This window comes from Micromonospora sp. DT178 (assembly GCF_049841695.1).
Classification (GTDB): Bacteria; Actinomycetota; Actinomycetes; order Mycobacteriales; family Micromonosporaceae; genus Micromonospora.
Genome location: NZ_JBNCKV010000020.1, coordinates 54,848 through 110,708, shown reverse-complemented (window position 1 = coordinate 110,708; position 55,861 = coordinate 54,848). Strand labels below are relative to the sequence as shown.

Genomic DNA, 55,861 nt, shown 5'->3' with positions numbered 1-55,861 from the left:
AGCCAGTCCCGCAGCGCCTCCACCGTCTCGGTCAGCTCCGGCTCGATCGCGTCCGGGTCGGCGACGTCGGTGCCGAACGGCAGCGTGGCGCGCAGCCGCTGGTCCTCGGCGGCGAGGGCGAGCAGCTCCTCGACCATGGCGTAGCGGGTCAGCGCCCGGACGCCGACGGTCAGGTGCAGCGAGCTGGACTCCTGGGCCTGCGCGCTGTGCAGCCAGCCGCGGGGCAGGTAGAGCGCGTCACCGGGGGCGAGCACCACGTCCAGCGCGGCGGGCCCGTCGGCGGTGGCGGCGACCTCGTCGGCCCGGCCGCCCCACGGCTGCTTCTCGAGCGGGTCCGGCAGCACCGGCGGGTGGATCCGCCAGTGCTTGCGGCCGTCGACCTGGAGGACGAAGACGTCGTGGGTGTCGTAGTGGGTGGCGAAACCCTGGCTGCCGGCCGGGGTCAGGTAGGCGTTGACCTGCAACGGCTGCCCGACGGCGGCGCCGAGCTCGCGGGTGAAGTCGGTCAGGGCCGGCCAGGTGCGGTGCAGGCCCTGCAGGACGAGGGTGGCGCCGCCGGCGTACAGCTCCAGCACCCGCTCGTCGAGGACCTGGTCGGCGATCTCGGCGCCGGCGCCGCCGCCGCCGGTGAAGCGGGCCGCCGGCACGAGCTGGCCGTCCTTGGCGATCCGCAGGAACGGGGTACGCAGGCCGCGGCGGCTGAGCAGCTCGTCGGCGTCGGCGGGGCTGAGCAGGTCGGTGAAGCCGTCCCGGTTGGGCAGCTCGTCGGCGCGGGAGAGCAGCGGCGTGTGTCCCCAGTGGGCGGCGGCGAACTTCGCCGGCTCGACCGACACGCAGCGGGCGAGCGCGGCGGAGGCCCCGGACGGAACCGCCGGGCGGCCGTCGCCGCCCGGCGGGTCGATGTCAGTCATGGCGGTCCGTCAGGCGCTGCCGTCGGCGCCACCGTCGTGCTGGCCCGGAGTGGCACCGCCGTCGGCGGGACCCTCCGCGCTGCCGTCGGCGCCGCCGTCGTGCTGACCCGGGGTCGCGCCGCCGTCGGCGGGACCCTCCGCGCCCTGGTCGGCGCCCTGGTCGGCACCGCGCTCGGCGCCGCGGTCGGCACCACCGTCGGCGCCACCGTCCTGCTGACCCGGGGTCGCGCCGCCGTCGGCCGGGCCCTCGGGGCCGCCACCGCTGGTGGTCTGCATGTCGTCGTCGTTGAGTGCCATCGGTGCTCCCTAGGGATGTGCCGCCCCGCCGTTACGCCGGGGTCCGTCGTGCAGCGGGTGGTACCCCACACGCGATCTTCTCTAACCACACCGTAGACGCCCGTTCCGGTTCACACCGGCGGTTCGCCGGGCCCGGTCCCGGCCGACCGGAGGCACGGCGCGGCGCGCGGTGTGGGGCGACGCCCAGGTGTCCGCGATGGCGCCGCCCGGCGCGGTGGCGCCGCGGTCGCGCCGCCCGGCGCGGTGGCGCCGACGGTGACAGGATGGTCCTGCCCGACCAGGAGGTGACGATGACCGAGCCGACCGGGCCGCGCCCGCTGGAACCGGTGACCGAGCAGTGGCAGCGCGCGCTGGCGATCGTGGCGCACCCCGACGACCTGGAGTTCGGCGCCGCCGCCGCGGTCGCCCGCTGGACGGCGCAGGGCAAACACGTCGGCTACTGCCTCGTCACCAGCGGCGAGGCCGGCATCGACGCGATGCCCCCGTCGCGGGCGAGGGAGGTCCGGGAGCGGGAACAGCGCGAGTCCGCGGCCCTGGTCGGGGTGGAGACAGTGGAGTTCCTCGGCCTTCCCGACGGCGTCCTGGAGTACGGCGTGCCGCTGCGTCGCGCCCTGGCCGGGGTGGTCCGCCGGCACCGGCCCGAGATCGTGATCACCAACAACTTCCGGGACACCTGGGACGGTGCGTACGCCCTCAACCAGGCAGACCACATCGCCACCGGCCGGGCGGTGCTGGACGCCGTCCGCGACGCCGGCAACCGGTGGGTGTTCCCGGAGCAGCTCGTCGACGGGGTCGAGCCGTGGAACGGGGTGCGCCAGGTCTGGGCCGCCGCCTCGCCCCTCGCCACGCACGGGGTGGACGTCACCGACACCTTCGCGCGGGGCGTGGCCTCGCTGAGGGCGCACGAGGCGTACCTGACCGGGCTGGGCGACGGCGGCTTCGACCCCGAGGAGTTCCTCGAAGGGCTCAGCCGCCCCGTCGGCGGCCGGCTGGGCGTCCGCCACGGCGCCGCCTTCGAGGTCTTCCCCTTCGACCTTCAGTAGGGACGACGGATGATCCTGCTCGGCACCTCGGGTTGGCAGTACCGCGACTGGCGGGGCCCCTTCTATCCGACCGGGCTGCCGCAGCGGCTCTGGCTGGAGCACTGCGCCGCCCGGTTCGCCACGGTGGAGGTGAACAACGCCTTTTACCGGCTGCCCGAGCGCGACACCTTCGCCGCCTGGCGGGCCCGCACCCCCGACGACTTCTGCGTGGCGGTGAAGATGAGCCGCTACCTCACCCACGTCAAGCGCCTGCGCGACCCCGCCGAGCCGGTGGCCCGCTTCCTGGGCCGGGCCACCGCGCTCGGCGACCGGCTCGGGCCCGTGCTGGTGCAGCTGCCGCCGAACCTGCCCGCCGACCCGGCGGCGCTGGACGCCACGCTGCGGCTCTTCCCCGCCGACGTGCGGGTCGCCGTCGAGCCGCGGCACCCGTCGTGGTAGACCGACGCCACCCGCGCGGTGCTGGAGCGGCGGCGGGCGGCACTGGTCTGGGCGGACCGGCTCGGTCGGCCCGTCGCGCCCGCTGGCGCACCGCCGACTTCGGCTACCTGCGCCTGCACGAGGGGCGGGCCAACCCCTGGCCCCGGTACGGCCGCACCTCGCTCGCCTCCTGGGTACGCCGGCTCGCCGACGCGTTCGGCGACGACGAGCCCGCGTACGTCTACTTCAACAACGACCCCGGCGGCGCCGCCATCGTCGACGCGACCGCCTTCGCCGCGCTCGCCCGCCGGGCCGGCCGGTCGGTCAGCCGCGTGCCCGGGACGCCGCCGCCCGACGACCGGGGCGAGGCGGTGGCGCCGAGCGCGCCGGCGTGAACGGCACGCGGTCCGCTCCACCGGGGGCGGAGCGGACCGTCGCGGACGAGCGGCGCGTCAGGGAATGATGTTGGCCATGTCCTTGGGCATCGTGGCCTTCACGTCCTCCCACTCGCCCTGGGTCACGTGCCGGCGCAGGGTGTCGAGCACCACCTGCACCACGCGCTCCGGGCCGCCCTCGACGTCGTACGGGAAGCCCTGCCGGACCTCCAGCAGGAAGTCGTCCCGGTTGAGCTTGATCGGCACGTCCGACGGCTTCCAGCCGTCGAAGTAGATCCCGCGCACGAGCACCGGCAGCTGCGCGGCGAACTCCACGCTCTCCTGCACCGGCATCCGGTCGCGCAGCAGGTGCAGCACCGTGCGCAGCGCGCAGTAGGACTGGTTGCGTTGCTCCTTGGGCCAGCCGTAGGCCTGCTCGATGTCCTTGAGGATCAGGTTAGTCTTGTCCATCGAGGACTCGAACGCGGAATGCAGCTGCTCAGCCATCTCTCCACCCCCGTACGTCGGTCTCCCACCGTCGGTCGTCGTCACGTCGCGGCGGCCCCACCGGGCCGCGCGGCTGCCGGGTCGGGCCGACCCGGGCGGGGCGCGGCGCCCACCGGGCTTCGGCGGACGACCCGACGACGTGCAGCACGGCGCCGCGTCGTCGACCCGGTGCCACCCGAACCGTCATCTCCACCCACCTCCGTGGTGTCGCCTTCCGCGGCCACGGTCGACCGCACACACCGCCCATGCTGCGCGGCGTCGGGGTGAGCGGCCCTCACCCCGACGGGGTGAAACGCCCGGCTCAGTCGGCGTCGAGCAGCCCGGCGAGGGTGGCGGCGTTGGTCTGCGCGTAGTCCCGGTAGCAATTGTTGAGAAGCACGTGCGTCTCCCGGGCGGAGTCGGCCAGCTCGCGCAGCTTCGGCGCCCAGTCGCGCAGCTCCCGGTCGGCGTAGCGGTAGCCGAACTTCTCGTGGATGTCCTTGCTGGTCCACTTGTCGCTGTGCCCGTGGAAGCGGACCACCGCGAGGTCCGCGGTGGCGGCCAGCACCGGGGGCACCGACGAGCGGTGCCCCTGCGGCATGTCCACGCAGACGTACGCCAGCCGGTGCTCGCGCAGGAAGGCGAGGGTCTCCCCGGCGTTGTCGCCGTCGAACCAGGAGGCGTGCCGGAACTCGTAGACCGGGCGCAGCGGGGCGCACCGCTTCGCCACCTCCAGCAGGTACTGCTTGTTGTCCCGCTTGATGGTGAACCAGGGCGGGAACTGGAACAGCAGCGCGCCGAGCTTGCCCGCCTCCACCAGCGGGTCCAGCGCGGCGAGGAAGCGCGTCCACACCTCCTCGTACGCCTGCGGCGGCAGGTCGTCCGGGTACAGGTTCTTCTTCCCCGTGTCCGGCCGGAGGTCCTTGTAGAGCGCGCCGACCCGGGTCGGGTGCCCGGTGAGCAGACTGAACGCCTTGACGTTGAAGGTGAAGCCGGCCGGGGTGCGCTCGGCCCACAGTCTCGCCGTCCGCTCGGCGGGCGGCGAGTAGTAGGTGGCGTCGACCTCGACCAGCGGGAACTGGCGGGCGTAGTACGCCAGCCGCTTCTCCGGGGTGTCGGCGGTCTGCGGATACCAGCCGGAGTCCAGCAACGTCCGGTCGGTCCAGGAGGCGGTGCCGACCTTGATCTCACCCATCAGTCGACCTCGCCGCGTTCCGGACCGACCGGCAACCGTTGGCGGGGATCAGGCCGCCCGACGCTCCCGGTTCTGCTTGCACTGCACGCAGGTGGTGGCGGAGGGGAAGATCTCCAGCCGCTCGACCGGGATCGCCGAGGTGCAGCCCTCGCAGAAGCCGTAGGTGCCCTCCTCCAGCCGGGTGAGGGCGTGCTCGTACTGGGCGCGGCGGTCGAGGATGGTCCGCAGCAGGGACTGTGCGGTGTCCCGCTCGGCCGTCTTGGTGCCGCTGTCGGCCTGGTCGTCGCCGGCGGTGTCACCCACCTCCACCAGCCGCAGCACCTGGCTCTGGAGCACCGCCTGCTCGTACTCCGCGGACAGCTCGTCGTAGCGGGCCTGCAGGGAGCGCCGGATCTGGTCGATCTCCGCCTGGGATCGGCCCGTACCGATCGTGTCGTGGACGAGCATCGCTGCCTGCCTTTCTGGCCTGAAAATCCGCCGGGGCACCGGTACGTGCGCCCAGCCCCGTGGTGTCTGTGCGCGGGCGGATCACCCGCGCTCTGTGAGCCGGGCGAATACCCCGGCGGGCCGACGCTCAAACCGACGATTTTTCGCCGCGTCACGGCGTCAGGGCGACACCGTGGACTCCACCAGCGCCGGGTGCCGGGGATCGTCGGCGCGGACCACGACGTCGGCGAACGAGGCCGGGGCGACCTCGTCGGCGTACCGGGCGAAGGCCGGCAGCGTCCACCGCTGCGCGGGGTCGGTGCGCCGGGCCAGGGCGGCCGGGGAGAGCACCAGGTGGACGGTGACGTCGAAGGGCAGGCCCCCGCCGAGCAGCAGCGCCCCGCTGACCAGCAGGACGCCCCCGGGCGGCAGGTCGACGTACGCGGCGCGGCTGGCCCGGTCGGCGGTGGCGTCCCACAGCGAGGGCAGCACCCGCCCCGAGCCGCCGGGCCCGGCCGGGTCGAGCACCTCCCGGCGCAGCCCCGGCTCGTCGACCCAGCCCTCGTAGAACGCGTCGGGGTTGGTCCGGCCGAACTCCAGGCGCACCGACGCGGGGCGGAGGAAGTCGGCGGCGCGGACGTGCAGGGCGGGCCGACCGAGCGCGCGCAGCGGGTCGACCAGCGCGGCGGCGAGTTCGTCCGGGCCGGCCGCCGGCGCGCCGTCGACGGCCACCCGCAGCCGGCCGGGGGCGTCGGTGCCGGCGAGGCGCTCGGTCAGCTCGGCGACGAGCAGCTCCGGGGAGATGGGTCGAATCCGCATCCGACCATGGTGCCCCGCCGGCCGTCCCGCACGGGCCCGCCCGCACGAGGACGCGGCGGGCGGCGTCGGCCGCGTCGGCGGTGGACGCGGCGGGCGGTGGTGACGCGGTGGGCCGCCGTGCGTCCGTGGTGGGCGCGCGGTGGGCGGTGGGCGGCGTCAGCCGTTGCGGTCGATGGTGACGCGGGCGTCGTCGGCGAGCCGGTAGCCGACGCCGTAGACGGTGGTGACCAGCGGGACGTCGACGCCGACCTTGCCGCGCAGCCGGCGGACGTGCACGTCGACCGTGCGCACGCCGGCGTGCTCGTAGCCCCAGACCGCGTTGAGCAGCTGCAACCGGGTGAAGACCCGGCGGGGGTGGGCGACGAGGTGCAGCAGCAGGTCGAACTCCAGCCGGGTCAGGGGCAGCGGCTCGCCGTCGCGCAGCACCGACCGGGACGACGCGAGGATGTGCAGGGTCGGGATGGTGGCGGCGACCGGGCGCGACGGCGCGCGGCCGGCGGGCACCGGGTCGGGGCGGCGTTCGACGGTGGCGGTGATGACGGTGCCCTCGCCGCGTTCCAGCATCTCCCGGGCGGCCTCCAGCAGCCGTCGGGCGGGCGGGGTCAGCGACTCCTCGGATGCCAACGGGATGTTCAGGGTCACCGTGAGCATCGGTGCGGCGGTGTTGGCGGGGCGACGCTGGCCCCCCGGGGGTCGACCGGGAACAGCGGGCTGGGACGTATGCCATCCGGCGCGCGACGAGGCGGGGCTGACCGACATGGTCCTCCTTGGCTGGTCCGGGTATCTCCCCACGGCCCGGGACGCCGCTCCATCGATGCTTCCCGGCGCCCGGGCGAGGGTCAAGGGGCGGCTGCGTTGCATGAATGTGACAATTGACGAACGCATCGGAGCCGGATGCTCGCTCTGCGTACGAAGCCTGATGATTACAGCAGAGCCGCCGGGTTGACCCGATAGGGGGGTGCCCGCCCGGTTCACGGTGGTCGGCGCGGGTGCGCGCCGCGAATGGATGAACGTGGATCGGGTCGGCCCGCCGGAGGGCCGCGGCCACGCGACCGGGGGTGGCGCGCGGCGTACCGGGGACGGGACGCCGGGGCCCGGACGCGGCGGCGCGGCGCGCCCGGAGCCGGGCACGCCGCGCGGGTGGCGCCGTCAGCGACTGCGCTCGATCTCGATGCGGGCCTCGTCGGCGAGGCGGTAGCCCACCCCGTAGACGGTGGTCACCACCGGCATGTCCGCGTCCAGCTTGGCCCGCAGCCGGCGGACGTGCACGTCGACGGTACGCGCCACCGCGTGCTCGTAGCCCCACACCCGGCTCAGCAGCTGGAGCCGGGTGAACACCCGGCGGGGCCGCTCCGCCAGGAACAGCAGCAGGTCGTACTCGATGCGGGTCAGCGGGATCACGCGGGAGCCTTGGTGGACCACCCGCGAGTCGGTGGCGATCCGGATCGCGTGCGGGTCCACGATGGCCGGCACCGGCCGGGGCGCCGCCGGCCGGTGCTCGGCGACGCCAGGCCCCAGCCGCCCCTCCCCCGATTCGGCGAGTTCGCCGATCAGCTCCAGCAGCCGGGCCAGGCGGGGGCTCACCGGCCCCGGGACGAGGTCGAGGGTGATGGTGACGGACGGGGCGGAACGCGGTCGGACCGCTCCGATCCGCTCGGGGCGCGCGGTCGAGTGGTGTCGGGTGGGGATGGCGACGACGGACATGGAGCCTCCTGCGGCGGCGGTGCCGCCACGCCCGGTGGAGCGTGACGGTCAGGACGGCGCCCGGCCGGCGGTCACCGGGGGCGCGGGGGTGGACGTGGGCTGCGGCGGGGTGGGGCCGAGCACGGGCAGGCCGGCGAGCCGCCAGGCGACGAAGCCGCCGACGACGTCCGTGGCGTGGCGCAGCCCGAGATCCTGGAGTGCGGCGGCGGCCAGCGACGAGGTGTAGCCCTCCTGGCAGATCACCACCACCCGCAGGTCGTAGCCGACCGCCTGGGGCAGCCGGGCCGGGCAGCGGGGGTCGAACCGCCACTCCAGCACGTTGCGTTCGATCACCAGCGAGCCGGGCACGGTGCCGTGGGCGGCCCGCTGGGCGGCCGGGCGGATGTCGACCAGCAGGGCCCCGCCCCGGTGCGCCAGGTGCGCGCGCTCCGGGTCCAGCCGGCCCAGCCGCGCCCGGGCGGCGGCCAGGATCTCGTCGATGCCCCGGGAGCCCGGCGGCGCCACCGGGGCCGGACACGCCTGCGGGTCGTCGGTCTGCGGCATGGTCGTTCCCTCCACTGGTTGCTGACGGTTCACGTACGACGGCGGTCCGCCGGCGCGGGGCGGGCGGCGCGCCGGGGATGGCGGGCGGCCCGGGCGGCCCCGCGTCGCGCTCACCAGGCGACTCCGGCCTCGGCCACCTCGGCGACGCGCAGCCGGCCGTCGGCGAGCCGGTAGCTGGTCATCCGGCGCAGCGCGGGCCGGTAGACGTGGACGCTCACCGCCGGCTCGTCGGCCCGGTTGGACACCAGGTGCACGTGCCGCGGGCCGAAGCGACGGCCGGAGCCGGCCGCCAGCCGGTGCGGGCGGAGCACGCCCCCGTCGACCGTCTCCTCGGTCAGGACTCCGGAGACGACCAGGAACGCGCCGCCGCAGCCGCCGTGGTCGTGCAGGTCGGTGCCCTGGCCGGGCAGCCAGCTCAACGCCCACACCTCGTGGTCGGGTTCGTGGGCGAGGCGGGCGTACCACCGGGAGACCGGATCGAAGCGCAGCGGCACCGGCCAGCGGGCGGGGTCGGCGGCCCACCGTCGGGCGGTGGCGAGCAGGTCGGGTGGGCGTCGGTCGGGCATGGCGGTCCTCGTGCGGCTCGGCGGTACGTCGACCCAGCATAGGCTGCAAACCCTATTGGTTTAGTAGGCAATCCCAGGAGCTGGGACGCGGTCAGCGGCGGACCGGCGGATCCACCCGGTAGCCGGGGACCGACGGCCAGCGCACCGTCAACACGACCGACTCGCGCTCGGCATACCAGGAGTGGTCCACGCCCCGCCCCCACACCACGTAGTCGCCGGGCTCGCCGAGCACCACCGTCCGGTCCGGCAACTCGACCCGGAACCGGCCGCTGACCAGCACCAGCAGGGCCGTCCGCCGTTCCTGGGTGGCCCATCGGGAGCGCGCCTCCCCCGCCGGATGGACCCCCCACTTCACCTCGACCTCGGCGCTGTGCCGGGCGTCGCCCGGGGGCATGAAGTGGCCGAGCAGCCAGCCGGCGTTCGTCGCTCCGTCCACACCCGCGTTGCCCACGTACACCCTGTCGTCCATCGACCCCTCCCCCAGCACGCCGGCCGAGCAACGTACCAAGCGGGCGTCCGACTAACCTGGACCGGTGAGTGAGGAACTCGACGCGGAGACGCTGGCGTTCGCGCACCGGATGTTCGACCTGGCCCGCGACGGGGCCACCGCCGAACTGGCCGACTACGTCGACGCGGGACTGCCGGTCAACCTGACCAACGACAAGGGCGACACCCTGCTGATCCTGGCGGCGTACCACGCCCATGCCGAGACCGTCGCCGCGCTGCTCGCCCGCGGGGCCGACCACGCCCGGACCAACGACCGGGGCCAGACGGCGCTGGCCGCGGCCACCTTCCGCAGCAGCACCGAGGCCGTCCGGGCGCTGCTCGCCGCCGGGGCCGACCCGCACCACGGCAACCCGTCGGCGGTGGAGACCGCCACCTTCTTCGACCTGCCCGAGATGCTCGCGCTGCTGGCCGCACCGACCGCCTGACGCCGACGCCCGGCGGGGCCGGCCCGCGCCGGGTATACAGGGTCGGTGGAGGATCCGCTGCCCGAACAGATGCGCACCGCCGCCACGGCGCTGCTGGCCGCGCTGGGCGAACCCGCCCGCGCCCAGGCCACCCACCGGTTCGACGACGACGCGGCCCGCCGCTGGCTCGAGTACCGGCCGCGACCCCGGCCCGGGGTCTGCCTGGCCGACCTCGACCGCGCCGGGCGCAAGGCCGCGCACCGGCTGCTGGCCACCGCGCTGAGCCCTCCGGCGTACGCCCAGGCGATGGCCATCGTCGCGCTGGAGGAGGTGCTGGACCGGGCGGAGGGTTGGCGTCGGGGCCGGCACAGCGGCGACTACTGGGTGGCCGTGTTCGGCGACCCGGCCCGTGACGACGCCTGGGCGTGGCGCCTGGAGGGGCACCACCTCTCGGTGAGCATGACCGTGGTGGACGACCAGGTCTCCCCCGCGCCGATCTTCCTCGGCGCCAACCCGGCCACCGTCCGGTACGCCGGCCGCCCGGTCTCCCGGCCGCTGGGCGTGGAGGAGGACCTGGCCCGCGCCCTGCTGGACGCGATGGGCCCGGCGGGCCGGGCGGCGGCGATCGTCGCCGACGAGGCGCCGGGGGACATCATCAGCGCCACCCGTCCCCGGGTGGACGGGCCGCTGGAGCCGCTCGGGGTGCCCGCCGACCGGCTCGGGCCCACCGGGCGGGCCCTGCTGGACCAGCTCGTGGCGCTCTACCTGGACCGGCTCCCACCCGAGCTGGCGGTCCGGGAGGCGCGCCGGCTCGACTCCGGGCAGCTGCACTTCGCCTGGGCCGGCCCGACGGTGCCCGGCCGGCGCCACTACTACCGCGTGCAGGGCGACGACCTGCTCATCGAGTACGACAACACCACCGACGACGGCAACCACGCGCACACCGTCCTGCGCCGCCCGGCCAGCGACTTCGGCGCGGACGTCCTGGCCGCCCACCACGCCGAATCCCACCACCCCACCCCCTGACGCGCCCCCGCCGCACCCTCCCCGCCCCTGAACCACGTCGATCATGCAGTTGTGGTGCCCCGCGAACGGTGCGAACAGGCCTCTGTCGCCCACCACAGCTGCATGATCGACGCCGCTAGGGGCGGGCGGGGCGGGGGCGGGCCAGGTCGACGGTGGCGTCGGAGGCGTCGGCGAAGGCGTCGAAGGTGGTGGGCTCGGACCGGCGGCCGGCGTCGAAGCGGCGGACCAGCCGGGCGCCCAGCGAGACGCCGACCGCGCCGACGCCCAGGGCCACCAGCTCGGTGAGCAGCAGCACGACGGAGGCGCCCCGCTGCGGCGCGTCCGCGCGGACGAGGCAGGCGACCAGGAACAGCGCTGCCATCGCGACGTTCACCAGGTTGAAGGTGATCGCCGTGCGCCGGGTCCGGTCGACCGGCACGTCCCACAGGTCGATCATGCCGGCCACGGCGGCCAGCGCGGCTGCGACCAGGGCGGCCACGGACGTCCAGTAGCCCACCTCACCGAGGAAGGCCGGTCCGCCGAGCACGTCGGTCAGGTCGAACACGGTCGCGCTCACGAAGAGCCCGAACGGGAACGTCACCAGCATCGGTTGGATCGGGTGCCCCTGCACCCGCAGCCGGCTCTGCATGGTTCCTCCCCAGGTAGGCACGCGTCACCAGTCCAGGGTGCTACCCGGGCGCCCGCACACCGAAACGACACGCGGCCCGCCGGCCCCGCAGGTCACGCGGGACACGCATGTCACGCCAGCCACGATCGTCCGTGCCGGCCACAGCAGGTTCCCACCGCCACCGGAGCCCGGACGGGCGGCGGACGGCCGGGAGGAGGCTCAGTTGTCCCGGGGGCGCGACACGGTGGCGACCAGTCGGTCGGCCACCTCCCGCAGCGGGATGTCCAGCGACGAGGCCGCGCTGCGCAGCACGTCGAGCGCCTCCCCGGCCGCGCAGCCGCGCTGGGTCATGATCACGCCGATCGCCTGCCCGATCACCCCGTCGCCGAGCACCGAGGGGTCCAGTTCCCCGGCCTCGGCCGCCTTGCGTGCCCGGTCGCGGACCGCCGCGAGGAGCAGCCCGGCGTGCTCGGCGAGCAGCATCGCGGTGAGCTGGTGTCCCGGGGTGAGCAGGTCGGCGGCGCCGGCGTAGAGGTTGATCGCCCCGATCACCTGGTCGTCGACGTCGACCGGCGCGGAGATCACCCCGTGCACGCCCAGCTCCCGTGCGCGCGGCGTCCAGGCCGGCCAGCGCTCCTCGCGGTCCAGCCGGTCGGAGAGGGTCATCTCCCGCCGCCGGATCGCGTCCATCGCCGGCGAGTCGGGGCCGTGCCGCAGGTCGTCCAGGCCCGCCAGGCGCACGTCGGAGGCCGCCACCCCGGCCGGTTCGCCGGCGCGCAGCGCGGTGAAGCCGCACCAGCTCACGCCGACCACGGCCTCGCGGGCGGTACGCACCAGCGCGTCCAACGCCTCGTCGAAGTCGTCGACCGCGATCAGCGCGGCCGTCAGCTCGCGCAGCAGGGCGGCGGTCTCCAGGACGCCGAGCCGCTCCACCGCCGGGTCCCACATCTCCAGGTTCACCGCTCCACTGCCCCCACCGTCCCGGCGCGCGCTCCCGCGCGGCCGACCGGCGCCGTCACCTGTTCCATCGTCTGGTCTCTCCCGACTCCTCGGACCCGGCCTACTACCCTCGCAAACCGGGGTCGAAACGGCGCAAAAGGGGGCCCCTTCCGGCACCCGAAGGCGCTGGGAAGGGGCCCGCAGCGTCAGCGCGACGCGGAGCTGAGCCGCCGCCCCACCGAGGCGATCAACCGGTCCAGCTCCGAGCCGAACGGGTTGTCGTGCACCAGGTAGGTCCAGGTCGCGCTCGGCCGCACCAGCTTCGCCTCGTCCGGCTCCCAGTCGTCCTCGAACTCGGTCTCCTCGAAGGTCTCGATCGTCCGCCGCTCGATCTCCGGGATCAGGTTGTTGAACGCCGGCACCGCCGCCCGGTGGAACTCGTCCAGCGGGTCGAGCCGGCCCAGGGCGCGCAGGTGCACGCCCTCGCGTACCTCGGAGAGCTCCGCGAGGTGTTCCGTCCAGAGCCGGTCGAGGTGGTAGAGGGCGATCGAGCGGGCGACCCGGGCGAGCAGGTCCTCGTCCATCTCGCCGGCCTTCTCGGGCACCCGGTCGAGCAGCATCAGCGCCGCCACGTCGCTGGTGAGCAGCCGTTCCCGACGCTCCGCGAGGGCCTTGCGCTGCTGCTCGATGACGACGCTGTAGCGCCAGGTGTTGCGGTGGATCTCGTGGTTGACGCCCTCGGCGACCCGCTGGGCGTGCTCGACGGCGTACTCGACCTGGTCGTCGGTGACCAGGCCGTCGGCGTTCATCCGGGGCGAGGCGGGGACGGCGTCGCCGGCGTGCCGAACGACCAGGTCGTCCTCCAGGCTGACGAAGAAGACCGAGCCGCCCGGGTCGCCCTGCCGCCCGGCCCGGCCGCGCAACTGGTCGTCGACGCGCCGGCTGTCGTGCCGGCCGCTGCCGATCACGTAGAGGCCGCCCAACTCGGCGACCCGGTCGCGGTCGGCCTGGTCGCTGCCGCCGAGCCGGATGTCCACGCCCCGGCCGGCCATCTGGGTGGAGACGGTCACCGCGCCGTACGCGCCGGCCTCGGCGATGATCGTCGCCTCCTCGTCGTCGTTCTTCGCGTTGAGCACCACGCAGGGCACCCCGGCGGCGTTCAGGCCGGCCGCCAGCCCCTCGGACTCCTTCACGTCCAGGGTGCCGACCAGCACCGGCCGCCCGCGCTCGTGGTGGCGCTTGATCTCGTCGACCAGCGCCTCCTCCTTCTCCGCGCGGGTGGCGTAGATGCGGTCCGGCTCGTCCTCGCGCACGCACGGGGTGTTCGGCGGAATCACCGCCACCTCGAGGTTGAAGAACTCCCGCAGCTGGTCGCCGACCAGCACCGCGGTCGCCGTCATGCCGCACACCTTGGGGTAGAGCGCGATGTACGCCTGCACGGCGATGGTGCCGAGCACCTCGCCCTCGGCGGTGGCGTCCAGCCCCTCCTTGGCCTCCACGGCCGCCTGGAGCCCGTCCGGCCAGCGGCGGCGCTGGGCGACCCGGCCCCGCATCTCGTCGATCAGCTCGACGGAGCCGTCGCGGACGATGTAGTCGACGTCGCGGTGCAGCAGGGCGTGCGCGTGCAGCGCCACGTTCACCGCGGACAGCTGCGCGACGTGCTCCTCGTCGTACAGGTCGATGCCGAGCTTGGCCTCGACGGCGGCCAGGCCGGCGGCGGTGAAGGCGACGCTGCGGCCGTCCTCGGCCACCGTGTAGTGCTTGCCCTTGCGCAGGCCCCGCACCTGCGCGGCGGCGGCGTGCACCGGGTCCTGCTCGCCGGCGACCGAGCCGGCGAGGACCATCGGCACCCGGGCCTCGTCGATGAGGATCGAGTCGGCCTCGTCGACGATCGCGGTGCGCAGCGGCGGCTGCACCCGATCCTCCACGTCGGTGACGAGCTGGTCGCGCAGGTAGTCGAAGCCGGCCTCGCTGACCGAGACGTACGTGACGTCGCAGGCGTACGCGTCGCGCCGCTCCTGCGGGGTGGACGCCTCGTTGACCCAGCCGACGGTCAGGCCGAGCAGGGTGTAGACCGGCTCCATCCAGAGGGCGTCGCGCCGGGCCAGGTAGTCGTTGACGGTGAGCACGTGCACCGGGCCGTTGCCCAGCCGGACGTGCCCGTAGGCGGCGATGGTCGCGGTGAGCGTCTTGCCCTCACCGGTGGCCATCTCGGCGACCTTGCCCGAGAGCAGCGCCATCGCGCCCAGCAGCTGCACGTCGTACGGCCGCTGGTCGAGGCCGCGGCGGGCGGCCTCGCGGCCGATCGCGCAGATCTCCTCGTAGCCCGTGGCCTTGCCGGCGGCCTCGGTCAGCTCGGCGTCGTCGAGCGCCGACAGCTCGTCCTCGCGCGCCTCGACGGCCGGCAGCAGCTTCTCCAACGGCCCCAGGTCGACCGTCGTCCCCGGGCGCTGGAGGAACCGGCGGAACCTGGTCTTCAAGCGTTGCGACACACCCATGAGCGGCAACGGTACGCGACCGGAGCCGGCGTTGGCGGCCCGCCCGGCGCGCCGCCGCGCGGGTGTCGTCGCCGGGCGGGTCGCGGGCGTGGACCGCTCAGCTCACCAGGAGCTGGTGGGTGGCCAGCTCACGGTAGAGCGGGCTGGTCCCGGTCAGCTCGTCGTGGGTGCCGGTGGCCGCCACCCGACCGCCGTCGAGCACCACGATCTGGTCGGCGTCGACGACGGTGGAGAGGCGGTGCGCCACGATCAGCAGGGTGCGCCGGGCGGCCACCGCGTCGATGGCCCAGCGCAGCGCGGCCTCGTTGCGGGCGTCGAGGTTGCTGGTCGGCTCGTCGAGCAGCAGCACCGGCGGTCCGGCCAGCAGGGCGCGGGCGATCGCCAGCCGCTGCCGCTCGCCACCCGAGAGCAGCACCCCGCCCTCGCCCACCTGCACGTCCAGCCCCTCGGGGGCACGCTCGGCCAGGTGGCCGAGGTTGACCTCGTCGAGCACCGCGCGCAGCCGGGCCTCGGTGGCCTCCGGCGCGCTGATCAGGAGGTTCTCCCGCAGCGTGCCGGCCAGCACGGGCGCGGACTGCTCGACGTAGCCGATCCGGGCGCGCAGCGCGTCGCGGGGCAGGTCCCGCACGTCGACCCCGTCGATGCGCAGCGCGCCCTCGGTGACCTCGTAGAAGCGCTCGACCAGCGCCAGCAGCGTCGACTTCCCGGCGCCCGACGGGCCGACCAGGGCGGTGCGGGTGCCGGCCGGCACGGTGAAGCTCACCTCGCGCAGCACCGGCGGCCCGCCGGGGTAGCCGAAGCCCACCCGGTCGAACTCGACGGACGCCGGGGCCCCGCCGGGCAGCGCCCGGGCCGGGGCGGTCGCGGGCCGGTCGGCCGCCCCCTCGACCGGCACGGCGAGCATCTCCTCGATCCGCTGGAGCGCCCCCAGCCCGGTCTGCAACTGGGTGTACGCGTGCACGGCCTGCCCGAGCGGAAGGACCAGGAAGAACAGGAACATAATGAAGGCGACCAGGTCGCCGACGGTGATCGCGCCCGCCGCCACCCGTGCCCCGCCCACCCCGAGGACCAGCAGGAACGCCCCCTGGATGGTGACGCTGCTGGCCGGGCCGACGAACGCCTGCACCCGGGCCACCCGCAGGCCCGCCGCGTACGCCTGCGCGGCGCTGGCGCCGATCGCGTCGGCCTCGCGCCGCTCCGCCCGGGCCGCGCGGATGGTCCGGGCGGCGGAGATGGCACGCTCCACCGCCGAGGTCATCTCGCCGACGCGTTCCTGGGCGGCGCGGGCCAGGCCCCGCACCCGGTGGGCGAAGGCGACCGCGATGGCGATGCCGGCGGCCACCCCGAGCAGGGTCACCCCGAACAGCACCGGGTCGAGCAGGACCATCGCGCCCGCCGCGCCGAGCACCATCACGGCGCCGGTGACCACCTCGAACAGGCCGGAGGTGACCACGGCGCGCAGCAGGGTGGTGTCCGAGCCGACTCGGGAGAGCAGGTCGCCGGTGCGGCGGCGGTCGTACTCGGCGATCGGCAGCCGCAGCAGGTGGCCGGCCAGCCGCCGCCGGGTGCCCAGCACGACCCCCTCCGCGGTGCGTTGCAGCAGGTAGTCCCGCACCCCGCCGATGGCCGCGGCCACCAGCACCAGGGCGACCAGCGCCGCGACCAGCCCGGCCACGCCCCGGCTGCCGGAGAGCCCGTCCAGCACCGAGCGGGTGAGCAGCGGCTGTGCCAGTGACGCCGCCGCGCCGGCCAGCGACAGCGCGCCCACCACGGCCAGGGTGCCGCGGTGGGCGCGCAGGTACGGCAGCAGGGCGGCGAGGCCGACCCGCCGGTCGTCCACGCCTCCGCCCGGACCGCCGGCGGCGGTCGGCACGGAGTCGTCGGCGGTCGTGACGGGAGCGGCGGCGGTCATGGCTGGAACGGTATCGGGCCGCGCCACCCGCCCGGGGGGCGACGCCGGGCCTCAGACGGTCAGCACCACCTGGAGCTCCTGACGGCGCCGCTCGGCGAGATCGGTCAGCAGGGTCGGCGCCTCCTCGAACGGCACCACCGCCGAGACGAGGTGCTTGCGGATGACGTCCCCGTACGCGCGCAGCAGGTCGATCGTCTCGGCGGAGAGGCGCTCGCGGTCCCAGGTGGGCGCGAGGCCGCGCGGCACCCGGCCGATCTGCGCGCACCGCAGCGACAGTCCGTTGTGGTGGAACTCCTCGCCGAACCGGACCGCGTCCGCGCCGGCCTGGTAGAAGGCCAGGTCGACCACCGTGCCCTGGGGGCGCAGCAGGCGCAGCGCGAGCTGCAACGCCCACGCCTGCCCCCGGCACTGGAACACCACGTCGGCGCCCCGGTCGCCGGGCCCGTGCGCCCAGCGGGTCTTGAGCACCACCGCCGGGTCGTCGGCCTCCGGATCGAGGGTCTCCAGGCCCAGCGCCTCGGCGACCGCCCGCCGCTGCGGGGTCGGGTCGAGCACCACCACCGAGGCGGCGCCGTGCCGCTTGGCGAACAGGGCGGTGAGCAGGGCCACCACCCCACTGCCGACGACCGCGACCCGGCGGCCCCGCACCCCGTCGCCCAGCGACCGCACGTCGGTGCCGTGCAGGTCGGCGGCGGCGTGCAGCACCCCGTTGGCGCAGATCGGCCCCATGTGCGCGACGTAGACGCCGAGCAGCGGGTCGAGGTCCTCGGGCAGCGGCACGAACCGCTCGGCGACCGGGTCGGCGACCCAGCCGGTGCGGTGGCCGTACGTCATCGCGCCGACGGTGCCCACGGCGACGGCCGGCGTACGGCTCTCCACCACCCGGCCGACCTGCATGTAGCCCAGCCGGGTCACCGGGTACGGGGTGCTGGCCGCGCCCGGCTGGAAGAGCCCGAGGTCGGCGTTCCAGGTGACGTTGAGGTAGGGGTTGGTGCCCTTGACGTAGCTCAGTTCGGTGCCCGCGGAGACGCCGCTGAACAGCGTCTCGACCCGGAACGTGCCGTCGGTCAGCTCGGCGGCGTCCTGCTCGACCAGCTCCACCTGCCCCGGGCCGCTGACCACCACCACGCGGTCACGCATCGACGGTCACCCCCGTGGCGACCGGCGCGGCGGGCGCGTCCAGCCGTACGGGCCGGCCGGTGCGGGCGGAGTCGGCGACCGCGAGGGCGAGCCGCTGGGTGCCGAGGGCCTCGGCGTACGGGACGCGGACGTCGTCGCCGACGCCCCGGACCGCGTCGACGAAGGCCCGGTCCACGGCCACCCGGGCGGCTTCGGGGTCGGCGTCGAAGCGGCGTTCGCCGTCGGCGTCGCACACGACCAGCCCGTCCTCGCTGAGCGAGAGGGCCAGCCCGTCGGCGAGGATCTCCAGTCCGGCGCGGTGCTTCCAACCGAGGACGCAGGCGGCGGTGAGCGTGCCGACCGCGCCGCCGGCGAAGCGCAGCGTCGCGGTGGTCACCGAGTCGATGTCGGCGCCGTCGACCGGCGGCGGGGTCCCGTTGCCGTACGCGGTGACCTCGGTGGCCTCGCCGACCAGGCACCGGACCAGGTCCAGCACGTGGGCGGCCTGCTCGACCACCGGGCCGCCGGAGCGGTCCCGCCGCGACCACCAGGCCACCGGGGGCACCTTGTCCCACCACGCGCCGCTGACCATCCGCACCGGACGGTCGCCGAGCAGCTCCCGGGCCTGCTGCACCACCGGCAGGTACCGCCAGTGGTGCCCGACGCCGGTGAGCAGCCCCCGCCGGGCCACCAGGTCGGCGATCCGCTCGGCGGTCACCAGGTCCACGGCGACCGGCTTCTCCACGAACATCGGCACCCCGGCGGCGACGACCGCCTCCTCGGCCGGCCCGTGGGCGAACGGCGGCACGCAGACGTAGACCGCGTCCGGCCCGGCGGCCAGCAGCTCGTCGACGTCGCCGAAGGTGCGGGCCCCGTGCGCCTGCGCCAGTTCCGCCGCCGCCTCCGGCACTACGTCGGTCACCCCGAGCAGCTCCACGTCCGCGAAGCCGCCCAACACCCGGGCGTGGCGTTGTGCCACCCCGCCGGCCCCAACCAGTCCCACCCGGCACGTGCGCATGAAGAGCCCCTTCGCCACAGTTTCGCGTTCGGCACTGCACTCCCCCCGCGTGGGCGCAACCAAACGTTCACCAGGGCGGAACCCGGTCACGTCACTGTCGTGATCAAGCTGTTAGGCATGTTGCGGTTAGCGCGAGCGCGGTAGTGGGAAAAACAGGGAAGGTTTCTTTCCGCCACGATCTGGGGGTGCCTGTGCGGAACACGGAAACGATGGTGTCACCGGTGGTGGAGGCGTGGGCCACCTACCGCACCACGTCAGCGGGTGACTGGCCGGCGCGGCGCCTGATCCGCGCCAAGGGCGACAGCAGGGTCAGCGTGGTCCTGCCGGCCCGCAACGAGGAGGCGACGGTCGGCGCGATCGTGTCGACGATCCGCGAGCACCTGATGGAACGGGTGGCGCTGGTCGACGAGCTGATCGTGGTGGACTCGCGGTCCACCGACCGCACCGCCAAGGTGGCCCGCGCCGCCGGCGCGGAGGTGGTCAGCCAGGACGCGATGACCCGGGGCCTGCCCCGGCTGACGGGCAAGGGCGACGCGCTCTGGGCGGGCCTGGCCGCGGCCGAGGGCGACGTCGTGGCGTTCATCGACGCCGACCTGCGCGAGTTCCGCCCGCACTTCGTGACCGGGCTGATCGGTCCGCTGCTGACCGATCCCTCGGTGGACTTCGTGAAGGGCTTCTACCACCGCCCGCTGGTCGGGGCGTCGAGCGTGGAGGCCGACGGCGGCGGGCGGGTGACGGAGCTGATGGCCCGGCCGATGCTGAACCTGTTCTGGCCCGAGCTGGCGGGCTTCGTGCAGCCCCTCGCCGGCGAGTACGCCGGCCGCCGGGAGGTGCTGGAGCGGGTGCCGTTCGTCTCCGGCTACGGGGTCGAGACGGCGATGCTCATCGACCTGCTCGAGCTGGTCGGGCTGGACGCGCTGGCCCAGGTGGACCTGGGCGAGCGCAAGCACCGCCACCAGGACACCGCCGCGCTGGGCCGGATGTCGGCCCAGATCATGCTCACCGCCTGGTCGCGGTTGCAGCGGCGCGGCTGGGCGGCACCGGGCGCGATGCCCGCCGCCCTGCTGACCCAGTTCCGGCGCGGCGGCTCCGACGCCCTGCCGAACCTGGACCGGGAGATCGTCGTCAGCGACGTCTCCGTCGAGGAGCGGCCGCCTCTGGCCGAGCTGCGGCACCGGATCCCCCGCCGACGGGTCGCCGCGGCGTGACCACGCGACCTCCCGTGACCGCGAACGACCGGGCGCGGACGGCTCAGGCCCCCGCCGAGGGAAGGAATCCCGCATGAGCCTCACCGTCCTGATGAACGCCGGTCCGTGGCTGTCCGTGCCGCCGCCCGGCTACGGCGGCATCGAGAACGTGATCGCGACGCTGGTGCCGGAGCTGCGCCGCCTCGGCGTCCGGGTGGTGCTCGCGTCGGTCGACAGCAGCACCCTTCCGGTCGACGAGAAGATCTCCGTCTTCCCCGACGGGCAGTTCCACGCCCTGCAACGGCCGTACAACCAGGTCTGCGGCATCTCCCAGGCGCACCTGAACGGGGTGGTGCGCGCGCTGCACTCGCGCGACGACATCGACCTGGTGCACGACCACGTGGAGGCGGTCGGCCTGGCGACGCTCGCCGCGATGGGCCCGGACGCCCCGCCGGCCCTGCACACGCTGCACTGGGACCTGGCCAAGCACCCGGCGCTCTACGGCAACGTCGACGGCGGCGACCGGGTCCGGGTCAACGGGGTCTCCGCCTCGCAGCTGGCCCGCGCGCCCCGGGCGTTGCGGGAGCACTCGGTGGGCCACGTGCACCTGTCCACCCCGCTCGCCGTCGACGCGGACCGTCGGCCCCGGGCGGAGAAGGGCGACTACCTGATCATCCTGGGCCGGATCAACCCGGGCAAGGGCCAGGACGTGGGCGCGCGCCTCGCCCGGCGGGTGGGGGTGCCGCTGGTGCTCGCCGGGCCCGTCGGCCCGTACCACCGGCCGGAGGACCTGGCCGCCGCCGGGGACGAGGCCCGGCAGAACCCGGACGTCCGGTTCTTCTACGACGAGGTGGCGCCGCACGTCGACGGCGACCTGGTCCGCTGGGTGGGCACCGTGGCGGGGCAGGAACGCGACGACCTGCTGGCCGGCGCCCGGGCCTCGCTGTTCCCGCTGCGGTGGGAGGAGCCGGGCGGCACGGCGGTGGTCGAGTCGCTGGCCCTGGGCACGCCGGTGGTGGCCACCGCCCGGGGCTGCCTGCCCGAGCTGATCGAGCACGGCCGCACCGGCCTGCTCACCACCGACGAGGAGGAACTGGGCGACCTGCTGCTGGCCGCGAATCTGCTGGATCCGGACGAGTGCCGGCGCGAGGCCGCCGTGCGCTTCACCCCCGCGGTGATGGCCGAGAAGTACGTGGGTCTCTACGAGCGGGTCCGTCAGCTCGCCGCCGCCGGACGCCTGCAACCGGCCTGACCGGCGATTGCCCGTCCCGGGGCCGGCCCGCCGTCACGGTGGGCCGGCCCCGGTTTCCGTGCCGGCCCCGGACGGGTGAATCGGGGCGATCCCCGGCGGCGGGGTTTGGCGGTAGGAGCAGCGGGAAGGCGCCATCCGCTCAGCGTTCCCGCACAGTGAGGAGACTGCGGTGACCGGTCCCATGGCGCGCTCCCGCGCCCGGCACAACCCGGCCGACGGCAGGGCTCCCGTCCGGCGGGCCGCCACCGCCGTGGCGGTGGTCTTCCTCCTGGTCGGCGTGCTCGGCTTCGTGCCGGGCATCACGAGCAACTTCGGCGACCTGCGCTTCGCCGGGCACGACTCCGACGCCAAGTTGCTCGGCCTGTTCCAGGTCTCGGTGCTGCACAACATCGTCCACCTGCTCTTCGGGGTGGCGGGGCTGCTGCTGGCCCGCACCGTCACGGGCGCGCGGACGTACCTGGTCGGCGGCGGCGCGATCTACCTGGTGCTCTGGCTCTACGGCCTGGTGATCGACCACGACAGCGGGGCCAACTTCATCCCGGTCAACAACGCCGACAACTGGCTGCACCTGTTCCTCGGCCTGGGCATGATCGCGCTCGGCATCCTGACGACGCGGGGCCGCACCCGTCGGTGACGCACCGTGACCGGCCGGGGCGCGACGCCCCGGCCGGTCCGTTTGACCCTCCGCGCGTCCGGGTAGTTCGCAGATCCCCGACGACGCGAAACGAGGACGCCCGATGCCGAGCCGGATCACCTGCGAGGTGCACGACGAGTCGCCGGTGACCGTCGTACGCCTTCGTGGCGACCTCGACCTCGGCACGATGCGCACGGTGCACGACGCGCTGGACGGCTGCCTCGCCAGCCAGCCCGACGCGCTCGTGGTCGACCTCACCGGCGTCACCGTCCGTGACTGTCTCGCCCTCTCGGTCTTCGCCGCCATCGCCCGTCGGGCGGCCGGCTGGCCGGCGGTGCCCGTCGTGCTGTGCGCCCCGCCGGGCGAGGCGGCGACCTGGCTGTCCCAGTCGACGGCCTGCCGGGTGGTGCCCGTGCGCCGCGACTGCGACGAGGCGACCCGGGTGGCGAACGCGGCGGCGGCGCCCCGGCTGCGGGCCCGGCTCGAACCGGTGGCGGAGGCCTGCCGGCGGGCGCGGGAGCTGGTCACCGACGCGTGCGCCCGCTGGAACCTGCCGGAGACCGTCGGGCCGGCGTCGCTGGTGCTCAGCGAGCTGGTCGGCAACGTCGTCCGGCACGCCGGCACGCCGATGCAGGTGACGCTGACCCTGCGCCGGCCGTATCTGCACCTGGTGGTCGCCGACGGCAGCCGGACCGCGGTCCGGGCCGGCGCCGCCGACCTGAAGGCCGAGGGCGGCCGGGGGCTGATGCTCGTCCGCGAGACGGCCCAGCGGTGGGGCAGCGCCCCGGCCGGCGACGGAAAGGTCGTCTGGGCCATACTGCCCGCGAATTGACCGAATTTACCACTCTCGCCTGAATAACCGCTGTCGCCTGGTTTCATGGGATGAGGGGCGGGTAGCCGCGCCGTCCTATCTGTCGTCTGGCGGGGTGAGAGTCACATGCCCAAGCGGGTAACCACGGAACCACGCGACCGAGGACCGGCGATCCTGGCGCCGGCACGCTTCGGCGGCTACCCCGGGCCGCTGCGCAAGGCGCTCCCCGGCGGCAAGCTGACCCGCTTCCTGGCCACCACCGACCACAAGCAGATCGGCCTGCTCTACCTGCTGACCTCGTTCGGCTTCTTCCTGGTCGCCGGGATCCAGGCGATGCTGATGCGGGCCGAACTGGCCCGGCCCGGCATGCAGATCCTCTCCGCCGAGCAGTACAACCAGCTCTTCACCTCGCACGGCGCGGTCATGCTGCTGCTGTTCGCCACCCCGGCGGCGTTCGGGTTCGCCAACTACATCGTGCCGATCCAGATCGGCGCCCCCGACGTGTCGTTCCCCCGGCTCAACGCCCTCGCGTACTGGCTCTACCTGTTCGGCGGCCTGATGGTGATCGGCGGCTTCCTCACCCCGGGCGGCTCCGCCGACTTCGGGTGGACCGCGTACTCGCCGCTGAGCAGCCAGGAGCACTCCCCCGGCGTCGGCGCCAACATGTGGGTGATCGGCCTGGTGGTCTCGGGGCTGGGCACCATCCTCGGGGCCGTCAACCTGATCACCACGATCCTCACCCTGCGCGCGCCCGGCATGACCATGTTCCGGATGCCGATCTTCACCTGGAACATGCTCTTCACCAGCGTGCTGGTCATCCTGGTGTTCCCGCTGCTCGCCGCCGCGCTGCTGGCGCTCGCCGCGGACCGGTTGCTCAACGCCCACGTCTACGACCCGATGACCGCCGGCCCGATGCTCTACCAGCACCTCTTCTGGTTCTTCGGCCATCCCGAGGTCTACATCATCGCGATCCCGTTCTTCGGCATCATCACCGAGATCATCCCGGTCTTCGCCCGCAAGCCGATCTTCGGCTACACCGGCCTGGTGCTCGCCACCATCGCGATCACCGTGCTGTCGATGACCGTGTGGGCGCACCACATGTTCGCCACCGGCCAGGTGCTGCTGCCGTTCTTCAGCATCCTCAGCTACCTGATCGCGGTGCCCACCGGGGTGAAGTTCTTCAACTGGATCGGCACCATGTGGAAGGGGCAGATCACCTTCGAGACGCCGATGCTCTTCGCGATCGGCTTCCTGGTCACCTTCCTCTTCGGCGGCCTCACCGGGGTGCTGCTGGCCAGCCCGCCGGCGGACTGGCACACCCACGACACGTACTTCGTCGTCGGGCACTTCCACTACGTGCTGTTCGGCACGGTGGTCTTCGCGCTCTTCGGCGGCTTCTACTTCTGGTGGCCGAAGATGACCGGGCGGCTGCTGGACGACCGCCTCGGCAAGGCCCACTTCTGGACCATGTTCCTCGGCTTCCACGGCACCTTCCTCGTCCAGCACTGGCTGGGCAACGAGGGCTTCCCCCGCCGGTACGCCGACTACCTGCCGAACGACGGGTTCACCGCCCTGAACACCATCTCCAGCATCTCCGCCTTCGTGCTCGGTGCGTCCACGCTCTTCTTCATGTGGAACGCGTGGAAGTCCTGGCGCTACGGAGCGATGGTGAACGTCGACGACCCGTGGGGCTTCGGCAACTCGCTGGAGTGGGCCACCACCTGCCCGCCGCCGCTGCGCAACTTCGACCGGATGCCCCGCATCCGCTCCGAGCGGCCCGCCTTCGACGCCAAGTACGGCCCACTCGTCGCCGACCTCGGTCGGGACCTGCCCCAGCGCACCACCAAGCCGCCGCAGGACTTCCGCGACGAGCTGCACCGCGAGAAGCACGTGCCCGAGGCCCCGGCCGCCGAGGGGGCGCACGGCGCGCGGGAGGCCGCCGCGTACCAGCCGGCGGCGCAGTCCGGGGCCCGGCCGGTGGACGTCCCCGAGCCGGACGACATCCGGCGGCCCAGCTTCGAGCAGACCGACGAGCCGGAGGAGACCCGCCTCGGCGCCGACCGGGAGCCGCAGGCCAACGACCGCTGGCGGCATCCCCGCGGGCCCGGCGACACCCCCGAGCGCTGAGCGGGCGTACGCGCGGAAAGGGCCGGCACCCGCGGGGTGCCGGCCCTTTCGCGACGTGGTCAGCCCTCGCGGGCCGCCGCCAGGCCCGCCGCCGTGAGCGAGCGGCGCACGGCCGGCTGGACGCGGGTCAGCCGCAGCGGGACCCCCGTGCGGGCGGCGGCCTCGCGGCCCGCCATCAGCGCGGCGATGCCGCCGGCGTCGAAGCCCCCGGCGCCCACCAGGTCGACCACCACCTCGGCGGGCTGCCCGGTCACCGCCTCCAGCATCGCCCGACGGAGCTGGTCCGCGCCGTCCCGGTCGACCTCCCCGCCGACCTCCACGACCACCCGGTCGCCGTTGTGCCGCACCGAGATCCTGGTCTTCGCCGGCTCCGACTCGGCGGTCCCGTTCTGCCACGGCGGCGGGGCGTCGGCGAGCATCGCCTGGCGCAGCCAGGTCAGTGCCCGGGAGAGCAGCCGGGAGACGTGCATCTGGGAGATGCCGAAGCGGGCGGCGATCTCCGCCTGGGTCTGGTTGCCATAGAAACGCATGGCCAGGATGCGCCGCTCCCGCCAGGGCAGCCGGTGCAGCAGCCCGCTGACCGTCACCCGGTCGTCGACGGATTCCAGCGCGTTGTCGGACTCGCCGACCAGGTCGCCGAACTCGGCCGAGCTCTCCCCGCCGACGGGGGCGTTCAGCGAGGCCGGGCTGTAGCCGGCGGCCGACTCCAGCGCGGCGAGGATCTCCTCCTGCGGCGTCTCCAGCCGCTCCGCCAGCTCGGCCACCGTCGGGGCCCGGGACAGCTCGCTGGTCAGCGCGGAGGTCGCCTGCCCGACCTCCAGGATCAGGTCGCGCAGCCGGCGCGGCACGTGCACGCCCCAGGTGCGGTCGCGGAAGTGCCGCTTGATCTCGCCGACGATGGTGATGGCCGCGTACGCGGTGAACGAGCCCCGCTCCGGGTCGTACCGGTCGACGGCGTTGACCAGGCCCAGCCGGGCGACCTGCTCCAGGTCCTCCAGCGGCTCGCCCCGCCCCCGGTAGCGGCGGGCCAGCCGGCCCGCGAACGGCAGGGCGAACCGGACCAGGTCGTCACGTGCCTCCTGGCGTCGTTCGGGCGGTAGGCCCTCAATGCGGGCCGCGTACGCCAGTGCGGCCGCGTCGAGGTCCTCCAGGCCCCGATCGGTCGGAGGTGGTGTGGTCGTGGTGGTCTGTCCGAACATCCGCGCCTCCCTCAGGAAGGTCCCCCGCCCGGATTCAGGAAACCGGTCGTGCGCGCGCGTGGTCGCACCACGCCCGGGCCGGAAAATGGGTCACATGACTGGGATGTCAGCGGGCGACGGCGCCACGCCGGACGGCGTGATCAGGCCGTCGCAGCCAGCGGTGTTCCCGCTCCGTAGGTACTCAATCACGGGACCCGGGGTTCGCGAGGATGTTTCGAAAGGGCCGACTCAACAGACCAGTAACCCCTGGTCGCCGCCGCCGTCGCGCAGCGCCGCGAGGGCCTCGGGGACAGTCATCGGCGGCGGGGTCGGCAGGTCGTACGGCTGCGCCCGCAGCACCTCCGTCGCCCGGCGGGTCGGCACCGAGGTGATCGGGTAGCCGCGTGCCGAGGTGCGGTCCAGCGCCCGCCGGCGGCGCCCGAAGCCGGCGACGGCCAGCCACTGCGGCAGCCCGGCCAGCGCCGGCGACCGCAGGCCGGGCGGCTCGGGCAGCACGTCCACCGAGCTGAACGGCTCGCTCCCGGCGAGCCACCACTCCACCCCCTCCACGCTGCGCCGGGTGGCGTTCTCGCACCAGTACGGCACCATCCCGGCGCGCACCACCTGCCACGGGTCGAGCAGCCGGCCGCACTCCACCACCAGCCGGTCACCGGTCTTGCCGGCCGCGCGCAGCCAACGCCGGTACAGGTCGGCGGTCGCGGCGCTGAGCACCTCCGGCCGCGGCACGAGGACCCGGTGCAGCGGATGGCCGTGCCCGGCGGTCCACTCCTGGACGCCGGCCTCGAAACCGGGCTCCACGCCGTGTTCCGCCGGCTCGGGCGGCGCGGCGACCTCCGGCGGCTCCCAGTGCGCGCCGTCCCCGCCGGCCGAGCGGAGCACCTGGCGCAGGGCGTGGCTGTCCGGGTGGAAGTCGACCGGGTCGAGGCCGCTGCCCGGGCAGCCGACCTGGAAGCTGTGCCCGGGGGCGGAGTCGAACACCGGCCAGGTGCGGGCGTCGCGCAGCAGCAGCACCGGGGCGCCGGGCTCCAGCCGGTCGGCCAGGAACCGCGCGTACGCGGCCGGCAGGGACCGCCACCGGGCCGCCAGCGACACCGTGGCGCCGGCCAGCGCGCCCCGGCTGGCGGGGCAGTGCACCTGCCGGACGTGCAGGTCGGCGTTGCCGCCGAGGAGCCGGGCGGTGAGCGCGGCGCCGTGGTCCAGGGCGGCCTGCGGCCGGTCGACGGCGCCCTGCGCCCAGTGCACGGTCATCTCGAACCCGGCCGGCAGCCAGGGCACGCCGAGCGCCATCGCCAGGTGCGCGAGCGCGCCGTGCGGGGAGCCGATCAGGGCGCCCGGGTAGCGGCGGCGCGGGTACTGGTCGGCGAACCAGCGGGCGACCCGGCCCGCGTCGACCTCGGCGGTCTGGCCGGGGGTGAGCGCCACCCGCCCGGCCGCCCGGATCAGCGCCGCCCGGCGCACCGGCTCGGGCGCGCCGACGAACCGCGACAGCGGTCCCGGGTGTCCCGGGTGCCCGAGGTCGGCGCAGTCGGTGCCGCGCAGCGCCCGCGCGGTGGCGGCCACCAGGACCCGCGCGGCACTGCCGGCGGACACCACCCGGTCGCCCGCCAGCCCGGCACCGTCGGCCGTGAGCCCCTTGCGCACCTTGGGCCCCGGCTCCACCTTGCCTCGTTCGCTCACCACGCGGCCCGGCTTCCCGTCCCGATGGGGTTCAAACGGGGCATCCCCCACCGGGCGGGAGTAACCAGAAGATCCCGGGCGGGCCGCCGCCGAGCCGTCGAACCGGGCGACGACGCCGGTCGACCGCCGCGGCGGCACGCCGGTGAGCAGGGGTTTCAGTGCCGGAGCAAGGGGCACTTCAGCGCCCATGCGCACCGACGACGACACTCCCGCGGCGGCCACCATCACCCCCTACCAGGACGGGCCGCTGCTGGTCCGGGGTGACTTCGCCCTGGTCACCCCCGACGGGGAGACGATCGACGCGCGGCGGGGAACGGTGGCCCTGTGCCGCTGCGGGAAGTCGGCGCTCAAGCCGTTCTGCGACGGCACCCACAAGGCCGTCAACTTCCGCGCCGGCACCACCCGCGAAACCCCCTGACCACCCCGCCGTTCCCCCACCCCCGAACGTCGATCTTGCAGTTGCGGTGGGCGGAAAGCAGCGTTACGCGGCCTTTGCGGGGCACCACGACTGCATGATCGCCGGCCTTCACCGCCCCGGAGCGGGGCGGGGCGGGGTCAGGCCACGGCGGCGGGGAGGTCGGCGGGGCGCGCGCGGTCGCGCAGGTCGATGCGGATCTGTGTGGCGGTGGCGCGCAGGGAGGTGCGGCCGGCGGTCCAGGCGTCCAGCAGGTGCGCGGCGAAGAGCCGGTCCACCGCCAGCGCGGCGGCGGCGCCGAAGAGCACGTCCGGGGCGAGCCCCGGCTCCACCCGGACCAGTCCCCCGCACAGGTCGTGCGCGGCGATCTGCTCGTGCACCGCGTCGGCCTCGACGTGCTCGTCGTAGAAGCGGGTGGCCGGCCCGTCCAGGCCGAGGCGGCGCAGCCCGTTGCCGTAGCGGCGGTTCGGCAGCGAGGAGGTCATCTCGTACGCGGCGAGGTGCCCCAGCAGCGCCCCGCGCAGCCGCCGGTGCAACCCGAACAGCGACATGAGGTTGTTGGTGGCCAGGGTGACCGCCGGCACGGCGTCCAGGTGGGCGGCGTAGCCGGTGTCCAGGCCCAGCTCGTCCAGGGTGACCCGGAACAGCTCGGCGTGCATCCGGTCCAGCCGCCCGTTGCCGTACTCGTCCATCTGGATCTCCACCAGGGCGGCCTTCGCCGGCCCGCCGAGGCGCGGCAGGGCCCAGCTGTGCGGGTCGGCCTCGCGCAGGTGGTAGATCGAGCGGTGGGTGACGAACTCCCGGAACTGAGCCAGCGACGCCCGGCGTTGCAGGTGGCCGGCGAGCGAGGGCCCGTCGTCGGCGGCGACCACGTCGGCCAGGGCCGCCGGCACCCCGCCGGGCAGCGCCGCCGGCAGAGGGCCCACCAGCGCGCGCACCGCCGCCTCGAAGTGGCGTTCGGCGTACGCGCGCAGCGCGAGCAGGGACGGCTGCCACTCCCAGCCCTCGTCGACGCCCCGCCAGCCGCGGTAGTGCAGCTCGTAGCAGCAGAAGAGGGTGAGCTGGAGGTCCTCGTCGGTGAGCGGGTCGGCCGGGTCGAGCCCGTCGCCGAGCCCCGCTGGGAGGTCGTGCGGCGCCCGCCGCAGCACGTCCAGCAGCGCCGCCGAGACCGGTCCACGGGGCTGCGGCAGGGGCGCGGGACCGTACCGGCGATCCGGGGACTCGGACAAGGTGACCTCCCACGTCGTACTGCCCGTCCTCAGTGCCCGTCGGGTGGGCCGTTAAACGAGGTCGTCGACCTCCACGGCCACCCCGGCGGCGAGCATCCGGTCGCGCACCCGTCGGGCGGCGTCGCCCTCGGCGAACACCTCGCGCAGGTCCGCGAACGCGGGCTCGGGCGGCGCCAGCCGCACCGCCGGGTCGACCACCGCCTCCAGTACGCAGGGCCGGTCGGCGGCCAGCGCCTCGTCCCAGGCCGCCCCCACGAGCTCCGGCCGGTCGACCCGCACCCCGTGCAGGCCGAGCAGGCGCGCCCAGCCGGCGTACGGCACGTCGGGCCGGCGGAGCGTCGGGTCGGTGGGCGTACGGCCGCCGCCCATGCCGGAGTGGTCCCGGTTGTTGAGCACCAGCACCACCAGGCGGGGATCGCGCCACTCCCGCCAGTGGTGCGCCACGGTGATCAGCTCGGCCAGCCCGTTGAGCTGCATCGCGCCGTCGCCGAGCAGGGCGATCACGGGCTGGTCCGGGGCGGCGAGCTTGGCCGCCACGGCGTACGGCAGGGCACAGCCCATCGAGCCGAGCGTGCCGCAGAGCTGCGCGGTGACGCCCGGAGGCAGTTCCAGGTGCCGGGCGTACCAGTACATGACAGATCCGACGTCCACCGCCACCGCCCCTCGGCGCGGGACCCGGGTGGAGAGTTCGTGCAGCACGAGCTGCGGGTTCACCGGCTCGGCGGGGGCGGCGGCCCGGTCGGCCCGCTCGGCCCGCCACCGGTCGACGGAGCCCTCGACGGTCTCCCGCCACCGCGCGTTCGGCCGGTCGGGTACGCGGGCCAGCAACGCCCGCAGCGTCTCCTGGGCGTCGCCCACCAGCGGCACGTCCACCGGGTAGCGGGTGCCGATCCGGCGCCCGTCGATGTCGATCTGCACCGTGCGGGCCTGCCCCGGCATCGGGAAGTAGTCCGTCCACGGGTCGTTCGTGCCGACCAGCAGCAGCGTGTCGCAGCCGCCCATCAGCTCGGCGGCGGCCGGGGTGCCGACCTCGCCGAGCACGCCGGCGTGGAAGGGCAGCCGCTCGTCGAGCACCGGCTTACCCAGCAGCGAGGCCGCCACCCCGGCGCCGAGCCGGTCGGCGAGGGCGACGATCTCTCCGGCCGCGCCCCGGCCGCCCTGGCCGACCAGGATCGCGGTCCGCTGGCCGTTGGCGAGCAGCTGGGCGGCCGCGTCCAGGTCGGCGTCGTGCGGCAGGACCCGCGCCAGCGGCTCCCCCGGCGTCGCCGAGAGCACCCCGGCCGCGTGCGACTGCAGGTCGGGCACGGTGGCCTCCTGCAACTGGCGCGGCAGCACCACGCAGACCGGGCTGCGGGTGGCGGCGGCGGTGCGGAACGCCTGGTCGAGCAGGGCCGGCACTCCGTCGGGGACGCGGCCGTAGCGGACGAACTGGTTGCACGCGTCGGCGAACAGCCGGCTCAGCCCGATCTCCTGGTGGGCGGCGCCGAGCGGACCCGAGACGTCCTCGCCGACGATCGCCACCACCGGCTTGCTGTCCAGCTTGGCGTCGTAGAGGCCGTTGAGCAGCTGGACGGCGCTCGGCCCCTGGGTGGCCAGGCAGACCCCGATCCCGCCGGTAAACTTGGCGTGCCCGGTGGCCATGTAGGAGGCGGTCTCCTCGTGCCGGGCCGGCACGAACGCCGGGTCCCCGCCCGAGGCGTCCAGCGCCTCGACCACCGGGGCGATGGCCTCCCCGGGGTAGCCGAAGACCCGCGGCACCCGCCAGGCGCGCAGTCGCTCGACCACCAGGTCGGCCACCGTACGCTCAGCCATCGCCACGCCCCGGCGTGCCGGCGTCGACGTACCGCAGCACCGCGCCGACGCCGTCGGTCAGCTCCGGCGCCTCGTCCGGGCCCAGCACGGTCAGCTCGGCGTCGGTGCCGACCAGCGCGCGCACGAGGGCGGCGTCGGCGCGGACCTTCTCCGGGTCGCGTACGGACATGGCGGCGAGCTGCCCCGGGTCGGTGGCGATCTCGGTCGGGTCCGGCCCGATCCAGAGTTCCCCGGTGGCGGACGGGTCGTCGACGATGAGCATCGTCTCGACCTGGTTGCGTTGCAGGGCGGACACGACGGCGTCCAGCCCGGCGCCGACGTCCTCCTGCATGCCGAACCGGTCCAGCACGGCGGAGATCCGCTGGTCGGCCACCTCGGCGATGGTCTGCACGGTGAGGTCGTCGAGCAGGCTCTGGTCGGCGCCGCCGCCCCGGGACCCGGCGTCGGTGCGCACCATCAGGTCCTGCCAGCGTTCCGGCATCTGGGCGGCGATCACGCCGGTGGCGCGCACGTCGCCGGCGACCACCACCACCTCCGCGCCGACCTTCTCGGCCAGCTCCACCGTGGCCGCGGTGACGTCGCCCGCGTTGTGGTGCCAGGCCTCCATCGCGGCCCGCTGGTGGTGCGACTGCGACCAGCCGCCGGGCTGCACCCGGCGCAGCTGGAAGTCCTCCCGGCCGGTCACGTGGGCGCGGCGCGGCACGCCGCCGGCGCTGATCGCCATGGCGTCGGCGCCGGTGCGGTCGGCCAGCACCCGCACCCAGGCCACCTGCTCGCCGCGCTGCGCCAGCATGGGCATCACGTGCGGCAGCGAGGTGTACGCGGCCAGGTCCCGCAGCGGCGGGGCGGAGAGGTACTCCGACAGCACCACCCGGCCCCGGGCCCCGAAGACCGCCAGGCCGTAGTCGCCCGGCATCGGGTCGTGCTCCCGAACGACGCGTTCGACGGCGTCGATGGTGTCCACGTCGGCGCGCTGCTGCTGAAGTTGTTGACGCAGGGCCCGCCAGCGCAGATCGAGCGCCGGGTGGGCGTCCTCGGTGTTGGCGGACGCGTCCAGGTACACCGAGACCCACGGTCCCGGCCGGTCGTAGAGCGGGCGCAGGAAGGACAGCTGCATGCTCGACCCCTTTCCAGCTCGGCCCCCCGCTTACCCGCGCCGCTGCGGTTGTCACCTGGCCGCCGCGAGCGCGTGAGGGCATTTCATTCATGTCGTTCAACCCGGACGACCGATACCATGAGTGAACGCAACCGGACTCTGGGTGGTGGAGATGGACAGCGACCTGCACATCCGGCGGATCGTCCACCCGACCGACCGGATCGTGACGGGGCGGATCGTCCGGCTGATGGATGGATACCCGCGCGAGGTGCGCATCGGCCAGCCGGTGCTGGTGGCGGTGCTCGCGGCGGCCGGGGTGGCCGGGCTGCTGATGGCGCTGGTCCGATCCCTGTTCTCCGCCGGCTCCGGCGCCGCGCGTCGACGGTTCAAGGACCTGAAGAAGGGCCCGGAATACCTGGTCACCCCGGTGCGGCTGCGCGACACGGCCGGGCGGCTCTGCGAGGTCGAGCTGCACGGGCACCTGCCGCAGAGCGCCCTGCACCCCGCCGACCACGTGCAGCTCACGCTGCGCCGGCAGGGCGACCCGGACCTGCCGCCGAAGATCGAGCGGATCGTGAACCTGACGACGGGCCAGCTGCTCACCCCGCGTACCGCCACCCTGTGGTCGCACCTCGGGCCGCCGCTGCTGCTCCAGGCGGTGCTGGGCGCGCTGCTGGTCGCCGCCGTGGTGGCCTGGTCCACGCTGACCTGACGGCCGGCACGGTTTCCGGCGGCGCGCCGACGGGCACCGTGGCGAGCATTCGAGGGATTCACGCTGGAGCGCATCGACGTCGGCGAGGTCCGGCTGCGGGTACGACACGGCGGTTCGGGCCCACCCGTGGTGCTGCTGCACGGGCATCCGCGCACCCACGCGACCTGGCACCGGGTCGCGCCGCTGCTGGCCCGCGAACACACGGTCATCTGTCCGGACCTGCGCGGCTACGGCGGCTCGTCGAAGCCGCCGAGCGACCCCGGGCACACCGCGTACGCCAAGCGGGCGATGGCCCGCGACGTGGTCGGCCTGCTCGACGCGCTCGGACACGACCGCGCGGCGGTGGTCGGGCACGACCGGGGCTGCTACGTGGCGATGCGCACGGCGCTGGACCACCCGGAGCGGGTCAGCCGGCTGGGCGTGCTCGACGGGGTGCCGATCGGCGAGGCCCTGGCGCGCGCCGACGCGAGGTTCGCGGCCCGTTGGTGGCACTGGTTCTTCCTCGGCCAGTCGGACAAGCCGGCGGAGCGGGTGATCACCGCCGACCCGGACGCCTGGTACGGCGGGTCGCCGGCGGCCATGGGCGAGGAGGCGTACGCCGACTACCGGCGGGCCATCCACGACCCGGCGACGGTGCACGCGATGTGCGAGGACTACCGGGCCGGGCTCGGCCCGGACCGGGCGGCCGACGACGCCGACCGGGCCGCCGGGCGGCGGATCGCCTGCCCGGTGCTGTTCTGCTGGTCGGAGCGCGACGACATGGTCGAGCTGTACGGCGACCCGGCGGCCATCTGGCGGGACTGGGCCGACGACGTGCGGGTGGCCTCGGTCGACTCGGGCCACCACATGGCCGAGGAGGCCCCGGAGCAGCTCGCCGCCGCGCTGGCCGACTTCCTCGCGGGCTGACCGCGCGGCCCCCGGCGTGAGGCGGCGGTCAGCCGACGGGGGTCAGCGGTCGGTCCGGCTCGCCCGCGGCGCGCAGCATCCCCCGCCGGGCGGCCCAGCGCTCGAAGATCAGGGTGGCGAACGGCGGCACGGAGCAGGCCAGGGCCACGAGGGTGGGCCAGAGCCGCCACCGATGCAGCCGGGCCACCGCGAGGACCAGCAGGCCGTACGCGACGAAGAGCGCGCCGTGGATCGGGCCGAAGATCTTCACGCCGATCTCGTTGCCCGGGGGGCCGTACTTGACGGCCATGCCGATCAGCAGGGCCAGCCAGGAGCAGGCCTCGGCGATCGCCGCCGCCACGAAGAGCCTGGTGATCTTCTCGCGCATCGTCACTCCCCCACCGGTTGCCGCACATGCTAGCCACCCCGGCCGCCCGGTCGACCGCACGAGCGGTGGAGGCGACGGGGATCACGCGGGCCCGAGGTGGGTACGTACAAGAAGCTTCGGGTCTTCCCCGGCCCGCCCCGGACGTGCGAGGTTAGGGGAACCAACGGTGACAGGGCGGTGACCATGGGCGAGGACGTCGGCGTACGGACCTTCAGTCGCGAGGACCGGGCCCGCTATCGCGAGAAGGTGCGGCGGTGCCTGGACGTCTTCGCCGAGATGCTCCGGGAGTCCCGGTTCGACGTCGAACGGCCCATGACCGGGCTGGAGATCGAGCTCAACCTGGTCGACGACGACTCGATGCCGACCATGCGCAACGCCGACGTGCTGGCCGCCATCGCCGACCCGAGCTTCCAGACGGAGCTGGGCCAGTTCAACGTCGAGATCAACGTGGCCCCGCGCCGGCTGGCCGGCACCGGCACCCGCGAGTTCGAGGAGAACGTGCGGGCCAGCCTCAACGCCGCCGAGACCAGGGCCCGCGACGTCGGCGCGCACATGGTGATGATCGGCGTCCTGCCGACGCTGCGGCCGGAGCACCTGACCGCCGAGACGCTGTCGGCCAACCCGCGCTACGCGCTGCTCAACGAGCAGATCTTCGCCGCCCGCGGCGAGGACCTGCGGATCGCGATCAACGGCGTGGAGCGGCTCGCGGTCACTGCCGACACCATCACCCCGGAGGCGGCCTGCACGAGCACCCAGTTCCACCTCCAGGTCAGCCCGGCCCAGTTCGCCGACTACTGGAACGCCGCGCAGGTAATCGCCGGCATCCAGGTGGCCCTGGGGGCGAACTCGCCGCTGCTCTTCGGCCGGGAGTTGTGGCGGGAGACCCGCATCCCGCTGTTCCAGCAGGCGACCGACACCCGGCCGGAGGAGATCAAGGCCCAGGGCGTACGCCCCCGGGTGTGGTTCGGCGAGCGGTGGATCACCACGGTGTTCGACCTGTTCGAGGAGAACGTGCGCTACTTCCCGGCGCTGCTGCCCGTCTGCGACGCGGAGGACCCGGCCGAGGCCCTGGCCCGGGGGGACGTGCCGAAGCTCGCCGAGCTGCGGCTGCACAACGGCACCGTCTACCGCTGGAACCGCCCCGTGTACGACGTGCTGAAGGGCCGCCCGCACCTGCGGGTGGAGAACCGGGTGCTGCCGGCCGGGCCGACGGTGCTCGACACCGTGGCCAACGGCGCCTTCTACTTCGGTCTCGTCCGGGCGCTCGCCGAGGCCGACCGGCCGCTGTGGTCGCAGATGTCGTTCAGCGCGGCCGAGGAGAACTTCAACGCCTGCGCCCGGCACGGCATCGACGCCCAGGTCTTCTGGCCCGGCCTCGGTTACCTCCCGGTCACCGAGCTGGTGCTGCGCCGGCTGCTGCCGCTGGCCCACCACGGGCTGGACCGGTGGGGCCTGGACCCGGACGAGCGGGACCGGCTGCTCGGCGTCATCGAGCAACGGTGCCTGACCGGGCGCAACGGGGCGAGCTGGCAGGTGGAGACCCTGCACCGGCTGGAGTCCGCCGACCATCTCGACCGGCCGGAGGCACTGCGTGAGGTGGTGCGGCACTACGTGACGCTGATGCACAGCAACCGGCCGGTCCACGAGTGGCCCATCCCCTGACCGGGCGCCCCGAGCCACCCCTCCATCGGGCCGGCTCCGCTTCGTCGCCCCAACGTCGCCCGGCTCCGCCGGCCGTCAGGACGGCCCCCGGTCCTCCCCCGCTGACCGTCGGCCTTGGCGGTTGGCCGGTGGCCGGTGGCCGGCGCTCCGCCGATCCCCGGCACCGGTCCCGCTGCAGCGCTGTCGACCTGCCCCACGGGACGGGGCACGCCTTCAGATCCCGACCATGTCGCATCGACCCGGAGACGCGGGGACGGGGCCGCGCTCGTAGCGGTGGTCCTGTGGACTGGGCAACTCGACAGCGCAGGCTGGCCAAGGACCACCAGGCCAAGGACCGGGGCAAGGACCGGACCGGGCAAGGACCGCGCTGCTCAAGCACCGAGCTGGCGACGGCGGCCGGCGACACGTCCACGCCAGTTCACCCGTCGGCGGCCGTCGGTCACCAGGATCCGGCTACCCTCGCGGAAGGCACACGCCGCCGCTCAGTCCTCCGCCGTTGGCGGGGCGTCGGGGTCGTCGAGCACGGCTCCGGCATGGAACACGACGCCGCCGAGGACGTCCCGGACGCCGCGCCAGCGGTCGAGCCGTGCCCCGGCGAAGGTGACGTCGCCGTGGAACGAGGCCCGTCCCTCGGGACCGCCGAGCCGGAAGGCGGCACCCTCGAACCCGCTGGCGTCGAACCGGGTGGCGCCGTGGAACTGGGCGCCGGTGAAGTCCGCGTAGCCGACCTGGCAGCCGCTGAGGTCGAGGTCGACCAGCGTCGCGCCGCACAGCGACAGGTTCGTCTCCGGCCAGTGCAGTGGCCCCGCCCCGCCCGGAACGGCGGTCGCCGGACGCAACCGCTCGGCGAGCAGCCGCTGCGCGTCGCGCCGCAACTGGACCTCCCCGGCCTGGGCGGGGGTCAGCTCGCCGGTCACGGCGAACGGCAGCGGCACCCGTAGGTACGCGCACACGGTGTCGACCACGCGCTGGCGCAGCTCCGGCCTCGCGTCGCCGAGCTCGCCGAGGGCCCGCAGCCCCGCGCGGCGGACGTCGGGACCGCGGTCGGCGAGCTGACGGGTGTAGGGCTCGACGGACGCGTCCGCCGCGAGCCCGCTCGTGCCGTCCGGTCCGGGCTCCGGCGCCCAGCCGAGGGGCCAGCACACCGGCTCGTCGTCGGCCGCGCCGGCCCACCGGGCGCCGGCGAGGTCCACGGCGGGCTGGTCGAGGTGCACGAGCCCGCCGAACTCGGCGTCCCGGAACGTCGCCTCCGCGCCGAACCGCGCCTTGCAGAACCAGGCGGGGCCGTCGAAGCGGGCCCAGCGGAACGACGCCGCCCCGACGAAGCGGGCCCCGTCGCCGCCCTCCGCCCAGCCCTGGTAGTCACCCATCAGGACAGCGACCGGCCAGCCCGGGTCGTCCTCGTTCGGCTCGTCCCAGGGGGCGGGGTCGGCGTCCTCGATGTCGTCCCAGGCCGGGTCGTCCTCCCACAGTTCCTCCTCGCCCCGCCCGAACCACGCCATCCCGGCGAAGCCGACCCGGTCGAAGCTGGCCGGGCCCCGGAACCGGGCCCGCCCGAACACGGCGTCGGCGGCGAACCGGGCGCCGTCGAACCGGGTCTCGCCGTGGAAGACCGCACGGGCGAAGACCGCGTCGCCGGTGAACCGGGTAGCGGCGAAGGAGGTCGTCCCGAGGAACCTGGTGTCGGCGAAACGGGCCTCGGCCAGCTCGCAGCCGCCAAAGTCGGCATCCACGAGGGTCGCCCCGGTCAGGTCCACGGCGGTGGGGCGCAGCAGCAGCCCGGCCAGCACCCGCAGCGCCTTCCGTCGCGCTTCGGCGTCCGTGCCGTCCGTGCCGTCCGCGGCGGGCGGCGTACGCAGGTAGGCGCAGACCGCGTCGGCCGCGCCCTGGCGCAGCGCGGGATGGGCCGCGCCGAGTTCGGCCAGCCGCCGCAGGGCGGCCTCCCGCTCCGCGCCCGTCGCCTCGACCACCTGCCGGGCGGCGACCCGGCACGCCTCGACGCCCATCTCCTCGACTGCCACGTGACCCTCCAGACCCGACGCGGCAGCCAGCCCGCCGGAGTTCCCCGCCAGGGCCGTCCCCCGACGCGCCGGCGCAGGATAGCGGTGGGCGGTGACACCGGCGCGGCGCCATGACGATCTCCGAGGGCGTCACCGCGTGTCCCCGCTGGAGGCGACCGGGCGGCCTGTTTCAGAGTCGACGGCGCCCCGTCCGGGCAGAGCGGGTCGGGAGATTGCGCACGATGGAATAAACGAGGCGACGACGGCCGCCCCATGATGAAACGCGGACATCGGCCCGCGTAATTCTGTTGCCCACCCCAGGGAGCGCGCGGGCGCGTCCACGTCGATCGGTGGTCGCGGACGCCGGTCGCGGGGGCCGTCGCCAGCGTCGACGCGGCGCCCGCGTTGCGTCGCCACCGTTCCCTCCCCACCCCGAGGAGCGCATGTGACGCAGACCCACAGGTCTTCCCAGCGACCCGACGTGCCCGTCCGGATCCCACCCGACAGCACGCGGATCGGGACGTCCGCGTTCGTCAACGGGCACTTCCCCCGGCGGCGGGGGCTGATCGTCCTGCTGAGCATTCTCGGCGGGTTCCTGCTGACCGTCATCTGGTCGGCGGAGTTCGTGGACCGGACCATCGGCGACAACGTCGCCAACACGCTGCTCGGCCACGACGCCAAGGAGACGCCCATCCAGGGCATCGCGGCCGGCATCATGTTCGCCTTCGTCTCCGGCGTCGCGGGCACGTTCACCGCCTGCAACATCGCCGCGTTCGGCGCCCTGGCCCCGCTGACCGGCACCACGGGCGGCAGGTTCAGCCGGTTCGTCGCGCCGCTGAAGCCGCTGGGTTGGATGTCGGTGGGCATGGTCGCGGTGTCGGCCGCCTACGGTGCGGTCGTCGGCCTGGTCGGCACGTCGATGCCGCAGTTCTCCACCGCGCCCAACGCCCCCGGCGGACTGTCGCCGAGGAGCATCCAGTCCATGGTGGTCTTCGGCGCCATCGGGCTCATCATGATCTATCTCGGTCTGGCCGCGCTGGGCGTCGTGCCGGACCCGTTCGCCCGGATCGCCCGACGGTTCCCCAACGCCCCGATGGTCTTCATGGGCGCGCTGATCGCCGGCTTCCTGATCGGCCGGCCCTTCGCGTTGTTCCGGCAGATGTTCCGCGACGCCGCCGAGAGCGGCAACCCGCTCTACGGCGCGGCGGCGTTCACGCTGCAGTCCCTCGGCAACATCGTCATCATGGCGGTGCTGTTCCTGCTGCTGGCCTGGCTCGCCGGTTCCCGCCTGCAACGCTGGTTCAGCGCCCGGCCGAGCCGCCTGGCGGTCCTGACCGCGGTCGCGTTCATCGTCGCCGGCGCCTTCACGTTCCTCTACTGGGACGTACGGCTGCTGGCCCGCCGCGAGATCATCCCCTGGTACCCGACGGCCCCCTGGGCCTGAACCGGCCCTGACGAGGTCCGGGGACGGCGGTGCCCGTCCCCGGGCCCGGCGGACCGCAGGGCCGCCCGCCCCACCGCACCGGGTGACCCACGGCAGCCGCACGCCGTCGCGGGCCACCTCCGCGCCCGCGTACGCCCATCGATCCATCGCCATCCCGGCACGGTACCGACCCGCCGGCACCGGCGCGGCCCCGCTAGACACGGCCCTGCCGGCGGCCGGCTCAGACCTTGAGGAGGACCTTGGTGCACTCGTCCTGCTTCTTCTGGAAGATCTTGTAGCCCTTGGGCGCGTCCTTGAGCCGCATGCGGTGGCTGACGATGAAGCTGGGGTCGATGTCGCCGCGCTGGATGCGGTTGAGCAACGGACGGGTGTAGCGCTGGACGTGACACTGACCGGTACGCATGATCAACGACCGGTTCATGAACGCGCCCATCGGGAACTTGTCGACGAAGCCCCCGTACGCGCCGATCACCGAGACGACGCCGCCGCTGCGGCACGCGAGGATGGCCTGGCGCAGCGCGAACGGCCGTTCCGTCTCGACGCGGGCGGCCTGCTTGGCCCGGTCGTACGCGTAGACGGCGGTGTTGCCGTGGTGCCCCTCCAGGCCGACGGCGTCGATGCAGGCGTCGGGCCCCCGGCCGGCGGTCATCGCGTTCAGCGCGTCGAGCACGTCGGTGTCGTCGTAGTTGATGGTCTCCGCGCCGGTGTGCTCCTCGGCGAGCCGCAGCCGGTACGGGTACCGGTCGATGACGATCACCCGTTCCGCACCGAGCATCCGGGCGCTGGCGGCGGCGAGCAGTCCCACCGGGCCGGCCCCCCACACGGCGATCACGTCGCCCGGCTTGATGTCGCACATCTCCGCGCCCATGAAGCCGGTGGGCAGCACGTCGGCGAGCAGCACGGCCTGGTCGTCGGGCACCTCGTCGGGAACCTTGATCGGGCCGACGTCGGCGAACGGCACCCGGGCGTACTCGGCCTGGCCGCCGGCGTAGCCGCCGAGCAGGTGGGAGTAGCCGAAGATGCCGGCCGGCGAGTGCCCCATGATCTTCTCGGCCACCCCGGCGTTGGGGTTGGAGTTCTCGCAGACTGAGAAGAGCCCGCGCTGGCAGGAGGAGCAGTGCCCGCAGGCGATCGGGAACGGCACCACCACCCGGTCGCCGGGGCGCAGGTTGCGCACCTGCGGGCCGACCTCCACCACCTCGCCCATGAACTCGTGGCCGAGGATGTCGCCCTTGCGCATGGCGGGGATGTAGCCGTGGTAGAGGTGCAGGTCGGAACCGCAGATGGCGGTCGTGGTGATCCGCACGATCGCGTCGCGCGCGTTCATGATGGTCGGGTCGGGCACGTCGACGACCCTGACGCTGTCCTTGCCCATCCAGGCGGTGGCCTTCATCGTTCGTCCTCTCGGGTGGCCGGCGGTCAGCGGCGGGCGATGGGCAGCGGCTGGGCGGGGCGTTGCATGACCTGCTGGCGTACGGAGATGCCGTCCGGGCTGCCCTCGGAGCGGACCACCTCGCCGGTCTCCACCACCTGCTTGAACCGGCGCAGGTCGTCGCGCACCTGCTGCTCGGGTTCCTCGCCGAAGAGCTTCGCCACGGCCCGGCCCAGCGCGCCGGCCGGCGGGGCGTAGCGCAGCCGCACCCGGACCTCGGTCCCGCGGTCGCCCGGCGCGGGCACGAACCGGACCCGACCCGCGTTGGGCACGCGGGTGCCGGGCAGCGACCGCCAGGCCAGCGACCGGTTCGGCTGGTCGTCGACGATCTCCGCGTCCCACTCGACCCGGCGGCCGGCCGGGCCGCGCGCGGTCCAGTGCGACCGGCGCAGGTCGTCGGCGCGTACCGACTCCAGGTGGGACATGAACCGGGGCAGGTTCTCCAGGTCCCGCCAGAACCGGTACGCCTCGGCCGGGGACCGGTTCACGGTTACCGCGACCTCCATGTCGATGACCCGTCGGCGCGCGGCCCGGGCCCGTCCGGCGCGTACGGCGGTGACCAGGTCGACGGCGGCGATGCCGGCGACGGCGGCGGTGGTGAGGCCGACCCGCCGACGCCGCTCGCCGCACCGGTCCGCCCAGGCCCGCCCGAGCAGGGTGAGGTCCAGCGCGTCGCCGGCCACCCGGGTCCACGCCCAGCCGGCCGGCCGGCGGCCGCCGAGCAGGCCCGCCGCGTGGACCAGCTCGCGGGCGCCCACGGCCATGATCACCCCGCCCGCGGCGGGTGAGTCGTCCACGCCGGTCAGCCGGGCCACCGCGCGCGGGGCGAGCAGGCTGCCGGCCCCGAGGGCGAGGCTGACCACGCCCAGCAGCCGGGGCAGCCCGGCGCCCTGGCCGCGTCGTCCCCGCTGATCCAGCACCATCGGATCGGTCTCGTCCACGTCGCACCACCGTCAGATCGTCCTGACCCGCCCCCGGTCGGCCCGGCGGCGGGAAGCCGCCACGCCTGACGCTATGCCCGAGAATCGCCTGACGAACCCCGAATCGGCACACAACCCGCCCTGTCGTCGCCGGTTCCGCGCCTGCCGGTCCGGCCGCGCCGACGAGCGCGGACGGCGCTCGCCGTACGCGGCGTTCAGCCGGCGTCAGGCCCCGGCCGGCGGCGGTACGCCCGGTCCAGGATCCCGATCAGCTCGTCGGCGGCGCGGCCACCGTCGAACCCGGGCCTGGCGAGTTGCTCGGCGACGATGGCGTCGATCGCGCCGTTGACCACGATGGCGAGCAGATCGGCGTCGGTGTCCTCGCGGTAGTCCCCGGCGGAGCGGGCCGCCTCGATGAGGTCCGCGACGCTCCGCCGCCGGCTGGGCGCGTCCGGCCCGTCGCTGATGCCGGTCTCCTCGGTGACGGCCTCGATGATCATCCGAGCGTGCTCGGGGTGCGTCCGCAGGTGGGCCACGAGCGAGCGGACGTACGCCTCCACCGCGGCGGCCCCGGAGGCCTGCTCGACGGCCGCGCCGACGTCCGCGATGAGGGCTTCGATGACCGTGGCGTACGCGGCCTGCACCACCGCGTCCTTCGACGGGAAGTGGTAGAGGACCGCGGCCTTGGACAGGCCCGCCGCCTCGGCGATGCGCGCCAGCGAGGTGCCGGCGTAGCCGTGCCGGGCGACGAGGTCGGTGGTCACCCGGACGAGCTGGGCGCGACGGGCCTGTTCGGTGATGGTCAGCGGCCGGCGCGAGCGGTCCTTCCGGGTGGCGGCATCCCGTGTCATTCGGCGTCCCTCGGGTGTCGTGGCGGCCCGTGCCCGGAAAGGGTAGCCGCGCCAAGGGCAGGATAACCGATCGGTCAGATTTTCTACCGGGTGTTAGAAAATCTGACCGGGCGGTAGAATTGATGGAACGCGCAGGGCGACATCGACGACCACCTCGGGAACGGAAGGCGGCACCATGCGAGTAAGCGCACCTCGGATCAGGCACCGCCGGCGTTGGCTCGTCGGCGGCGGCGCGCTCGCCACCGCCCTCGTGGTGGCTGCGGGGTTCGCCCTGCATCACCCCTCCCCGGTCGGCTACTTCGTCTCCGCCCAGGCGCAGGACCGCTTCCTGCGCGCCTACGACCGGGCGATGGCGGACCTGCCCGAACCGGACCGCATACTCGACGTGCGGACCAGCTACGGGGTGGTCCGGGTCTACCACTTCGCCGGCCCCGCCTCCTCTTCCTCCGCCCCTCCGCTGCTGCTGTTACCGGGCCGGGCCGCCCCCTCCCCCGTCTGGGCCGACAACCTGCCCTCGCTGCTGCGGTTGCGCAACGTGTACACGGTGGACCTGCTGGGCGAGCCGGGCATGAGCGTCCAGCAACGACCGATCAGTTCCGCCCGCGACCACGCGCAGTGGCTGCACGAGCTGCTGCGGGGCCTGCCCGAGGCACGGCTCCACCTGGTCGGGCTCTCCATCGGCGGCTGGACCGCCACCAACCTGGCGGCGCACCGCCCGGAGAAGGTCGCCAGCGTGATCCTGCTGGATCCGGTCCTGGTCTTCACCGATCTGTCACCGGCGGCGATCGTCCGTTCGATCCCGGCCAGCGTGCGCTGGCTGCCCCGCTCCTGGCGGGACGACTTCGCGAGCTGGACGGCTAACGGGGCACCCGTCGAGGACGTCCCGGTCGCCGAGATGATCGAGGCCGGGATGCAGTCCTACGTGCTCAAGCTCTCCGCCCCCGGCCGGCTCACCGACGAACGTCTCGCCGGGGTGCGGATGCCGGTCCTCACGCTGTTCGCCGGGAAGTCCCGGATGCACGATGCCGCGGCCGGTGCCGCGCACGCCCGGCACGTCCTGCCGCACGCCGTGGTGAAGGTCTACCCCGACGCCTCGCACGCCATCAACGGCGAGCAGCCGGAGCAGATCGCCGCCGACATCGCCGCGCACCTGGCACGCCTCCGCTGACGCACGGGCCCCCGAAGGTCGCCAGCACCGGCGGCGACCACATCCGCCACGCGTCAAGCGCCCCCGCTCCTCGCCGCCCGCGATTGAGGGGTATGGCGGTTGATCGATGGCTTGTAGCGTGAGTGCCCCATCACCCACCCCAGGAGGGAAGTGATCATGCCCACGGTCACCGTTCGCGTCCTCGGTGCCCTCAGTGCGAGCGTGCTGAGCGCGACTCTCGGCGTCCTGGCGGTCGCCGCGCCCGCTCAGGCCGCGGCCCGCGACGGAGCCTGCAACACCGGCGAGTTCTGCTACTACTACAACAGCGACCACGCGGGCTCGGTCTCGGATCACGCCGGCTCGCTGGCCGACTACGGCTCGACCCAGCCGGGCTGCTACGAGTTCAAGGGTGCCGGCGGCGGCAAGGGCCAGTGCATCAAGAACAACGCCGCTTCGGCGTGGAACCGCACCGGCAAGACGGTGCGCGTCTACTACAACACCGGCTACAACGGTTCCCACGCGTACCAGGACTTCGCACCCGGGGCGAAGAAGAACCTCAACTCCACGCTGAAGAACAACAACGCCTCCCACCAGCTGATCTCCGCCGGGTCCAGCTACCCGGCCAAGGACGACTACCCCTACAAGGGTCAGACCTCCGGCATCGATCCCTGGAACTTCTACAAGGGACAGTGCACCAGCTTCGCGGCCTGGGCGGTGCGCAGCCGGGTCGGCGTCGCCTTCCACAACCAGTACAAGGGCCAGGCGCGCTGGGGCAACGCCAAGGAGTGGGTCGCCGCCGCCGGACGCGCCGGCGTGCCGGTGTACAACAGCCCGAAGGCCGGTGACGTCGCGGTCCGCCTGGGCGGCACCTACGGTCACGTCGCGTTCGTGACCCGGGTGAATGCGAACGGCACGTTCGAGATCGACGAGTACAACTACGTTTCCGCCGACAGGTACAGCCACCGGACGGTGTCGGTGGGGACCGCCAACAACCAGTTCTCCAAGTTCATCCGCTTCAAGTGACCCTCCGCCCCGGAGGGGAGCCTTTCCGCCGGTGACGCAGCACCACCACGCGCAGAGCCCCGGCCGCTGGCCGGGGCTCTGCCGTTTCGTGCCTTACGCCGGGGAGAGACCCTCCGCGAAGTCGTAGAGGCTCTTGATGTCGTCGTCGAAGTACGGGCCGTCGAACTGGCCGTTGCCCGGGTTGTCGCCGTGACTCACGACGCTGTTGATGAACCCGAGGCCGTTCTGGTCGTTGTACTCCTGCAACCACGGTCCGCCGCTGGAGCCGTAGGTCATGTTGCACCACATCCGGATCTGCTGGCTGCCGGCGTGCCAGGTGCCGCTCTGGCAGTAGTACTGGCTCTCGCCGCCGCCGAGGTTGGACGGGTAGCCGAGGGCGGTCATCAGGGAGATGTTGTAGCCCCAGTTCCAGCGCATGCCGTGGCCGCCGACGGTCTCCACGACCTTCAGGCCCCAGTTACCGCCGTTGTGCATGATGGCGATGGCCATGTCCTCGTCGTAGCTGCTGCTGTTGATCCACGCGGTGCGGGCCGCGAGCTGGTACGCCACGAACGTGCCGAACGGCCGCGCGCCGTCGCGGTACCGCGGCACGAACTGCCAGTTGCTGTACCACTGCCCGCCGGCGCCCTGGTGCACGCAGTGCCCGGCGGTCATGACCAGTCGCGCCTTGCCGCTGGCTACCGCGCTCGCCGAGCAGGAGGCGCCGCCGCCGTTGGGGGTGGTGAAGTAGACCTTGCCGACGACCGCCGACTCGTTGAGCTGGATGCCGACGTCGGCGCCGCTGGCGACGCTCGGTCGCACCGGCGCGACCGAGCCCGCCGGCCCGTCGGGCTTCGGCGCCCGGGTCGTCGACTCGGTGGCCTTCGGCGACTTCGCGATGTCGAGGTCGACGGCGCTCGCCATCCGCTCCGGCGTCCAGAACCTGGCGACCTCCCCGGCGATCTTTTCGTTGGTGATCGCACGGCCGTCACTGGTGCGGGCGACGGCGGTGGTGTTGCCGTTCTTCTCGACCGGGGTCGGCTTCGCCTGGGCGACCGCCGGAGCGGTCAGCACCAGCGCGAGCGCCAGGCTGGCCGATGCCGACCAGCGTAGGGTTGATCTCAACAGTTGCCCCCTTTTCCGGGTACTCCTTTGTGGACCAGTGAAACGTAGCGATCGAATTACTTTGAGCGCAACGGAATGGAATGACAGGTAGTTGACACTGGCTCCCTGGCGACCGGAAAGGGGCCCACAGCCGGCGACAAACAAAGCGGGCCCACTCCGAACAGAAGCCTCGAAATTGACCTCGCAAATCCCATCGCCGCGAATCCACACTCTCGATTTGAGTACGCTCGCCGCTGTCGACAGGCGGGAATTGCGATTGACTCCCGTAAGTGCGTCAGCCGCCGTTCGGGATCACGGCCGGAGTTCGAGGTTCAGTCGGCGGCGCATCTGGCCGGGTAGGTGCCCGGGGTATGACCGAAAGCGCGGCGGAACACGTCGATGAAGGCGCTGGTCGACGACCAGCCGCACTGATGTGCCACCGCCGTCACCGGCGTCCCGTCGGCCAGCAGGACCAGGGCGTGATGCAGGCGCAACTGGGTGCGCCACTGTGGAAAGGTCATGCCGAGGTCCCTGCGGAACAGCCGGGACAGGGTGCGGTCGCTGGCGCCGACCTCACGGCCAAGGTCGGCGAGCGTGCGCTTGCCGGCCGGGTCGGCGCGCAGGAGGGCGCACACGGCGCGCAGCAGGGGCTCGATGGGCGTGGGGACGTGCAGCGGCTGCTGAGGAGCGGCGCGTAGTTGATCGAGCAGCACGGCGCGCAGTCGGTCGCGTTCCGGCCCATGTTCGCCGGGGGTGCGGGTGTAGGCGATGATCAGCTCGCGCAGCAGCGGGCCGACGGCGAGGACGGTCGGGGTTTCCAGATCGAGCGGGTTGTCCGTGGCGGGCAGCCCCACCAGGTGAAGCTCGAGCTCGCCGTAGGCGCGGTGGGCGTGCACGGTGCCGGCCGGCACCCAGATGGCCCGGGTGCCTGGGGTGATCCATGAACCCTTGTCGGTCGTGACGGCCAGAACGCCGCGGGCGGCATAGACGATCTGGTGGTCGTCGTGGCGGTGCGCGTCGATCTCGCCCCCGGGCGCGAGCCACTGCGCGCGAGTGGGAGCCACGGGATTGTGGCGGATTTCCGTCATTGTCTGTCAGGTTATCGGAAGTCAGACAGGGGCGTGTATTGCCACCCTCGCAGGGTGCGAAGGAGAACCTCGATCACGTTGCTCGCCGTCAGTCACGCCTGTGTCGACATCTACCAGGGGACCGTCGCGGCGCTGGTACCGCTGTTCGTCGCGGAACGCGCCTACACCTACGCGGCAGCATCCGGCATCGTCCTTGCCGCATCGCTGCTGTCCTCGGTCGTCCAACCGCTCTTCGGCGCGCTCACCGACCGCTGGGCCATACCGTGGCTGCTACCCGTCAGCACCCTGCTGGGTGGGGCTGGCATCGCGGTGAGCGGACTGAGCGGCGAGTACATCCTCACCCTGCTGTTCGTGGCGCTCTCCGGTATCGGTGTGGCCGCTTACCATCCCGAGTCCGCACGCATCGCTCGCGAAGCCAGCGGGGGCAGCCACACCGCCATGGCGTACTTCTCCACCGGCGGCAGCGTCGGTTTCGCCCTGGCCCCGCTGATGGTCGCAGGCGTCGCGGCCCTCGGCGGGCTGAGCTGGACGGCGCTGATGGTTGTGCCAGCCCTCGCCGGAACCGCGATGGCGATGCCCGTGCTGCGTGCCCTGGCCCAGCGCAACAGCGCCGTAGGCGGGAGACCGGCACCCGTCGGGCGCGATGACACCGCTTCGTTCACGCGGCTGACCTTCGCGGTGGTGTTCCGCTCGATCGCCTTCGTGGGCCTGAGCACATTCATCTCTCTGTACGCCCAGCAGCGCATGAACGGCAGCGCGGCTGCGGGCACGGCCGCTCTGTTCGTGCTCTACCTCGGCGGCGTGGTCGGCTCGGTGCTGGGTGGCAACGCCGCACATCGGTGGGGCCGGGTGGCGGTGTCCCGCTGGTCCTACGCGGTTACCGCGGTCGCGATCGCGGGTGTGGTGTGGGTGCCCGGACCGGCGATCTACCTGTTCGCGGCGCTGACCTCCGTCGGCCTCTATGTGCCCTTCTCGTTGCAGATCACCCTCGGGCAGGACTACCTGCCCACCCGGGTCGGCACCGCCAGCGGGATCACGCTGGGCCTGACGGTGAGCATCGGCGGGCTCGCCAGCTTCCCCGTCGGGGCCCTGGCGGATGCGACGTCACTACGAACCGCTCTGACACCGCTGATCGTCATGCCGGTCCTGAGCTGGCTGATGTTCCGTACCCTGCGGGACCCGGAGGCGCCGAAGTCCGATCGCGACGGGCAGCCCTCGGAACCCGCAGGTCTTTCCCCTGCCTCCGTCGTCTGACCGAGCCCGAGCCCGGAAGCACCTGCGCACGTGGCAATCTCGCTCACCCGGGAGGGGCGGGCGCGGAGGGGCAGACGCGCATAGGGTCGGCTCGACCCGGCAACCTTCGCGAGGACAGGACGGGACAGCACATGGACCAAAGCACCCGCAACGAGGTGCTCGGCCGCCTGGCTGAGGCGGTCGGGTCCATCACCGTCGCACACCCGACGCGGGTTGCCGTCGACGGACCGCCCGCCGCCGGCAAGACCACCCTCGCCGACGAGCTGGCCGTCATCTTGCGCGACCAGGGCCGCGACGTCATCCGCGCGACGATCGACGATTTCCTCTTCCCCCGGGCACAGCGCTATCCGCGCGGCGAATTCTCGGCCGAAGGCTGCTACTTCGACACCCACGACTACGACGCGCTGAACCGGGTACTGCTCGATCCGCTCGGCCCGGGCGGGGATCGACGCTTCCGACACGCGGTCTACGACCGTACCGCGGATACTGTGCTGTCCCCGCCGGCCGCCACTGCCACCGCCGACGCCGTCCTGGTCTTCGACGGCGTCTTCCTCATGCGTCCGGAGCTGATCGACAGGTGGGACCTGCGCATCTTCGTGTCAACCGCGCTGGAGAAGACCGTGGATCGCGCCGTGATCCGAGAGCGCCGGACGTCGTCCCGGGCTGAAATCGAACGGCGCTGGCGCGAGCGTTACATCCCCTCCCAGCAGTTGTACTTCGCTACGGTCCGCCCAACCGATCACGCCGACATCGTCGTGCACAACGACGAGCCTCAGCGGCCAATCTGGGAGACTCGTAGACGCTGACCGCACCCGATCAGGCAAAGCCGCGAGCGCTGGCTACGTCCCGGAGGCCATGTAGGCGGCCAGGATGTAGGGGTGCCGGTCGAGGTTCTTGCGGGCGCGGTCGTAGCGCATGGTGGTGCGCGGGTCGGCATGGCGGGCGGCGATCCGCACGTCGCCCGTCCACCCGGAGCGGCAGATCCGGATGACCGCCGAGTTGACAAATTACCCGAATTTCGTCCATTGCCCTTCAGAAACCACTTCGACGGAGCCGTCGACGACCTTGATGGCCGTCTGTTCGTCGATGGCGTAGGCCGGGACGCCGATGTCGGCCGCCCACCGCTCGGCGTCGGCCAGGGTGTTCGTGGGGAAGAGGTTCAGGTGCGGGAAGATCGAGAAGTCGACGACGCCCAAAGCTCGGTCGTCCGGCGCCGACGGCCATTCGACGAAGTACGACCCGATCCGGGGTGTCATCACCATGCTTCCCGCGCTCACCCCCACCCAGACGGTGTCGGGCAGCGAGGGCAGCAGATCGGCCAGCCCGGACTCTCGCATCCAGTGACACAGGTACGTCGCGTCGCCACCGTCGACCAGCAGCACATCGGTCTCCCGGACCCAGGGAATCCATCGCTCTGCGCCGATACTGGGCAGCGCCGTGAGCTCGAGGACACCGAGCGAAGCCCAGCCCAGGCCAGACAGGTACCGCCAACCGGAAGCGGGGTCGGCGGCCACGAAGCCCTGCACCGATGCCGGTCCGCACATCGGGTGACCCCACTGTGCTGTCGGGACGCACAGGGCCCGGCACTCGGAGACCGGCTTACCGAGAAGCTGCACGAGCGCCGAGTGGATGCTTGGGTTCGTTACACCGCCGGACGTAAGCAAAAGCCTCAAGGCACCTCCAAGATCGTGCGCGGAGTTGAAGGCGCTCGATGGCCAGGCGGACCGAGCCGGGACACATCGTACGCCGAACGTCTGCCTCGGGACGTCCGTGAGATCGCTGCGACAAATACCGCATCCGGTCCCACCTCGCACAGCACATGCGCCTGACCGAGACGCGTCGGATGGTCCCGTCGCGACGACCGCTCATCGGCAGAGCCGTGAGCGGCTGATCATGTTCCGGAGGCCATGTAGGCAGCGAGGATGCAGTTGGGGTGCCGGTCGAGGTTCTTACGGGCGCGGTCGTAGCGCATGGTGGTTCGTGGGTCGGCATGGCGGGCTACCCTCCCCAGCATGACGCGTTACCTTGTCGTGCCCGGCCGAGGCGTTCCATTCCCCGACCACTGGTCGCGCAGTTGGGTCAGGGACCACCCCAAGTACCAGTGGGCGCCCGAACCGCCCGGGCCACCGTACGTCGCCGCCGAACGGGTCGCCGCGCTGCACGCTGCCATAAGCGCCGACGGTGAGCCGGCGATCCTCGTGGCGCACAGTGCGGGATGCCTGACCGTCGCCGTCTGGGCCAGCCAGCACGTCGGTCCCGTCCGTGCCGCCCTGCTGGTCACGCCACCGTACCTGGATCCGGACTGGACTCCCGACCTTCACGAGACCGTCGATGTCTTCATCGACCACGTGCCACGCGAGCCACTGCCCTTTCGCTCGATCCTGGTCGCCAGTCACAACGACCCAATTACCACGTTCGAGCAATTCGAAGCGTACGCGCGAGACTGGGGCTCGGAACTGTTCGACGCGGGCGCAGTCGGGCACCTGGACTCCAAGACCGGGTTCGGCGCGTGGCCCGACGGCGAGCGCCTGGTCCGATCATTGGCCCAGCCCGCACAGGTGACGCTGGAGTAGCAGACTAGAACCAGATCAGTGCGGCCCGTTGGCTACGACCACCTGCACGAGGGGTATCGACCTTCGCCCGGCGTTCACCGGGAACCGCGGCGCAGATCGGCCACCTCGTCTGACGGCGTGAAGCCGGCCGAGGCGTAGGTAGCTACGGCGCCGACGTTGGAACTCTCCACGCACACACTCGCGCTAGACGAACCCATGTCGCGAAGGGCCGCAGCGGCGGCAAGCGTGATCGCCGTGCCGTAACCATGGCCTCGGTGACTGCGGTGCACGCCCATCGGTTCCAGCAGTCCTGGCCGCCCCGGGCCGGCTGACCACACAGCCGCCACCGCCACGGCGTCGTCGTTCTGATCGAATGCGGCGAGGCAGCGTCCGTCACCGTAGAACGGGCCACCAACCATGGCGAGCCAACCTCCGACCCTGCGGCGTCGGTCGGCATCGGTGAAGGGCGACCCGCGGAACGCGGACCAGTGGACGGCGACCCACACCTCGGCGCGATCGGGCTCGATCGTCTCGATGCGCAGACCGCAGTCCTCCACCGGGTCCGAGAGACTGCGGTGGAACGTTGTCCACGGCTCGTCCCGCTCCCAACCCCGCTTCAGCAGTAACTGGGTGAGAAGCCCCGCACCTCGGGCTTCGACGGTCGCACCGTCGGGAGCCAGGACACACCCTGGTTCGTCCAGATCAGCGGCGAGCCGGCGGGCCAGTGCCTCGTCATCACGCCAATTGGGAGCGACGGCCATGCGCACCAGTTCGGGGCCGTCCAGCAGCCCGATCGCGAGAACCTCCCCGTCGCGCGACCACATCCGGATGGCAGCGGCCGTAGCCTCGGCACCACGTAACGAGTGCCAGCCGAGATCGCCGGAATGCAGATGCAGCGGTCCCCCGTCGTACTGCCACCCCTTGAGCGCGTGCACCGCTGGTGACAGCTCATCAACGCTCGGGGTGCTCAAGATGATGCTCACGGTGCATCCAAACCCGAAGAGCGACCTGGCACCATCGATTTTGTAGGGACGATCCCCGGCCCTCAGTCGGTCGGGGCACCGACCCCTGCCGCGCACCGCCCACCAGGCATCGGCTAGGAACGTGACATGCCCCGCTACCTGCTCTTTCCCGGCCGCCATCACCTGCTGACCCGCTTCCAGGCCGCGTACCTCCGCCAGCTAGCGGCGCAGGGCGACGCCCCGCTCGCCGACGGTGACGGCGCGACCGGAAGCGAGGACGCCGGCGGGGCGACCGTGGTGTGGGCGGTCACCTCGGCCAACCACGAGAACACCCGGCGCAACCCGGTCCCGTACCACCGGCGGGAGGCGGCGATCGAGCGGTTCAGCGTGCTCGCCGGGCTCCGGTCCGTGGTGGTGCCGGTCTTCGACACCGTACCGACGGACAGGTTCGCCGAGGTGACCCTCAAGACCGTCGCGGCGTCCACCGGGTTGGAGCTGACCCCGGCCGACACGGTGGTCGCCTGCTCGACGCCGGAGGTCGCCGCGATGTACGAGCGGCTCGGTTTCCGGATCGCCGGCGTGGAGGCCGACGTCGAGCCGACACCGGTCCGGCCGTGGGACGTCCTGCTGCGGCTGGCGGACGACGACCCGTCGTGGCGTGACCTCACCCACCCGGCGACCGTCGACGTGTACCGCCGCTACCGGCTCGACGAGCTGGTCCGTTCGGTGGTGAACGACCCGGTGGTCGGCGACGAGGGCGGACTGACCGCCACCCGCGACTACCGGACGTACGCCGAGGCGTTCAGCGACGCGGCGCAGCGCAAGTGGGACGCGGTGCGCGAGCACGTGCGGCCGGGGCGGATCGTCGACGTCGGCTGCGGCGCGGGCGCCGTCCTGGAACTGGCCGACCGGGAGCCGGCCCTGCGGGAGAGCGACCTGATCGGCGTCGAGGTGGCCCGGCACCTGTTCGAGGAGTGCGTCCACAAGAAGGCCCAGGGCGTGTTCACCAACCCGAACGTCTTCTTCTACCGGCGCAACGTGCTCGGCGGGGCGGTGTTCGCGCCGCGCTCGGTGGACACCACAATGACCTTCGCGCTGACCCACGAGATCTGGTCGTACGGCGAGCGGATGGCCTCGCTGCGCCGGTTCGTGCAGGCCCTCTACGACCACACCGTGCCCGGCGGGGTGTGGATCAACAGTGACGTGTGCGGGCCGGACGGCCAGGACCGGACGGTGCACCTGCGGCTGGCCACGACGGACGGCGTCAACCCGCCCGGGCCGCGTACCGACCTGGCGGCCGGGCCGCCCGGTGAGGTGGCGGCGTACGTCGGGGCGCTGTCGACCCGGGCCCGGCTGGACCAGTTCGCCGTCGACTACCGGTTCCCGTTCGCGTACCGCCCGGTGGACGGGTCGGACGGTGTGGTCGAGCTGACCCTCGGCGCCGCGATGGACTTCCTCACCCGCAAGGACTACACCGACAACTGGCTGTCGGAGACTCAGGAGCAGTTCTGCGGCCTGGAGTACGCCGACTGGAAGTCGTTGCTCACCGACGTCGGCTTCGAGATCGACGCCGCGAGCGGTACGTCCCGCAACGACTGGATCGTCACCAACCGTCTCGCCCCGGTGGCCGCCCTCAGCACCCCGGCCGGCGAGCCGCTGGACTGGCCGGTCACTCACGTGCGCCTGGTCGCCCGTCGCCCGGTCAACACCTGACGCCCCCGGTAACCGAACGCACGGCCGGCGCCGTCACCAGAGCCAGACCCTGCACAGCCAGCACGCCCGGCAGGCCTCCACCGAGCCATCCTCATGATCCCGGCCGGAGTACTAGTCTGGGCGGCAAGGTGTTCGACCGCGGCGCCTCATCCTCGGAAGGTGGAAACGTGGACCTGGAGAGGACCCGGCTGTTCGGCGTGGGAGAGTCGTACGGCTTCACCACCGCGGCGGGTCAGCGCGGCGCCGTGATCGTGCACTTCGACGGCCGCCGCGACATCGTGCTCTACGACCGCGCCGACCCCGAACGGGTCAGGCACACGTTGACGCTGGAGGGCACCGAGCCGCGGACCATCGCGGAACTGCTCGGTCTGCCCCTGGTCATGGACCACCTGACGGAGCTGACGCCGCCGTTGGAAGGCGTCGAGACCGTACGCCTGCCGGTTCCCGCCCGGTCGCCGTTCGTCGGGCGTCGGCTCGGTGACACGCGGGCGCGGACCCGCACCGGCGCGTCGATCGTCGCGGTGGTCCGGGGCGATCACGTGATCCCGTCGCCGGACACCGACTTCACCATCCAGTCCGGTGATTCGCTGGTGGTCGTCGGCGACGGTGCCAGCCTCGTCAAGCTCCGCGAGCTCTTCACCAACGGCTGACGACCGCCGCCAACGGTGACGGGAGCATTGGTCGCCCGCCGAACGCCCGGGTGCCGGCCCGGTCAGCGGGTCAGGCCGACCAGCGTCGCCAGGCGCGCCACGCCGGCCGGCGCCGGGTGGGCCCGGGCGACCTCGGCGACGACCGTACGCGCCAACGGCCGGCACCGGACCTCGGCGGGCGCGACGGCGTCCGCGTCGACGAGCGCCCGCCCGGCCCCGCGCAGGTCGCCGACCTGGAGGTACGCCCGCGCGGCGTCCACCAGGTAGGCGGCCCGGTACTCGGTCGGCAGCCGCCGCCACGCCTGTCCCCGTACCGCCTGCTCGTGCCGGCGCACCGCCTCCCCGGCGTCCCCCCGCTCGAGAGCCGCCACCACTCGGGCCGCCTCGACGGCGCCCGGCCCGAAGCCGGTCCGGTGCGGGTCGTCCCCGGCGACCCGCGCCGCCACCTCGACGGCCCGCTCGACCAGCTCCTCGGCCCGGTGGGCGTCGCCGCAGCCGGCGACGGCCAGCGCGGCCTGGATCAGCAGGGTCCCGTGCACCGCCTCCGACGCGGGCGCGACGCGACGCGCGGCGGCCAGCGTCGCCACCAGGGCCAGCCGGTCCCGGCCCAGCGCGCGCAGCGCCTGGCCGACCGACGCGGCCGCCGCCCCCGCCAGCGCCGCATCCCCACCGGCCACGGCCACCGCCCGGTCGGCGGCCAGCCACCCCAGGTCGGCCTCGCCGAGCTTCACCAGCACCGACGAGGTGATCCGGTACGCCTGCACCAGCAACCCCGGCTCCTGCGCCCGCACGCCCTGCGCGGCGTGCAGCAGCCTCGGCAGCAGCCGCACCACCTGGACGTAGTGCGCGTGCTGGTAGGTCAGCCAGGCGTGCGCGACGTGCCGGCCCGTCTCCACCACGGACGCCGTCGCCCGGTGGTCGTCGTAGCGGGCGAGGGCGGCCCGGATGCCGTCGACCCCGTCCACCGGACCGGTCCCGATCGGCGGCGGGCGGTGCTCGCCGAGCAGCACCAGCGGGTCGACCCGCAGCACACGGGCGATCTCCTGGATCACCGGGTAGCGGTCGAGCGGACGTACGCCCCGCTCGGTCTTGTCCACCCAGCTCTTCGACCTGCCGAGCCGGTCAGCGAACATCTGCTGCGTCATCCGCCGCCGCGCCCGCCAGCGGGCGACGCGGCGACCGATCGGCTCGTCAGCGCTGGTCACGCCGCCACCGCCGGTCCGGCACCGCCCGGGTGGTTTCCTCCACCGGTACGCGCTCCGCCTCGGCCTGGTCCAGGAGGCGTTGCTTGGCAGCCTCCCGCTCCGCCGCCTCGACCCGCTCACCCCGGCTCGCCGGCTCGCTTCCCTGACCGTCCACTCTGCCTCCGGTGGGGCAGGGCACAGCGGCGACACTCCGAGATCACCTCACCGCCGGCCCAGACTCAAGGAGACGCGAACCGCCTCCCGAGCCGAACCCTAGGACAGGCTGGTGACGGAGTAATTACCAGCAGTTATGTGGCCAGGTTGATGCCCATCCGCCCGGCTAGTGACCGCAGTTCGTCCGGGACAGCTCGGCGCTTCGCCCGCTGCGACAGCGCGACCACCGCGTCCCGGGCGAGGGGGTTCAGCACGAACGGCACCGGTGCTGCCCGCTCGGCCTGCACAAACGCCGCGAGCGCCTCCGCATCCCGACGACCGCTGTCCGCATACGCACGGCCGAGGTCGAGCCAGTAGGACAGCTGACGAGTCGACGCCACAAGAATTTGTGGCCGCACTCGCCGGGAAAGCTCGATCACCCGGCCGGCCTCACCCTGCTCCGCCGCGATGGACATCTCCCAGAGCCCCACGTTTGTCGGCCCGAAAC

General features: G+C 73.5%; 54 protein-coding genes and 1 pseudogene (2 of these 55 cut by a window edge). 21 read left to right on the top strand and 34 right to left on the bottom strand.

All coding sequences use genetic code 11. From position 1 onward, the window contains the following. A protein-coding gene (locus tag ACLQ22_RS28125; RefSeq protein WP_425694952.1) for a cupin domain-containing protein crosses the window boundary here: on the bottom strand, positions 1-911 show its 5' portion. The gene continues 358 nt to the left of window position 1, outside the view; the window shows 911 of its 1,269 coding nt (coding positions 1-911); the start codon lies at positions 909-911; the stop codon falls past the left edge of the window. A 9-nt stretch (positions 912-920) separates the two neighbouring features. Further along, positions 921-1,208 (bottom strand): hypothetical protein, encoded by a 288-nt coding sequence (locus tag ACLQ22_RS28120; RefSeq protein ID WP_416611845.1) that lies wholly within the window; start codon positions 1,206-1,208, stop codon positions 921-923. Positions 1,209-1,471: 263 nt separating this feature from the next. On the opposite strand from ACLQ22_RS28120, the gene ACLQ22_RS28115 reads away from it, so the two are divergent. Further along, positions 1,472-2,251 carry a PIG-L deacetylase family protein gene (locus ACLQ22_RS28115; protein ID WP_425694951.1) on the top strand — a complete coding sequence of 260 codons (780 nt, stop codon included), beginning with the start codon at positions 1,472-1,474 and terminating at the stop codon, positions 2,249-2,251. Positions 2,252-2,260: 9 nt separating this feature from the next. Beyond that, positions 2,261-3,063, top strand: a pseudogene (locus ACLQ22_RS28110) (DUF72 domain-containing protein). 57 nt (positions 3,064-3,120) lie between these two features. Here ACLQ22_RS28110 and ACLQ22_RS28105 read toward each other — a convergent pair. From ACLQ22_RS28105 to ACLQ22_RS28065, 9 genes are all read right to left on the bottom strand, one after another. Next, positions 3,121-3,549, bottom strand: a complete 429-nt coding sequence (locus ACLQ22_RS28105; protein WP_121397945.1) for a DUF2267 domain-containing protein — start codon at positions 3,547-3,549, stop codon at positions 3,121-3,123. Between the two features lie 301 nt (positions 3,550-3,850). Beyond that, positions 3,851-4,723, bottom strand: a complete 873-nt coding sequence (locus ACLQ22_RS28100) for a DUF72 domain-containing protein (RefSeq protein WP_425694950.1) — start codon at positions 4,721-4,723, stop codon at positions 3,851-3,853. 48 nt (positions 4,724-4,771) lie between these two features. Next, entirely contained in the window at positions 4,772-5,170 is a 399-nt protein-coding gene (locus ACLQ22_RS28095; RefSeq protein ID WP_089000644.1) for a TraR/DksA family transcriptional regulator, read from the bottom strand. Between the two features lie 159 nt (positions 5,171-5,329). Further along, positions 5,330-5,968, bottom strand: a complete 639-nt coding sequence (locus ACLQ22_RS28090; protein ID WP_425694949.1) for a uridine kinase — start codon at positions 5,966-5,968, stop codon at positions 5,330-5,332. A gap of 156 nt (positions 5,969-6,124) precedes the next feature. Further along, on the bottom strand, positions 6,125-6,727 hold the full coding sequence (locus ACLQ22_RS28085; protein ID WP_425694948.1) for a winged helix-turn-helix domain-containing protein: 603 nt from the start codon (positions 6,725-6,727) through the stop codon (positions 6,125-6,127). A gap of 390 nt (positions 6,728-7,117) precedes the next feature. Continuing rightward, positions 7,118-7,672 carry a winged helix-turn-helix domain-containing protein gene (locus ACLQ22_RS28080; RefSeq protein WP_425694947.1) on the bottom strand — a complete coding sequence of 185 codons (555 nt, stop codon included), beginning with the start codon at positions 7,670-7,672 and terminating at the stop codon, positions 7,118-7,120. A gap of 48 nt (positions 7,673-7,720) precedes the next feature. Next, positions 7,721-8,215: a rhodanese-like domain-containing protein gene (locus ACLQ22_RS28075; protein ID WP_425694946.1), complete on the bottom strand. Its 495-nt coding sequence runs from the start codon at positions 8,213-8,215 to the stop codon at positions 7,721-7,723. Positions 8,216-8,325: 110 nt separating this feature from the next. Continuing rightward, a complete protein-coding gene (locus ACLQ22_RS28070) occupies positions 8,326-8,781 on the bottom strand; it encodes a cysteine dioxygenase (RefSeq protein WP_425694945.1) in 456 nt (151 codons plus the stop codon). 91 nt (positions 8,782-8,872) lie between these two features. After that, entirely contained in the window at positions 8,873-9,250 is a 378-nt protein-coding gene (locus ACLQ22_RS28065) for a signal peptidase I (protein ID WP_425694944.1), read from the bottom strand. A gap of 64 nt (positions 9,251-9,314) precedes the next feature. Here ACLQ22_RS28065 and ACLQ22_RS28060 point away from each other — a divergent pair, with 64 nt between their 5' ends. Together ACLQ22_RS28060 and ACLQ22_RS28055 are read left to right on the top strand one after the other, a co-directional pair. Then, a complete protein-coding gene (locus tag ACLQ22_RS28060) occupies positions 9,315-9,713 on the top strand; it encodes an ankyrin repeat domain-containing protein (RefSeq protein WP_425694943.1) in 399 nt (132 codons plus the stop codon). Between the two features lie 45 nt (positions 9,714-9,758). Next, complete coding sequence (locus tag ACLQ22_RS28055; protein ID WP_425694942.1) at positions 9,759-10,718, top strand: DUF3500 domain-containing protein; 960 nt, start codon at positions 9,759-9,761, stop codon at positions 10,716-10,718. A 115-nt stretch (positions 10,719-10,833) separates the two neighbouring features. Here the strand turns inward: ACLQ22_RS28055 and ACLQ22_RS28050 are convergent, their stop codons facing one another. The 6 genes from ACLQ22_RS28050 to ACLQ22_RS28025 form a co-directional block, all read right to left on the bottom strand. Beyond that, a complete protein-coding gene (locus ACLQ22_RS28050) occupies positions 10,834-11,346 on the bottom strand; it encodes a DUF2231 domain-containing protein (RefSeq protein WP_425694941.1) in 513 nt (170 codons plus the stop codon). 198 nt (positions 11,347-11,544) lie between these two features. Further along, positions 11,545-12,285: a GAF and ANTAR domain-containing protein gene (locus ACLQ22_RS28045; RefSeq protein WP_425694940.1), complete on the bottom strand. Its 741-nt coding sequence runs from the start codon at positions 12,283-12,285 to the stop codon at positions 11,545-11,547. Between the two features lie 185 nt (positions 12,286-12,470). After that, positions 12,471-14,762 (bottom strand): accessory Sec system translocase SecA2, encoded by a 2,292-nt coding sequence (gene secA2, locus ACLQ22_RS28040; RefSeq protein ID WP_425694939.1) that lies wholly within the window; start codon positions 14,760-14,762, stop codon positions 12,471-12,473. A 97-nt stretch (positions 14,763-14,859) separates the two neighbouring features. After that, a complete protein-coding gene (locus ACLQ22_RS28035) occupies positions 14,860-16,674 on the bottom strand; it encodes an ABC transporter ATP-binding protein (RefSeq protein WP_425694938.1) in 1,815 nt (604 codons plus the stop codon). Between the two features lie 51 nt (positions 16,675-16,725). Then, the gene (locus ACLQ22_RS28030; RefSeq protein ID WP_425694937.1) at positions 16,726-17,814 is read right to left on the bottom strand and encodes a zinc-dependent alcohol dehydrogenase; all 1,089 of its coding nucleotides are present in this window, start codon (positions 17,812-17,814) and stop codon (positions 16,726-16,728) included. Continuing rightward, positions 17,807-18,811, bottom strand: a complete 1,005-nt coding sequence (locus tag ACLQ22_RS28025) for a Gfo/Idh/MocA family protein (RefSeq protein ID WP_425694936.1) — start codon at positions 18,809-18,811, stop codon at positions 17,807-17,809. The genes ACLQ22_RS28030 and ACLQ22_RS28025 overlap by 8 nt, the downstream gene beginning before the upstream one ends. Positions 18,812-19,020: 209 nt before the next feature. On the opposite strand from ACLQ22_RS28025, the gene ACLQ22_RS28020 reads away from it, so the two are divergent. From ACLQ22_RS28020 to ctaD, 5 genes are all read left to right on the top strand, one after another. Further along, positions 19,021-20,019: a glucosyl-3-phosphoglycerate synthase gene (locus tag ACLQ22_RS28020; protein ID WP_370040073.1), complete on the top strand. Its 999-nt coding sequence runs from the start codon at positions 19,021-19,023 to the stop codon at positions 20,017-20,019. 73 nt (positions 20,020-20,092) lie between these two features. After that, on the top strand, positions 20,093-21,250 hold the full coding sequence (locus ACLQ22_RS28015; protein ID WP_425694935.1) for a glycosyltransferase: 1,158 nt from the start codon (positions 20,093-20,095) through the stop codon (positions 21,248-21,250). 181 nt (positions 21,251-21,431) lie between these two features. Beyond that, positions 21,432-21,884: a DUF4383 domain-containing protein gene (locus ACLQ22_RS28010; RefSeq protein ID WP_121399249.1), complete on the top strand. Its 453-nt coding sequence runs from the start codon at positions 21,432-21,434 to the stop codon at positions 21,882-21,884. Positions 21,885-21,987: 103 nt separating this feature from the next. Beyond that, complete coding sequence (locus ACLQ22_RS28005) at positions 21,988-22,716, top strand: STAS domain-containing protein (RefSeq protein ID WP_425694934.1); 729 nt, start codon at positions 21,988-21,990, stop codon at positions 22,714-22,716. Positions 22,717-22,821: 105 nt separating this feature from the next. Continuing rightward, a complete protein-coding gene (gene ctaD, locus ACLQ22_RS28000; protein ID WP_425694933.1) occupies positions 22,822-24,822 on the top strand; it encodes a cytochrome c oxidase subunit I in 2,001 nt (666 codons plus the stop codon). 59 nt (positions 24,823-24,881) lie between these two features. Here the strand turns inward: ctaD and ACLQ22_RS27995 are convergent, their stop codons facing one another. Then, positions 24,882-26,021, bottom strand: coding sequence for a SigB/SigF/SigG family RNA polymerase sigma factor (locus tag ACLQ22_RS27995; protein ID WP_425694932.1), 1,140 nt, complete (start codon positions 26,019-26,021; stop codon positions 24,882-24,884). 228 nt (positions 26,022-26,249) lie between these two features. Beyond that, entirely contained in the window at positions 26,250-27,662 is a 1,413-nt protein-coding gene (locus tag ACLQ22_RS27990) for a hypothetical protein (protein ID WP_425694975.1), read from the bottom strand. A gap of 223 nt (positions 27,663-27,885) precedes the next feature. Here ACLQ22_RS27990 and ACLQ22_RS27985 point away from each other — a divergent pair, with 223 nt between their 5' ends. Next, entirely contained in the window at positions 27,886-28,116 is a 231-nt protein-coding gene (locus tag ACLQ22_RS27985; RefSeq protein ID WP_121397925.1) for a CDGSH iron-sulfur domain-containing protein, read from the top strand. A 137-nt stretch (positions 28,117-28,253) separates the two neighbouring features. On the opposite strand, the gene ACLQ22_RS27980 is transcribed toward ACLQ22_RS27985, so the two are convergent. From ACLQ22_RS27980 to ACLQ22_RS27970, 3 genes are read right to left on the bottom strand one after another with little or no spacing between them, the layout of a single operon-like run. Continuing rightward, positions 28,254-29,342 (bottom strand): iron-containing redox enzyme family protein, encoded by a 1,089-nt coding sequence (locus tag ACLQ22_RS27980; RefSeq protein WP_425694931.1) that lies wholly within the window; start codon positions 29,340-29,342, stop codon positions 28,254-28,256. Between the two features lie 51 nt (positions 29,343-29,393). Next, entirely contained in the window at positions 29,394-31,154 is a 1,761-nt protein-coding gene (locus ACLQ22_RS27975; protein WP_425694930.1) for a thiamine pyrophosphate-binding protein, read from the bottom strand. After that, positions 31,147-32,271: a Vms1/Ankzf1 family peptidyl-tRNA hydrolase gene (locus ACLQ22_RS27970; RefSeq protein WP_425694929.1), complete on the bottom strand. Its 1,125-nt coding sequence runs from the start codon at positions 32,269-32,271 to the stop codon at positions 31,147-31,149. The genes ACLQ22_RS27975 and ACLQ22_RS27970 overlap by 8 nt, the downstream gene beginning before the upstream one ends. A 142-nt stretch (positions 32,272-32,413) precedes the next feature. Here ACLQ22_RS27970 and ACLQ22_RS27965 point away from each other — a divergent pair, with 142 nt between their 5' ends. Both ACLQ22_RS27965 and ACLQ22_RS27960 read left to right on the top strand, forming a co-directional pair. After that, positions 32,414-32,962 carry a hypothetical protein gene (locus ACLQ22_RS27965; RefSeq protein WP_425694974.1) on the top strand — a complete coding sequence of 183 codons (549 nt, stop codon included), beginning with the start codon at positions 32,414-32,416 and terminating at the stop codon, positions 32,960-32,962. Positions 32,963-33,025: 63 nt separating this feature from the next. Beyond that, positions 33,026-33,868 carry an alpha/beta fold hydrolase gene (locus ACLQ22_RS27960; protein WP_425694973.1) on the top strand — a complete coding sequence of 281 codons (843 nt, stop codon included), beginning with the start codon at positions 33,026-33,028 and terminating at the stop codon, positions 33,866-33,868. Positions 33,869-33,896: 28 nt separating this feature from the next. Here ACLQ22_RS27960 and ACLQ22_RS27955 read toward each other — a convergent pair whose 3' ends face one another. Further along, on the bottom strand, positions 33,897-34,235 hold the full coding sequence (locus tag ACLQ22_RS27955) for a DUF3817 domain-containing protein (RefSeq protein WP_425694928.1): 339 nt from the start codon (positions 34,233-34,235) through the stop codon (positions 33,897-33,899). Positions 34,236-34,418: 183 nt separating this feature from the next. Between ACLQ22_RS27955 and ACLQ22_RS27950 the strand changes: the two genes are divergently transcribed. Further along, positions 34,419-35,897: a glutamate--cysteine ligase gene (locus ACLQ22_RS27950; RefSeq protein ID WP_425694927.1), complete on the top strand. Its 1,479-nt coding sequence runs from the start codon at positions 34,419-34,421 to the stop codon at positions 35,895-35,897. A gap of 482 nt (positions 35,898-36,379) precedes the next feature. Here ACLQ22_RS27950 and ACLQ22_RS27945 read toward each other — a convergent pair whose 3' ends face one another. After that, positions 36,380-37,918: a pentapeptide repeat-containing protein gene (locus ACLQ22_RS27945; protein WP_425694926.1), complete on the bottom strand. Its 1,539-nt coding sequence runs from the start codon at positions 37,916-37,918 to the stop codon at positions 36,380-36,382. Between the two features lie 424 nt (positions 37,919-38,342). On the opposite strand from ACLQ22_RS27945, the gene ACLQ22_RS27940 reads away from it, so the two are divergent. After that, positions 38,343-39,341 carry a hypothetical protein gene (locus ACLQ22_RS27940; RefSeq protein WP_425694925.1) on the top strand — a complete coding sequence of 333 codons (999 nt, stop codon included), beginning with the start codon at positions 38,343-38,345 and terminating at the stop codon, positions 39,339-39,341. 220 nt (positions 39,342-39,561) lie between these two features. Here the strand turns inward: ACLQ22_RS27940 and ACLQ22_RS27935 are convergent, their stop codons facing one another. From ACLQ22_RS27935 to ACLQ22_RS27925, 3 genes are all read right to left on the bottom strand, one after another. Further along, positions 39,562-40,734 carry a zinc-dependent alcohol dehydrogenase gene (locus ACLQ22_RS27935; protein ID WP_425694924.1) on the bottom strand — a complete coding sequence of 391 codons (1,173 nt, stop codon included), beginning with the start codon at positions 40,732-40,734 and terminating at the stop codon, positions 39,562-39,564. 26 nt (positions 40,735-40,760) lie between these two features. Then, positions 40,761-41,714 carry an SRPBCC family protein gene (locus tag ACLQ22_RS27930; protein WP_425694923.1) on the bottom strand — a complete coding sequence of 318 codons (954 nt, stop codon included), beginning with the start codon at positions 41,712-41,714 and terminating at the stop codon, positions 40,761-40,763. A gap of 194 nt (positions 41,715-41,908) precedes the next feature. After that, the gene (locus ACLQ22_RS27925) at positions 41,909-42,544 is read right to left on the bottom strand and encodes a TetR/AcrR family transcriptional regulator (protein WP_425694922.1); all 636 of its coding nucleotides are present in this window, start codon (positions 42,542-42,544) and stop codon (positions 41,909-41,911) included. A gap of 175 nt (positions 42,545-42,719) precedes the next feature. On the opposite strand from ACLQ22_RS27925, the gene ACLQ22_RS27920 reads away from it, so the two are divergent. Together ACLQ22_RS27920 and ACLQ22_RS27915 are read left to right on the top strand one after the other, a co-directional pair. After that, positions 42,720-43,712: an alpha/beta fold hydrolase gene (locus ACLQ22_RS27920; RefSeq protein WP_425694921.1), complete on the top strand. Its 993-nt coding sequence runs from the start codon at positions 42,720-42,722 to the stop codon at positions 43,710-43,712. A gap of 156 nt (positions 43,713-43,868) precedes the next feature. Next, complete coding sequence (locus tag ACLQ22_RS27915; protein WP_425694920.1) at positions 43,869-44,714, top strand: CHAP domain-containing protein; 846 nt, start codon at positions 43,869-43,871, stop codon at positions 44,712-44,714. A 93-nt stretch (positions 44,715-44,807) separates the two neighbouring features. Here the strand turns inward: ACLQ22_RS27915 and ACLQ22_RS27910 are convergent, their stop codons facing one another. Together ACLQ22_RS27910 and ACLQ22_RS27905 are read right to left on the bottom strand one after the other, a co-directional pair. Continuing rightward, the gene (locus ACLQ22_RS27910; protein ID WP_425694972.1) at positions 44,808-45,821 is read right to left on the bottom strand and encodes a trypsin-like serine peptidase; all 1,014 of its coding nucleotides are present in this window, start codon (positions 45,819-45,821) and stop codon (positions 44,808-44,810) included. Positions 45,822-46,129: 308 nt separating this feature from the next. Next, complete coding sequence (locus ACLQ22_RS27905; RefSeq protein ID WP_425694919.1) at positions 46,130-46,885, bottom strand: AraC family transcriptional regulator; 756 nt, start codon at positions 46,883-46,885, stop codon at positions 46,130-46,132. A gap of 54 nt (positions 46,886-46,939) precedes the next feature. Here ACLQ22_RS27905 and ACLQ22_RS27900 point away from each other — a divergent pair, with 54 nt between their 5' ends. Together ACLQ22_RS27900 and ACLQ22_RS27895 are read left to right on the top strand one after the other, a co-directional pair. Beyond that, entirely contained in the window at positions 46,940-48,139 is a 1,200-nt protein-coding gene (locus ACLQ22_RS27900) for an MFS transporter (protein ID WP_425694918.1), read from the top strand. Between the two features lie 131 nt (positions 48,140-48,270). Further along, positions 48,271-48,945 (top strand): cytidylate kinase family protein, encoded by a 675-nt coding sequence (locus ACLQ22_RS27895; protein WP_425694917.1) that lies wholly within the window; start codon positions 48,271-48,273, stop codon positions 48,943-48,945. Positions 48,946-49,146: 201 nt separating this feature from the next. Here the strand turns inward: ACLQ22_RS27895 and ACLQ22_RS27890 are convergent, their stop codons facing one another. Beyond that, the gene (locus ACLQ22_RS27890) at positions 49,147-49,812 is read right to left on the bottom strand and encodes a Type 1 glutamine amidotransferase-like domain-containing protein (protein ID WP_425694916.1); all 666 of its coding nucleotides are present in this window, start codon (positions 49,810-49,812) and stop codon (positions 49,147-49,149) included. Positions 49,813-50,151: 339 nt separating this feature from the next. Between ACLQ22_RS27890 and ACLQ22_RS27885 the strand changes: the two genes are divergently transcribed. Further along, positions 50,152-50,712, top strand: a complete 561-nt coding sequence (locus ACLQ22_RS27885; protein ID WP_425694915.1) for an RBBP9/YdeN family alpha/beta hydrolase — start codon at positions 50,152-50,154, stop codon at positions 50,710-50,712. 74 nt (positions 50,713-50,786) lie between these two features. On the opposite strand, the gene ACLQ22_RS27880 is transcribed toward ACLQ22_RS27885, so the two are convergent. Then, positions 50,787-51,674: a GNAT family N-acetyltransferase gene (locus tag ACLQ22_RS27880; RefSeq protein WP_425694914.1), complete on the bottom strand. Its 888-nt coding sequence runs from the start codon at positions 51,672-51,674 to the stop codon at positions 50,787-50,789. Positions 51,675-51,800: 126 nt separating this feature from the next. On the opposite strand from ACLQ22_RS27880, the gene ACLQ22_RS27875 reads away from it, so the two are divergent. Both ACLQ22_RS27875 and ACLQ22_RS27870 read left to right on the top strand, forming a co-directional pair. Beyond that, entirely contained in the window at positions 51,801-53,366 is a 1,566-nt protein-coding gene (locus ACLQ22_RS27875; RefSeq protein ID WP_425694913.1) for a class I SAM-dependent methyltransferase, read from the top strand. Between the two features lie 167 nt (positions 53,367-53,533). After that, on the top strand, positions 53,534-54,016 hold the full coding sequence (locus ACLQ22_RS27870) for a cation:proton antiporter regulatory subunit (RefSeq protein ID WP_425694912.1): 483 nt from the start codon (positions 53,534-53,536) through the stop codon (positions 54,014-54,016). 62 nt (positions 54,017-54,078) lie between these two features. Here the strand turns inward: ACLQ22_RS27870 and ACLQ22_RS27865 are convergent, their stop codons facing one another. The 3 genes from ACLQ22_RS27865 to ACLQ22_RS27855 all read right to left on the bottom strand — a co-directional run. After that, positions 54,079-55,221: a helix-turn-helix domain-containing protein gene (locus ACLQ22_RS27865; RefSeq protein ID WP_425694911.1), complete on the bottom strand. Its 1,143-nt coding sequence runs from the start codon at positions 55,219-55,221 to the stop codon at positions 54,079-54,081. Beyond that, positions 55,208-55,375, bottom strand: coding sequence for a hypothetical protein (locus ACLQ22_RS27860; protein WP_425694910.1), 168 nt, complete (start codon positions 55,373-55,375; stop codon positions 55,208-55,210). Before ACLQ22_RS27860 ends, ACLQ22_RS27865 begins: the two co-directional genes overlap by 14 nt. Positions 55,376-55,508: 133 nt before the next feature. Beyond that, positions 55,509-55,861 carry the final stretch of a helix-turn-helix domain-containing protein gene (locus ACLQ22_RS27855; RefSeq protein WP_425694909.1) on the bottom strand. It continues 838 nt past the right edge of the window, so the window shows 353 of its 1,191 coding nt (coding positions 839-1,191); its start codon lies beyond the right edge, outside the window; its stop codon occupies positions 55,509-55,511.

Coding starts and splice junctions, on each gene's coding strand:
- ACLQ22_RS28085 (WP_425694948.1), bottom strand. CDS start 6,727: ATGTCGGTCAGCCCCGCCTCGTCGCGCGCCGGATGGCATACGTCCCAG.
- ACLQ22_RS28070 (WP_425694945.1), bottom strand. CDS start 8,781: ATGCCCGACCGACGCCCACCCGACCTGCTCGCCACCGCCCGACGGTGG.
- ACLQ22_RS28105 (WP_121397945.1), bottom strand. CDS start 3,549: ATGGCTGAGCAGCTGCATTCCGCGTTCGAGTCCTCGATGGACAAGACT.
- ACLQ22_RS27925 (WP_425694922.1), bottom strand. CDS start 42,544: ATGACACGGGATGCCGCCACCCGGAAGGACCGCTCGCGCCGGCCGCTG.
- ACLQ22_RS28010 (WP_121399249.1), top strand. CDS start 21,432: ATGGCGCGCTCCCGCGCCCGGCACAACCCGGCCGACGGCAGGGCTCCC.
- ACLQ22_RS27955 (WP_425694928.1), bottom strand. CDS start 34,235: ATGCGCGAGAAGATCACCAGGCTCTTCGTGGCGGCGGCGATCGCCGAG.
- ctaD (WP_425694933.1), top strand. CDS start 22,822: ATGCCCAAGCGGGTAACCACGGAACCACGCGACCGAGGACCGGCGATC.
- ACLQ22_RS27975 (WP_425694930.1), bottom strand. CDS start 31,154: ATGGCTGAGCGTACGGTGGCCGACCTGGTGGTCGAGCGACTGCGCGCC.
- ACLQ22_RS27885 (WP_425694915.1), top strand. CDS start 50,152: ATGACGCGTTACCTTGTCGTGCCCGGCCGAGGCGTTCCATTCCCCGAC.
- ACLQ22_RS28030 (WP_425694937.1), bottom strand. CDS start 17,814: ATGCGTGACCGCGTGGTGGTGGTCAGCGGCCCGGGGCAGGTGGAGCTG.
- ACLQ22_RS28080 (WP_425694947.1), bottom strand. CDS start 7,672: ATGTCCGTCGTCGCCATCCCCACCCGACACCACTCGACCGCGCGCCCC.
- ACLQ22_RS27895 (WP_425694917.1), top strand. CDS start 48,271: ATGGACCAAAGCACCCGCAACGAGGTGCTCGGCCGCCTGGCTGAGGCG.
- ACLQ22_RS27935 (WP_425694924.1), bottom strand. CDS start 40,734: ATGAAGGCCACCGCCTGGATGGGCAAGGACAGCGTCAGGGTCGTCGAC.
- ACLQ22_RS27875 (WP_425694913.1), top strand. CDS start 51,801: ATGCCCCGCTACCTGCTCTTTCCCGGCCGCCATCACCTGCTGACCCGC.
- ACLQ22_RS28025 (WP_425694936.1), bottom strand. CDS start 18,811: ATGCGCACGTGCCGGGTGGGACTGGTTGGGGCCGGCGGGGTGGCACAA.
- ACLQ22_RS27920 (WP_425694921.1), top strand. CDS start 42,720: ATGCGAGTAAGCGCACCTCGGATCAGGCACCGCCGGCGTTGGCTCGTC.
- ACLQ22_RS27905 (WP_425694919.1), bottom strand. CDS start 46,885: ATGACGGAAATCCGCCACAATCCCGTGGCTCCCACTCGCGCGCAGTGG.
- ACLQ22_RS28015 (WP_425694935.1), top strand. CDS start 20,093: ATGAGCCTCACCGTCCTGATGAACGCCGGTCCGTGGCTGTCCGTGCCG.
- ACLQ22_RS27915 (WP_425694920.1), top strand. CDS start 43,869: ATGCCCACGGTCACCGTTCGCGTCCTCGGTGCCCTCAGTGCGAGCGTG.
- ACLQ22_RS27995 (WP_425694932.1), bottom strand. CDS start 26,021: ATGTTCGGACAGACCACCACGACCACACCACCTCCGACCGATCGGGGC.
- ACLQ22_RS28115 (WP_425694951.1), top strand. CDS start 1,472: ATGGTCCTGCCCGACCAGGAGGTGACGATGACCGAGCCGACCGGGCCG.
- ACLQ22_RS27985 (WP_121397925.1), top strand. CDS start 27,886: ATGCGCACCGACGACGACACTCCCGCGGCGGCCACCATCACCCCCTAC.
- ACLQ22_RS28035 (WP_425694938.1), bottom strand. CDS start 16,674: ATGACCGCCGCCGCTCCCGTCACGACCGCCGACGACTCCGTGCCGACC.
- ACLQ22_RS28100 (WP_425694950.1), bottom strand. CDS start 4,723: ATGGGTGAGATCAAGGTCGGCACCGCCTCCTGGACCGACCGGACGTTG.
- ACLQ22_RS27950 (WP_425694927.1), top strand. CDS start 34,419: ATGGGCGAGGACGTCGGCGTACGGACCTTCAGTCGCGAGGACCGGGCC.
- ACLQ22_RS28020 (WP_370040073.1), top strand. CDS start 19,021: ATGGTGTCACCGGTGGTGGAGGCGTGGGCCACCTACCGCACCACGTCA.
- ACLQ22_RS28090 (WP_425694949.1), bottom strand. CDS start 5,968: ATGCGGATTCGACCCATCTCCCCGGAGCTGCTCGTCGCCGAGCTGACC.
- ACLQ22_RS28120 (WP_416611845.1), bottom strand. CDS start 1,208: ATGGCACTCAACGACGACGACATGCAGACCACCAGCGGTGGCGGCCCC.
- ACLQ22_RS28065 (WP_425694944.1), bottom strand. CDS start 9,250: ATGGACGACAGGGTGTACGTGGGCAACGCGGGTGTGGACGGAGCGACG.
- secA2 (WP_425694939.1), bottom strand. CDS start 14,762: ATGGGTGTGTCGCAACGCTTGAAGACCAGGTTCCGCCGGTTCCTCCAG.
- ACLQ22_RS27970 (WP_425694929.1), bottom strand. CDS start 32,271: ATGCAGCTGTCCTTCCTGCGCCCGCTCTACGACCGGCCGGGACCGTGG.
- ACLQ22_RS28050 (WP_425694941.1), bottom strand. CDS start 11,346: ATGCAGAGCCGGCTGCGGGTGCAGGGGCACCCGATCCAACCGATGCTG.
- ACLQ22_RS28005 (WP_425694934.1), top strand. CDS start 21,988: ATGCCGAGCCGGATCACCTGCGAGGTGCACGACGAGTCGCCGGTGACC.
- ACLQ22_RS28095 (WP_089000644.1), bottom strand. CDS start 5,170: ATGCTCGTCCACGACACGATCGGTACGGGCCGATCCCAGGCGGAGATC.
- ACLQ22_RS28075 (WP_425694946.1), bottom strand. CDS start 8,215: ATGCCGCAGACCGACGACCCGCAGGCGTGTCCGGCCCCGGTGGCGCCG.